The organism is Myxococcus virescens, assembly GCF_900101905.1.
In the GTDB taxonomy this organism is placed as follows: Bacteria; Myxococcota; Myxococcia; order Myxococcales; family Myxococcaceae; genus Myxococcus; species Myxococcus virescens.
The window spans coordinates 115343-173013 of sequence record NZ_FNAJ01000016.1; the positions used below are offsets into that span (position 1 = coordinate 115343).

Consider the following 57671-nt stretch of genomic DNA (forward strand, 5'->3'; position numbering starts at 1 on the left):
GCCAGGCGGAGCACAGAGAAAGCCTGGATGCTTGGCCATGCGTTCGAGCGTTACCGCGCGATTGAAGGCATCACCACCACGGACCTCGCGAACGAACTGGGTTGCTCGCTGGAAGCGCTTCACTGGCTGTCCCTCTGCCGACGTCCCGTTGGCGCTTCTTTTGCCAGGCAGACCATCGCGGTCGCTCAGCGCTTCGCGGTCAACGAGCGGGTCCTGGTCCGAGTGCTTCGACACGTCGAGGTCATCGACGCCCTGACATCCGATGACGAAGGCGAGGCGGTGACCGGCGCCCGGCGCATCCAAATCGCGGCCAGGGACCGGATTCGTGACGATGAGGATACTCCATGATGGGTCGTTGGCTGGATGAGGCCATGGCCATCAGTGGGCTCCAGGAGTGCACTGCCTATCCGCGCGACCTGGCCGTAGAGGCCCCCTACCAGCTGTCCGTGGAGACGGTGCCCATCCCCAGGCTCACGACAGCGCACGTGGCGGATTGGACATCGAAGCGGAAGGTTCCACATCCCATCTCCGACACCCACCGGGACATCTACGGGTGCATGGTCGCCTGGAAAGGGAGCGCCCTGCTCTTCCACGACACGGGTGACTCGGAGGATGAACAGCGCTTCACCGTGGCACATGAGGTCGCGCACTTCGTGCTCGACCACGTGATTCCCCGCGAGCGAGCCCTGCGCTACTTCGGAGAAGGAATCCGCCCCGTCCTCGACGGAAAGCGAGACGCCAGCCTGGAGGAAAGACTGTCTTCGGTTTTCGGGCAGGTCCCACTGGGCGTCCAGGTCAAGCTCATGGACAGGACCCCATCCGGGCACCTTGCCTCCGGAGCCATTGCGGAAGCCGAACGGCGTGCCGACCGGCTTGCGCTCGAGTTCCTCGCGCCAGCAGAGCTCGTGCGGCGGATGCTCCGTACCACCCCGGGAGAAGACGGCGTCCTGCGGGTGGCCAGCCGCTTCGGTCTCCCTGAAGACAAGGCCAGGGGCTATGCCCACGCGCTCATGCGACAGGAGCGCGCCCAGCGATTCTCCATCATCGAATTTCTTGGCGAAGACAGGAGCTAGGCATGGCGGGTGGTTTTCACGCCGAAGACGGAGCGGACCTCGTCGGTGACGACGACTTCTTCGACGCGTTTGGAGAGGATCTGCGGACGACGCTCAACCTCGACACATGGTCGCAGGGGCTCGACCTGGAGAGCGTCATGGCGCGGTTCCGAAAGGAAATCGCCAGTGCCGTGGACAAGGAGGGCGCCGTGAAGAAGATCATCCGGCAACAAGTCCTCCCGAAAATCTCCGCGAACGCTCGCGGTGGTGCCAAAGAGGCTGGAGTCTACCGGGCCACGCCCGAAGAACTGGCCACGGTCCATCAGAGCCTGCTCTTCTCTGGGAAGGTGGAGGCCGTCAACAGCATCTCGACGAGTCACGAGAGCCTGCCAATTGGAATCACCCAGATTGGAATCGCCGCGGTGGGTTACGGAGGGACGAGCGGAACATTTTCCCAGCGGCTGTTCCGGAAGGAGATGTCGGACCAGCGTTCGAATCCCGTTCAAGAGGCACTCGCGTGCATCAACCAGCGGATGGACAGGTCGGCCAGTCCTCGCGAGCGGTCGCTTTCCAAACTGGCTCGTCGCGGTATCAAGACCTACGCCGAACGGGCCGTGCTCGTGGACAAGTCCGAAGCGGAGTGGCGTATCGGGCATGGCAATCCATGCGCTTATGAACTGATCACAGGCTCGGGTTACATGGGCCTCCTGCGCGAATCCATCCATGTGCTCAGGCGCCTCATCCTCCAGCAGAAGAAGTTCGTGTTCGTTCCGAGCACGCTCGAGGAGCGAGGCATCCTGACCATCGGTCATGCGCTCCAGGCTGGCGAGTACGTCATCTTCGAAACGCTCGAGCGCTATGGGAAGCGGGTCATCGAGCAATGGAAGTACGGGGACCGCAGCCAGAACTTCGCGGCGAGGTTCGTTCAGGAATGCTGCCCCGAGGTCATCTCCGGTGTGTTTCGCGCATCTGAGCGAACCCCTCCCCGCTCATTCTATGCGCATCGCGACCACGTCCACCTCGCGGCGCGAGTCGCCATGGCGGACAGCATCCTCCGACCCGATCGGGGATTCCCCATGCTGCTCGATGTCGCGGAAGCGTCGTGCCGGAGCGCCTTCGGTGAGGATGGGTTCATGGGTCTCGTGCATGACGCCTATGCCCAGGCAGGAGCCAACCTCGAGTTCTTCAACGAACACACCAAGAGCCATTAGGCCAGGGGGACCATGAACATGGCTGACGACGGCAGGGGGCAACGCGCGCCGGGTGCCGGAACTTTCCGGGGGCAACCCGTCGCATCAGGACAGGCTGTGACCCGGTCGGGTGACGTGTCGGAGGATCCAGGCAATTGGGGCGATCCACCGCCCGGCCACCGCGCGGCGAGGCCCCCCAACGGTCCCACACGGCCCGGCCCGATGCCGAACATGGGCGTAGGCCGGCCGCCGCCCGGGAAGAATGGACAGCACCGCCCTGTCCCCACGGCGGCAGCCCCCGTCATGAATGGCAAGGCCCCTGGGCCCGTGGCTCCGCGGGAGCCTGACGGTGCGGTCGTTCGACCGACCCCCACCAAGACGCTGAACGAGCTCGACGAACTCAGGAACCAGGCCCATACCGGTCCCCAGGTGGATCCAGAGCTGGCAGCGGCGGTGGGATTCACCCACTTCGACGTCACCTCCAGCCAGGACAACCTCATCACCGTGTTGCTCACGCGCGAGGATTTGCACCTGCTCGCGTCGCAGACGCTGGTCCGGGTGAGGTCGAGGGAGGACAACCGCGCCTACCTGGGCGTCGTCGTGCGGGGCCCCTTCGCGGAACCGAACGCGGTGCCCGCCAACTCCACCATGGCCATTGGCGTGGTCACCCACGGCAAGAAGCTGGCGTACACATTCGACTATCACGGGCGCGCGGAGATTGAGATTGTCGGAGAGGAAGTCGAAGGCACGCTGAAGCCTCCCCGCTTCCGGCCCCGGCCGCAGAGCCCCGTCTTCCTGCTCGACGAGGCGGAGAGCGCTCGCGTGCTGGGCGTCGGCGGCGACATGTGCCTGGGGCTGGTGGTCGGGTACGAAAAGATGGAGGCCCGGCTCAATCCCCGGGACAAATCCATCCTCCCACGCCACACGGGCATCATCGGAACCACGGGCGGCGGCAAGTCCACCACGGTGGCCACGCTCATCCACCGAGCCCAAGCGGATGGCATCGCGACCATCGTCTTCGACGTGGAGGGTGAATACACGCACGTGGACCAGCCCACCGACCATGCCGCCATGCTCGAGGCGCTCAAACGGCGAGGCCAGCGTCCGCAGGGCGTCAAGGACTTGCACATCCACCACCTCACCGGGCGAGACAGCCTCAATCCGCGGCACCGGAACAAGCACTCGTTCTCGCTCAAGTTCTCCAGCCTGTCTCCGTACGCGCTCGCGGAGATTCTCGACATGTCGGACGCACAGCAGGAGCGGTTCCTCAAGGCCTACGACGTCACCAAGCTCTTGCTCGAGGACTTCAACATCTACCCGCAGACGGAAGAGGAGCGCCGCCAGGTCCTCGACGTGGACGAATTGTCCACGGGCTTTCCGCACATGACCATCGACCACGTGCTGGACGTGGTCAGCGCGTACATCTACAGCCTCAGTGACGAAGGCAAATCGGAGACGCGTGGCAGGTCACGCGCCACCCCTCGGAAGCAGGCGTCCCTGCTCGAGGAGAACGACGACGCGGAGGCCGACCCGGACGTCACTGCCAAGGCGCCATCGCGCGGACTGATGCTGCGCACCGAGTTCAAGAGCAACTTCGGCCGCGTCATGGCGCGCGTCATGGCCCAGAGCAGCCGGCACGAAATCAGCTGGAAGGCCCTGGCCAGCAAGCTCCACCGGCTGCGGCGCCTGGGCATCTTCGACGTGGGTCACGAGCAAGGCGTGGACTATGAGTCCATGCTCACACCCGGGCGCGTTTCCGTCATCGACCTGTCAGACACGGACTCACCGCAGCTCAACAACCTGGTCATCGCAGACATCCTGCGAGGCCTCCAGGAGGCGCAGGAGCGACGCTACGAGCGGGCCAACGCGAAGGACCAATCCGTCACGCCGGTCCTCATCATCATCGAAGAGGCCCACGAGTTCCTCTCCGCGAACCGCATTGCCCAGATGCCCGTGCTCTTCGAGCAGGTGGCGAAGATCGCCAAGCGGGGCCGCAAGCGCTGGATGGGGCTCGTCTTCGTCACCCAGCTTCCGCAGCACCTGCCCAACGAGGTGCTGGGCCTCATCAACAACTTCGTCATCCACAAGATCGCCGACAGCTCTGTCATCTCGCGCATGCAGAAAACCGCGGGCAGCATCGACGAGAGCCTCTGGAACCGGGTGTCACGGTTGGCCCCCGGTCAGGCACTGGTGTCGTTCAGCAACTTCACCCGGCCGCTGATGGTCGCGGTGGACCCCGCACCGGTGAAGCGGCTGCTGGTGGAGTGACACGTGCCTCGCGTTTCATCCTCCTGACACCTTGGGTGCGGGGGGACTGGACGCGCGGGCCAGCCCTGGCCAGAAAGCGGACATGAACCGACACATGAAGGCCGCGCTCGCGGTCGTGGCCCCGCTGCTCCTCACGGCTTGCAGCGGAACCTCCGACGATGACGGCGATGCCTGCGCACAGGTGCGGGTGTTCGCTCGGCCTGCCTCGGGCGGCGCCGAGTGCCGGAGCTTCGCGACGCCGTGCGACGTGCCTCAGGGGTACGTCGAATGCTGCGGTGCATTCCATGGCGATTGCGTGTCGCCGGGGACACGCTGCGTGGACGACCCGCTGGATGCCTGCTCGCCTGGCTCGGGAGCAACGGACTGCCCCGGCATCTGCCAGTGACGCCGGGCGCGGGAGACTACGACGTCTTGTTCTTCTCGCCGGAGGACCTCGACGCGTCCTGCCCCTCCCTCTTCCGGTAGCCCCAGGTGGAGCTCCACATGCCGGGCCCAGTGAAGATCACGGTGATGAGCGTCATCACCGCTGCGCCGATCAGAATCTCGACCACCATGCCGCGCACTCCCCTCCGCACGAACTGTCCGTACGGTAATCTCGAAACCCACCGCCGTGCGTCCTCATGCCGTAACGCCCAGCAGTAGGCAATGCGCGTGAGATTAGGACGTCTCCTAGCGACGCTGCGCCCCGCCTGCCTGCCCGCGCCAGGGCCTCGATGGGGTAGTCTCACGGCCCCATGTCACGCCCCCTTCCCTCTGCGTCGAGGGACCGCAAGCGCCTCCGCGCCGCGGCCCTGCTGGCCGCCCTCTTGTCGCTGTCCGCCTGTGAGGGGCGTGAAACACCACCGGGGCCGAATGAACCGTGTGTCGGGGCTGCTTGTGGACCACAGCAACCGCCCGACACCGCGCTCGAAGGCAGCGTGCGCATCGCGGCCTTCAACGTGCAGCGGCTCTTTGACACGGTGTGCGACTCCGATGCGTGCGGCGGCAGCAACTATGAGGCGCTGCCCACCCCCTCCGAGTTCGGTCTCCAGGCGGACCGGCTCGCGTCCGCCATCTCGCGACTGAACGCCGACGTGGTGCTGTTGGCGGAGGTGGAAACCCAGGCCTCGCTCGACGCGCTCACGTCACGGCTCCCCCGCTTCGGCTATTCGGAGCTGGGCGAGACGGGCGCCGCGGCGTCCGTGGACGTGGCCGTCCTCTCCGTCCACCCCATCACCGACGTCCGCGGGCATCGGGAACGCACGCTGTGGCGCCCGGATGGCTCCGCCACCCGGTTCTCCCGCGAGCTGCTGGAGGTCCACCTGGACGTGGACGGGAAGAAGGTCATCGTCTTCTCCGCGCACTTCCGCTCCAAGTCCAACGACGACGCCGGGCGCCGCTTCGCCGAGGCCGTGGCGGCGCGGGACATCGTCGCGGGCGCGGCCCAGGCGGCTCCGGACGCGCTGGTCGTCCTTGGGGGAGACCTCAACGACGTACCGGGCTCGGAGCCCATCACCGCGCTGGAGCGCGACGACGCGCTGCTGCGCGTCTCCAGCGACCGGCCAGCCAGCGAAACGTGGACGTACACCTACCACGGCGACCACCAGGCCATTGACCACCTGTACCTGGCGCGCGGCGGGGGCTCGTATGTGCCCGGCTCGTTCCGTACGGCGAGGGACCCACGGGGCGGCTATGGCGGGTCGGACCACGCCGCCGTGTACGCGGACTTCCTGCCCGCGCCCTGAGGCCAGCTCAGGCCGTGGCGGGAATGGCCTGGATGTCGAGCTCGAGATCGATCTTCTCGCTGACGAGCCAGCCGCCATTGTCGAGCGTCTTGTTCCAGCGGATGCCGTAATCGGTGCGGTTGACGGTGGTGCGCGCCGAGTAGATGAGCCGCGAGTTGCCCCACGGGTCCTTCGACGTGCCGATGTGCCGGGCGTCGAAGGCCACCGGCTGCGTGACATTGCGGATGGTGAGGTCGCCCAGGAGCCGGAAGCTGGCACCGCCCGCGGGTTCAATCCTGGTACTGCGAAAGGTGAGCTTGGGCGCCGCTTCGGCGTCGAGGAAGTCCGGTGAACGCAGGTGCGCGTCCCGGTCTGACGAGCCCGTGTAGATGCTCGCCGTTTCCACGGACATCTCGACTTCACCCTGAGTGGGCTGCTCGGGATTCACGCGGAGGATTCCGGAGAAACGCTCGAAGCGACCGTGGACGCGCGCCACCACCATGTGGCGCGCGACGAAGAGGACGGACGAGTGGGAAGCGTCGATGTTCCAGGTGCTGACAGTCATGGGAGGGCGCTCGGCGGATGAGGGGGCGGGAAAACCGGTGCGCGCCGGGGGGCGCAAGCGGACCTTGACTAGATAATGACCCACTCATTGAAACTCCATGCACACGGTGTGACGAAGCCGGATGCATGATGAATCGCGCGCGAAACACGACAGTCTGGAACTTGTGATGGTTCCGTCTCATCCTTCCGCTTGAGCGCGTGTTGCGGGGTGTGGCGTGGGCGCTCCTGCATCGCCCGCGTCGCCGGTCCCCCGACATCGAGCCGCTGTCATTTTGCGTGAAGCTTGAAACGGGGGGATTCTGCTTTCACGGCCAGGCCGGGGGGAGCCGAACCATGTGACAAGCGCTCCTTGCCGCACCGTGGCCACGCCGCCTCGTCTTGGAGCCACGTCATCGCATGCGGATTGCCGTCATCGCCACGTACACGCACCCCACCCGGCTGCGCCTCAAAGAGCCCTCCATCATGCAGTCCTCCGTGCCGGAGCTCATCGCCGGCCTGTGCCCCCCGCACGCGGAGGTGGAGATCTTCAACGAGAAGGAGCGCGACATCCCGATGGACCGCCACTGGGACCTCGTCTTCTTTTCCTATCTGCACTCCTTCTACGAGCACACCAAGGTGCTCTCCACCCTCTTCCGCCAGCGAGGCATGACGACGGTCGCCGGCGGCCGCCACGCCAGCTACTTCCCGGACGACGCCCAGCAGTACTTCGACGCCGTCATCACCGGCGAGCCCGAGGCCAACGTTCCCGCGCTCATCGAGGACTTCGAGAAGGGCCAGCTCCAGCCGCGCTACCAGCGCCCGCCGCTGGGCCCCGCCGCCATCCGGCCCTACCGTTACGACCTCATCGACTTCACCCACAACAAGCTGCGCCTGCCCGGCATCGAGGCCTCACGCGGCTGCCCTTTCTCCTGCAACTTCTGCGTCCTCACCGGCAACGAGCGCTACCGCTATCGCCCTGTCGCCCACGTCATCGACGAAATCCAGCAGCACATGCACTGGAACCCCAACTTCATGGGGCTGATGGATGACGCCTTCGTGTTCCTCGACAACAACCTCGGTGGCTCACCGAAATACCTGCGCGAGCTGTGCGAAGCCCTCATCCCGCTCAAGAAGACGTGGGGCTGCGCCCTCACCTTCAACGTCCTCAAGGACGAGTCGCTGGTGAAGCTGATGGCCAAGGCGGGCTGCCGTTACGTCTACACCGGCCTGGAGTCCCTCAACCCCGACTCCATCAAGGCCATGAACAAGGGCCAGAACAAGCTGAGCGAAGTGGACGCGGTCATCCGCCGCGTCTTCTCCGCCGGCATCCTGTTGTCCTTCGGCCTCATCGTGGGCTCGGACGGAGACACCAACGCGTACCTGGAGAAGCTCCCCGAGTACCTCTCCGACCTCCAGTACTTCTCCGTCACGTTCCTGGGCATCGTCTGCCCCTATCCGGAGACGCCCTTCTTCCGCGAGCTCCAGGCGGAGAACCGCCTGCTGCCAGGCACCGTGAGCCGCGACTACGACGGCTACACGCTCTGCCACCGTCCCAAGAACCTGGACCCATCCGAGGTGGTGGAGCACTTCCACCGGCTCTGCGCGCAACTCGGCAGCCTGCCCAACATCGCCCGGCACTACTGGTCCAAGCTCACGATGAGCGACATGCCCCGGTACAAGCAGACCATCCTCTTCTCCGGGCCCGAAATCGTGAGCATCCGAAACCCGGTGAAGAACACGGCACGGCGCTACGTCGCCGGGCAAGACGCCCTGGAGTACTGGGACACGCAGCAGATGGCCCAGCTGGGCCTTCAGCCGCAGCGGCTCACGTGAGCGCCGCCGCCAGCACCGGCGCCGTATCCCGAGGACTGGACTCCAGCCGCTCCACCCGCCGCAGCTCCGCCTGCGCGTCAATGGCGGTGAAGATGCCACGCGCGCGGGCGAGCAACGCCGTGCGCCGGTGAGGCAACGCCGCCGCCGCGTCCAGGTAGGCCACGCCCGTCTCCCAGCGGTTGGGCGTGGCCTCCAGCACCTCGAGCGCGCGGTCGAACAGCGGCTCCGCGGCCTTCGCGCCCCGCTTGAGCGCCTTCGCACGCGCCATCACCCGCAAGGCCGGGCCGCGCAGATAGGGGTAGAGCGCCCCCAACGCCCGCGCCTTGAGCGCGCAGCGGCGGTAGAGGGCCCACAGTTGCTCGCGCGGCACGGAGACAGCGCCCTGCTCCAGCGCGAAGAGCGCGCCCTCCGCCGCGTCCACGAGCCCAATCTGGAGGAAGGGCACCAGCACGTGGTAGCGCCACAGCGCCTCGTCGGCGCGCACCGCCATCAGCGCGGCTTCCTCCACCTGGTGCTCGCGCACCGCCACGTTGACCAGGTGATTGAGGCTGGCGCACTGGTTGGCCAGGTCCTGGACGTCGATGCTGATGCGCAGACCTTCCTCCAGCTCCGCGCACAGCTCCCCCACATCTCCATCGCCCCGCAGGTAGCGGCACATGGGGACCCACGCGTGGGACCAGCCCTGGTGCATCAGCGCGTTGAGCTCCACACCCACGCGCCCCATTTCGAGGTACGCACGCTCCGCATCCTGGAAGCGCGAGGCCAGGAACTGGCTGGTGGCCAGCATCATCAGGCCCGTCTGCACCTCCCACATGTCCCCCACCTGCCGCAGCAGCGACACCGCCTGCTCGCCGTACTCGGTGGCGCGGGCCTGCTCGTTGGTGAAGATGGACTGCGTGGCCAGCCGGCTCAACGCCACGCCCTCCGCCGCCGTATCCCGTGAGCGCCGCGCATGCTCCAGCGCGCGCTGACACCAGTGCCCCGAACGCCCCACCAGCCCCGAGCCGAACAGCAGCGAGCCGTAGTAGCTGGTCGCCAGGCTCAGGCCGTACTCACTGCGCGAGCGCTCCGCCATCGTCGTGGCCACCAGCGTGGCCCAGGTGAGCTTCCCGATGTCCGCGAAGTAGTAGATCTTGATGAGCGAGATGAGCGTGGACAGCTGCTTCAGGTACAGCGGCAGCCGCGCGCCCAGTGGCCGCACCAGCCAGGGAAACAGGCCGTAGAGCAGGTGCAGCCCCATGGCCAGCACCGAGCGCAGCACCAGCGCCGCCATGCTCCGCGGCATCGTGCGCCCCATGAGCTCCAGCGCCGTCTCCAGCTCCTGGATGGCGCGCTTCGACTCGCCCTTCTCCTGGTGGGCCCGGCCCAGGCCCAGGTGAATCTCCGCGCGGCGCGGCACCTGCTCCTCGTCCGCCAGACACTGCTCGAACATGAGGATGGCGCCCGCGTAGTTGCCCGCGTTGAGCAGGGTCTCCGCCAGCTCCTTCATCACGACGTGCGTCTTGCGGAGGACCTCCTCCGGGTCCAACGCCACGGTGCCACCCAGAATCTCCATGGCCCGGTTGTAGTGGTGGACGGCGTCGTCGTTGGCGTACTGCTCGCGCGCGCTGCGCGCCGCCATCAACGTGTACTCCAGGCCCTTCACCTCGTCGTTTCCAGCCAGCGAATGGTAGGCCAGGATGCCCGCCGACTTGACGGGGTTCTCCCCGGCGCGGGCCTCGATGAAGCGCGCCATGCGCCGGTGCAGGTCCTCGCGCGCGGACACCAGCAGCGTGGTGTACGCCACGTCGCGGATGACGATGTGCTTGAAGATGCAGGTGAAGGGCTCCTCCAGTTCCAGGAGGATGAGCCCCAGCCGCGTCAGCGTGTCGATGGCCTCGCGAATCCGCTCCGGGGACACCGAGCCGGGCGCCAGCGCGGCCACCGCCTCCAGCGTGAAGATGCGCCCCACCACGGAGGCCACGCGCACCACCAGCTTCTCCGTCTCCGTGAGCAGGTCGATGCGCGCCAGCACCACGTCCTGGATGGAGTCCGGCAGCTCCAGCCCCTGCAGGCTGCGCTTGAGCTCCAACCGCTCCGCCCCCGGCGCCACCGGTCCCAGGTAGCCCTTCTCCACCATGCCCTGGACGATGGACTCGGTGAAGAACGGGTTGCCCTGCACCTTGGCCAGCAGCAGGTCCTCCAGCGCCGTGTCCGGCGTCTCCATGCGCAGGTGCAGCCGCAGCAGCGCCCGCGTGTCCTCGTCATCCAGGCTGGACAAGTCCAACCATCGCAGCCCGGGCAGCCCCTTGAGGCTCTTGAGGTGGTCGCCCGGCCGCATCGTCACCAGCAGCGTCACCCGCAGCGGGGACAACCGCGCGGCGACGTACTCGATGAGGTCGACGGAGATGTTGTCGGCCCAGTGCAGGTCCTCGAAGAAGAGCAGCACCGGCGTCTGGCGCGACACCTTCTCCAGGAGCTGGAGGATGATTTGGAAGAGCTTCTGGTTCTTCCGCCGGGCATCCAGGCCGCGCGTGAGCGGTGACTCCTCCACGGGCAAGCCCAGGATGCCCGCGAGCACGGGTATCCATTCCGGCCCCGTGTCCTCCAGGCCCGCGAAGCCCTGGCGCAGCTGGGCCAGCTGCGTCTCCACGTCGTCGCCTTCGTGCAGTCCGAAGAGTTGGACGAGCACCTCCTTCCACGGGAAGAAGGGCGTGAACATCTCGTACGAGTAGCAGATGCCGTAGAGGCTGTGGGCCCCCCGCGTCTCCGCCACCTCCACCACCTTCGCGCCCAGCCGCGACTTGCCGATGCCCGCTTCGCCCGACACCACGCAGATGCGGCCGTGGCCCTCCAGCGATTCGTCCACGGCCTGGCGCAGCGACTCCACCTCGCGCTGCCGGCCGACGATGTCGCCCTTGCCCTTGAGGAACAGGCTGCGGCGCACCTCCGCCGACAGCCGGTAGACAGGCACCGCGCGTGACACGCCCTTGAGCCGCGCGTCCTCCACGAACTCGGTGTCGAAGCCGCCCTGGTGCAGCTTGCGCTCCGTCTGCGCGTCGATGTGGATGCCGCTGCCCTGCCCGTGCGTCATCAGGCGGGCGGCCATGTTCACGACTTCGCCGAGCGCGGAGTACCCCTTGCGCCAGGGAGAGCCCATGTCGCCGAAGTAGGCCGGACCGGTGGCGATGCCAATCTGCAGCGACGAGACGAAGGGGAAGGACTCCCGCTCCCGCATCAGCTTGCACGCGAGCCGGCAGGCCAGCACCTCCTTGCTCTGCAAGGCCGTGGGCGCGCCGAAGATGACGTAGAGGACGTTCCCCTTGTCGGTGAAGTCCGTCATCAGCAACACGCCGCCGTGGTGCGCGCTCTCCCGCTGGACGTATTCGTAGAAGGCGTTCAGGTCGCGGGTGAAGTCCTCCGGCCGCGCGGACGCACGCTGGCTGTCGAAGCGGAGGAAGAAGCAGGTGACGTCACGGAAGTCGCCGCTGAACTCCTGGTGCGCCGTCGTGATTTTCGTGAAGAGCACCGGGTGCAGCAGCAGCGAGCACCGGGCCACCATCTCCGGCCCCGAGGGCAACACGAAGCCGGGCGCTGGAGGCACGCGCAACGGCACGGTGGGCGCCAGGCGGTACGCGTTGCCGCGGGCCTCGCCTTGACGGGCCGGCTCCGGCAGCAGGGCCCACGCCTCCGGGCTGAGCAGCACCTCCCCCACCGTGGCCCGCTTCTCCGCCGCCACCGCCTGCGCCAGCGGCTGGCCGATGAGCGCGGGGTGCATCCACATGCCCGTGGCGCCCAACACCACCCGGTGGGCTTCGCCGAACCCGATGCCGATGCGCGACGACACGCTGAAGCGCTGGCCCAGCAGCTCCAGTTGCGCGAAGCGGGACAGCCGCTGCTGGACGTCCAACGCACACCGGGCCGCGCGCTGCACCGCGCCGCTGGCGTCCACGTCCGGCTCCACCTCGAAGCAGGCCAGGATGGAGTCACCGGCGAACTGGTAGATGTCACCGCCGTGGTCCTTCACGACGTCGATCATCTCCGTGTAGTAGCTCGTCAGGAGCCGCTGGAGCGCATCGATGCCCCGGGGCCCGGCCCCGCTCAGGCTGACGACGATGGGCGTGAAGCCCGCGATGTCCAGGAGCAGGATGGCGCCTCGCACCGGCTCCACGAGCGGCAGCGCGTGCGCCTCCGTGCGCTCCAGACGCCGGAGCACGGCGCCGGGGATGTAGGGCGCCAACGTCGCGAGGATGGGGTCGATGTCCACCGGAGACATGGCCGTGCGCTCAGCCCAGGGCGTTGAAGCGGATCCACATGGCCAGCACGCCTACCACCGCATAGAAGCCAATCTCCACCGTCTCCGACACCGGCTGCGCCTTCTTCAGCGCGCCCCACGTGTGGACGACCACCATTCCCGCACACACCCAGCCGATGAGGTCGAAGATGGCGGGGCCTGGCCGAGACACGAAACGGGCCGCCGTGAGGATGATGGCCAGCGCCACCGCGCCAAGGCAGCGCCCGAAGTACACCGTGAGGTGATTGTTCCCCTCCGGCAGCCGCCACCCGAACCAGCGCGCCCACGTCAGGGGCATCAGCAGCAGGGGAATCGCGAAGACGACCAGGAAGAGCGTCCCGGCGATGACGAGGAACCAGCTGGCGAGCGGATGGTCGGGACTGATCATGATGGCGCACTCGAGACGACGCGGCCCGCCCTGCCTGGGTGGCCACCGCCCGTTCCCCCGAGTGCATCATCCTAGACGTTTTCCAGCGGCTACGGCACGGCCAGGCGGAGCGGATCACGCACCGCGGCCCGGAGGAACTCGGCCACCCGCTCCAGGGAGTCCGTCCGCTCCAGCTCCGCTGGGAAGCGCCGGAAGGACTCCGGCGGCCCGTAGAGGATGACCGGCTTGCCATAACGCAGGGCCAGGACCGCCTCGGCCACCGTCCCCGCGCCCCCGGGCAGCGACACCAGGGCGTGCGGCGTGAGCACGTTGATGTGATTGCGGCTGAGCGGATCCGTCCCCTGCTCTCCGCTGAGCGGCAGATGCGTGTAGATGGGCAGCTCCACGTTGGGATTGGGGTAGCCCGAACGGGGCCGGTATTCGCCGCCCTCCACCGTGCCTGGGACGATGCCAATGGAGATGCCGTGCCGGTACTCCACCTGGACGAAGGCATCCGCCGCAGTCCGCATCACCCCGCTGCCAGCGCCCGTGAGCAGGTCGAAGCCCGCCTCGGCGATCCACCGGACCAGCGGGATGACCCGCTCCGCGTGGTCCTCCTTGCCAGAACCGAAGACACCGATGATCCGCCGTGGCCTGCGCATGGGCTCTGCTCCTTCCCCCGGTAATGACGGGCCCTTCCTCCAGCTTGTTCCAACCGCGCGCCGTCTTCCTCTCACGACGGTTCATTGCCCCACATTCCCCCCGCCGGGCGTTCACCGATGGAAGCCTTCACACGTGGAGCGTGACGGATTGGACGCTTCACCTGTCAGACCCCCTCTCTACCTTCCTCGGCATGCGACTGGAGGTCGTCCATGTTCGACAGTTGTGGAGGATGTGAGCGCCGCGGAAGCGCCGGTGAAGTGTTCGACTGGTGCGCCCACTGCGAGCTGTCCCTGTGCCCCCGCTGCATGGAGCGCGGCTGCTGCGACCACGAGCCCGCCGAGTCCGGCCGCTCGGCGCCCCGGTGCCTGCCAGAGCCTCCCGAGGACGACGAGGCCACGGCCCTTCCCGAGCACTTCGGCGGCCGGTGCTGCACCCGCGCCCGCGCCGTGGCCTGCTCCTGCGCCTTCCACTGGGTTTGCACTCACCACGGCGATCAGCACATCGGCACGCATGACTGACGTTCCCGTCGTCCGCTGGGAACGGATCTCCAGGCGCTGGGCTCGACACATCCGGCCATGCCCGGAAAGTGACGTTTCACCTGGTATTTTCCGGGCAGGCCAGATTGCTCAGTTCCTGAGAGGGTGTGAGGATGCGTGTGAGACAGATTTTGTGTCTCACCCCCACCTTGCGCCCCTCCGAGGAGCCTCCCGTGAGTCCCCCCTTCGCGCGTCCCCGCGAGCTGGCTGTCACCGTGGAGTCGTCGCTGCCCGCCGCGCTGCCCTCGCACGCCATCGAAGTAGACGTGGGGGTGGCCCTGCCTGTCGCGTTCGGTGGGCTGAGAAAGGTCCTTCGCGCGTGTGAAGCCGCCGCGCCCCAGGTCGTCCACACCCTCTCCCGCGCCCATCCCTCCGAATGGAACCGGCTGTTTCCCGGCGCCATTGACGGCGTGCCGGACCTCGGTGACCTGGCGCTGACGCCCTCCGAGCGCCGCCTCCACCGCGAATCGGAGCAGATGTTCTGGGTCCTCAACGTGGCCGCGAAGGCCATCGTGGAGACGCTGCGCGTCAGCGGCCGGCCCCTGGTGCTCCACGGCGCGGGTGAATGTGACCTGGTGAGCCTGCGCGCGGTGATGCGGGCGGCCGAGTGGAGCCGCTTGGAAGGGCTGGATGGCACCCTGTTGTTCACCGGGTGGAACGTGCGCCGGCCCCATGGCGCGGAGTCCTTCGAGTCCCGGCGGCGGGCCTACCTGGATGCGCTGTGCGACCGGATGCGTGCGCCCCGCGTGCCGACGCCCGGTCCGGTGTCATCGCGCGCGCAGGAAGCGCCGGTGGACCTGGAGGGGCGCTATCTCCAGGTCGCGGTGGACGCGGCCCAGTCGCCCGAAACCCGGGTGGCCGCCGCCATCCTCGCCATCCGGAGCTGCTTCTTCACCACCAACTACGAAGGCGCCATGCTGGCCGCCGAGCAGGGGCTGGCGGTGCTGGCGGCGAACACGGACGCGGCGTTGGCGTCTCGCGTGGTCCAGGCCTGGGAGACGCTGGACACGGGCTTCGCCACGCCCGCCATCGAGATTGACCGCGCCAGCCTGGGTGACGTCGAGGAGCTGAAGGCCCTGTTCGCGCGCAGCATGGGCGTGGTCCATGTCTACACCGGCGCGCACGACGCGGCGATGGAGGCATTTGGGCGAGGGCTGGCATGCCGGATTCCTCCCGAGTTGGTGGCGCGGCTGCACATGTTCCGCGCGCTCACCCTGACGAAGCGCTTCGGGCAGCTTCCCAACGCGAGGACGGAGGTGGCCGCGGGACTGGCCGCGCTGGAGCGCAGCACGTCCCCGGACCGGGCGCTCCAGGAGGGCTGGCTGCGCAACGTCTGCGCGCTGACGTGGTTCCTGGAGCGCAAGCTGGACATGGCGCTGGTGGAGGAGAAGCAGGCCATGCGCTGCGTGGGGGACCTGCACGACGCGAGCGCCACGCACCTGAAAATCAACCTCATCTCCAACGCCAGCTATCTGCAGGAGACGGCGCGGCAGTTCGGTGATGCCATCTCCACGTGGCGCCGGTTCGAGAAGATCAGCGAGAGCTGGGGCGTGAACTTCGCCAAGCACCACCGCTACCGGCTGGCGGGGCTGGAGCTGGCCGCTGGCGAGCGTGACGCGGCGGTGGCCCACTTCACCGAGGCGTTCGCCAACGCCGATGCGCTGGGTGACTCGTTCCACCGGCAGGTGATTGCCGCGGAGCTGGGACGCCTGTTCCTGGACGAGCAGCAGCCCGCTGTCGCCGTGGACTGGTTCGTTCGCGCGGAGGAGCATGCGCGCGCCATTGGGGACCCGCTGAAGACGGCGGAGAGCCTGGCTGGACAAGCCGTGGCGGCTGGACGCACGGACTGGCCGGAGGCGGTGCGGTGCGCGGAGGCGAGCACGACGTGGCCGAAGCAGACGGAGGCGCTGAAGGCCGCGCTCGCACAGGGAGATGCGAAGGCGGTACACGCAGTGCTGCCTCGCGCCCGGACGAAGCTCAACCGCCCGTTCGACCCGGTGAACCTGTACTGACGCCCCGCTGGGACGCATCAGCACATCCGTGAGCGCCGAGCACCTGCTCAGCGCGTTGCGAGCGGAGAACCGTCGGTGATACGCGCGGGCGAGAACGGCTCGGCGGCGGCGCAATGGCCGTGCGCCACGAGCTCCGCGAGCAAGGCACCGGTATACGCACCGGTCAGGATGCCCTGGCCACTCAGCCCCGTGGCGACGTAGGTGCGCCGGGTGCCGGGATGACGGCCGATGTACGGGTGGCCATCCGGCGTCGCGGCCCGGAGCCCCGCCCAGGCGCGGACGAACCGGGCGTCACGCAGGCGCGGCGCCAGCTTCGCGACGGTGGCACTGAGGTGCAGCAGGCCCGCGGGCGTCACCTGCTCCACGAAGCCCGCGTCCTCCTCCGTGGCCCCCACGACGATTTCGCCCGAGCGCCACGGCGCCAGGTACGAGGGCCCCGAGACGACGCGCGTCAGGTGCAATCCCGGCTGGTGCACCACCAGCATCTGCCCACGCATGGGCTTCAACGGCAACGAAGGCAACCCCTCCACACCTGCCGACCAGGGCCCCGCGCACACGAGCAACCGGTCCGCCCGGAACGTCTCCCCTTCCGTCTGGACCTCGACCCCCGTGGAGGATTCGGAAACGGAGCGCGCGGCCACGCCCAGCCGCAACCGCACGCCCACGTGGGCAGCGGCCTTCAGGAGCGCGTCGACGTAGCCATCCGTGTCCACGAGGTGGCCCTGGTCCGTCTCGAAGGCACCGAACAGCGGCGTGCCTTCCAGCGCGGGCTCGAGCGACACCAGGCTCGCGGCGTCCCGCCAGGTGCCCAGTCCCTCCACGTCCGCCACCGCTTTCGCCGCCAGGGCATCGCGCGCCTTCGCGTCCACGACGACGCGGAGGATGCCGTTGCCTCGGCGAAGCAGATCGCCTCCCGGAAGCGAGGCCAGGTCCTCCGCCAGCGTGCCGCGGCCCGCCCGGGCGAACGCCAACATCACCGGGTCATCGAACAACCGCACGGACGGAATGGCGACTCCGGCGGCGGCGCGCGAGCCCCGGCCTCCCGGCTCCACGGCGTCCAGCACCGTGACGCTCGCGCCCAAAGCAGAAAGCCGGCGCGCGGCCGAAAGGCCCACGACACCGGCTCCGAGAATCAAGATGTCGGCCCCAGGCTTCATTTCACCTGAGACGCTTGGCGATGACGTGAAAGCCACCATCCACGTAGATGAAGCCATGCCGCTCGGCGCGCTTCACCACCGCATCCAACTGGGTGTAACCCACCAGCACTTGAAACCCGAGCCTCGTGGACTCCTCACAGATGGCGCCCACCACGAGGTCGACCGCGGCGCTTCGCTCTTCCTTGGACAGCCCCGGCGCGGCCACCAGGGTTTCAATCATGGCCAGCGAGCTGTCGGTCCGGTAGAGAAACCCCGCCGCCTTGCCAGGAATGATGAAGCCCGTCTGAGGAAGCGTCTCTGGCGTGACGGCATCGTTCCAGAACTGCAGCCACTCCTGCACTTGAGCGAAGTGCAGCTCTGGAACGTAGAGGATGGGCGTCATCCGGCGATGCTATTACGAAACCAGGAACTGCGACATGCGCTGCGCGGACAGCTCGGCCGCGTTCTTCATGCCCAGCTGGCTCAGGCCCGTCTTCGCCGTGTTCTTCAGCAGGTCGCCCACCACGTCGGTGACCTTGCTCTTGCCCGTGGCCAGATTCAGCGCGCTGCTCAGCAGGCTGTTGCCGCCCGCGCCGTCCATGAGGAACTTGCTGGCGAACTTGCCCACTGTGTTCTTCAAGGCGCCGCCACCCGGAATCAGGTCCGTCGCCGCGCCCATGAGCGCCTGGAGCGGGTTCTTGCCCTGGATGAGGCCGCTGGCGAAGCCCATCGCCGCGCCCAGCAGCGGGTTGACCGCGGAGACGAACGGCTTGACGACGTTCAGCACCTTGCCAACGATTCCCTTGAGACCGCCCATGGTAGTTCCCCTTGAGAGGATGGCTGCGGTGCAGCCATCAAGTGCGTCCGATGTGAGAATTGTCGGCAGACGGGCAGATTTGTTTCCCTGTTACCCGAAAAAACCGGACGCCCCCCAAAGCCCATTTGAATTCAAGGACTTAGCGCAGGGACAAGGCACCGGGGATTCCGGGAAATGCTCCCCGGGCCAGGTCCGCCGCCGATCAATTCTTGTCGGTGGAAGGCGTCTTGCCCTCCGCGGCGTGCAGATCGCTGGCGGACGTCCCCTTGCGGCTCTCGGGGGCGCCCGTCTGCGCCGCGTCTGACGCGAGCGCCGACTTGTAGCGAGCGTCCTCGTCCTGGTCGCTGAAGCCGTCCCGCTGATGCGCCCGGCTGATGACGACGCGGCCGTCGACGATGTCCTGCAGGTGCCCCTGAAGCTCCTCGATGGTGGGGACGTTGGGGTCCTTGGCCTTCAGCTCCTCGTCGGGGACGATCTCGATCTGGGGCGGCTTCTCCGGGTTGAGGGCATAGTCGATGATTTTCTCGACGTACTCCTCGACGGGCACCTTGAGCAGACGGGCCTGCTCCTTCACGTCCGCGTCGGCCAGCAGCTCCGCGCGAACCTCCTCCACCGGCCGCTTCAGCTTCTTGACGGGGGGAGCGACGACGTTTTCACCGGACATTGACTGTCTCCTCAAAAGGACCCGAAATCCTGGCAAGGCGGGAAGCACCTCCAGGCTGGGGAAGGGACCATTCTGGTAGCCGATGCGCCCCGGTTGTCAAAGGGCGTCAGGCCGGTCCTTCGCTCCAGCGGGTGAACTGCATCCGCAGCTCACAGGTGTAGCGGCCCCGCTCGTCCTTCAGCCAGAGTTGCTCCGGTGCCGGGTACATCTCCTCCACGGACAGGCGCTCCGCGTCCCGAGCCAGGTGTGACAGCAGGTCCACGGCGAAGGGGCTCGCGGTGTCGATGAGGTACGGCTTGCGCTCCTTCGAGCTGCGCATGAACACGAAGCGAGGCCACCCACCCGCGCGCCGCTCCCGCTGCACGGCGAGGAAGAGCTCGAAGCCCGCGGGCCTTGCCAGCCGCTCCGCCGCCAGGTTCCAGCGCTCGCGCTGGTACACCGCGCCGCCCACGCTCAACCGAGGCAGGTGGCTTCCCTGCGTCCGCAGCGGTGCGTGCAGCACCTGGGAATGCGCCAGCGCCGCGAACGGTGGATAGGACGAGAAATCATCGAGCGGCAGGTACAGGCTCAGCCGCTCCCCCTTCCCGTCCACCAACACCGGGCCTTCACGCGTGGGAAGGACCTTCACGTCCCCCGGCGTCAGGGCCCCCTCGTCCACATCCAGCACGTCCGACACCGAGTACACCAACCGCCGTCCCGGATAGACGTAGAAGCCCTTGTTGCGCCTGCGGATGGCCAGCCCCACGAGCCCCCGCGCCGCGGCGTCCTGTTCCAGCCAACGCGAAGCCACCGAGGCGTACCGCTCCCGCTCGGGCTGGAACGCGCTCAGCCAGCTCCACAGCAGCAGGTGGTGGTGGACCCGCGCCAGCATCACCTCGAAGCCGCTTCCGTCCGGCTTCGCGGCGAGGCACACGTCCGGCAAGGCGTAACGCCCGCCCGGCGTGGACGTGCCCAGGAAGTCCACGGGCAGCGTCCGCGCGCGGCCCTCCTCGGCCTCCAGCATCACCGGCGGCACGGGCGAGAAGCGGCTGCCCGTGACGCCATCGGGCCGCAGCCGCACGGCGTAGTCCAGCAGGTCCATGGGGCCCGCATCCGGGCCCAGTGCGTCACGGACCTGCTCCCGGAAGCCCTGTTGCACCTTCTCGCCATAGGCGGCTGACAGCTCCAGCGCGCCGCTCAGCGCCGCCTCCAGCTCCGCGGTGAAGGTCGCGCCGAAGCGCAGCCGGAAAGGCGAGCTCGCCTCCTCGTAGAGGATGAGCCGGTCCGCGTAGACCTGACCGTCACCTCGGCGCGCGGGCTTGCCCGTGACCTCCGTGAAGGCGGCCTCCAGGCGCGGCAGCAGCTCGCGCCGCTGGGCCAGGGCTCCACTTTCGAAGTCCGCCTTGAGCCGCGCCAGGGTTTCAAAACGCTCCAGCCAGCGTGTGCGCGCCTCCAGGTCGGGGAGCGCCGCCACCGCGTCCCGCACGCTCTCGAAAGTGCTGAAGTCGTTCGGCCGGAACGGCAGGCCCCAGAGCAACAACGCGGTCTTCACGAGCGGCAGCGCCTGGCGCTCGACGTCCACGACGGGAAAGCCGAGCACCCTGGCCGCCTCGGCGGGTGTGGGATGCTCGCGCAGCACGGAGAGCAGACGCTCCGCCTCGGGTGACAAGGCGACGTCCAGCTTCAGCGGCTCGCAGAATGCGCGGCCTGGGGTCACCGTGAAGAGCGGATTGAGGCGCAGCGGCAGGTGCGGGCGCAGCGTGCGCTCCCGCCCCACCGCGCGAGCCAGCTCCGTCACCGCCCAGAAGGAGAAGAACGTGCGGCGGCGCGTGTTTCCGCTGGGCACCGTGCGCACGTCGTAGCCCTCATCGGCGGTGCGCTCGCCGTAGGAAATGGGGCCGAAGAAGCTGGTGGTCTCGTTCTTCGCGCAGAAGCGCTGGAGGTATGTGTAGACCTGCCGCTCCACCCGGCGCGCATCGGACGTGTCCGGCCGCTCCCCACCGCGCAGGTAGCGCACCCAGACGTTGTCGAACATCGCCGGACTGGAGAGGAACACGGCCTCCTGGATGGCGGGCTCCGCCGCTCGCTCTCGCAGTTGCCGTCGCAGTGTCTTTCGTTCCGCGGTGTAACCCGCCTGAACGGACTCGCGACGCGCCTGGTAGCGAGCCCATGCGTGCTGACACGACGGCCCCAGCCGTGCGTCGATTCGGGGCTCACGCCCCTGGGACAACGCATCGAGGAGGGCTTGCGCGCCGGACGCGCCCTTCTCCGCGCGCACGGCGTCCACGAGCGCGTCCTCCGCCTCGAGCAAGCGGGCGACGTCGTCCAGCACCGCCTGGGACATCCCCAGCGACTCCAGCCAATCGAAGGGAAAGCCCGCGTGCCGCAGCACGAATACCTCGCCCAACGTCCAGGGCTCGCTCATCCGTTCACCCTCGTCAGCACCGACCTGGCCACCAGTGTGTCCACAAGCTTCTCCCGCTGCGCCTGGGGAACGGCCCCCAGCACGCTGGCCACTTCCATGGGCCGGACGAGGCCGGCGAGCTTCGGCGCCAGCCGCGCGTCCATCGCGAGCACCGAGCCCGTGCGGAGGTTCGCCGCGAACCACGACGGCTTCGGAGCACCATCCAGCCCCGCCGGGAGCTGGACCCATGCACAGTCCGCATCGAGCTGGATGGCCGCTGCGCTCACGTCCGTTGCACGGGGCCGAGCCCCCTCGGGAAGACACGCGGCGGCGACCCGGCCCGGGCTCAGCGGCCCTCGCGCGAGCAGCCGCGTCGCGAGTCCAGCAAGCACCTGCGGAACACTGGCACTCGGAATGGAACGGACGTGCTCGAAGGGCCGGCTCCTCGCGAGGTCCCGGTCGTCGGGAGGCGCGCCGACGTTCACGTCCGGCCACAGCAGCGGGCGGCCACTTTCGGGAGGCGTCCGAGGCCAGTGGAAGGGACGCACGCCCGCGAGCTTGTCGAACACCGGTTCCGAGTCCAGCACAGCGAGCGTCGCGTCGAGGCCCGCTTCGTCGACGCCGGGCGCGCCAATCCACCACTCCGCCACGAGGTGGACCCCCGCGTCCCGAAGCCGGCGAGTGCCCTGAGCCAGCGCCTGTCGGGAGACGCGCGCACCCAACGGGTCGAGCCAGGCGTCGCGGTCCACGGCGCAGAACCCCACGACGGCCACCTTGCAGCCGCTCTCCACCAACACGTCCGGATGCAGGAGCGAATCGAGCGACACATGCCCCGCCCACCCCGCCGCGCCTCCCGTGAGGGCGCGCACCGTGTCCGGAGTGGTGGCCCTCACGTCCAGCGCCTCGGAAAGCCAGACGAGTGACGTGGAGACCGCCTCATCCAGTCCGGGCGACACGCGCCAGCGCAGTGGGGCCGCGTCCACGAAGGTGGCGCGCTGGAACACGGACAGTTGAGCCAGGACGGCCCTGTGCGCCCAGGCGAACGGCCCCGCGACTTCGAGCGGCACCTGCTCCGGACAGGCCCGCGCCAGCCAGGCCGCAGCAGGCAGTTGCAGGTCGCGTTCGAGCCAGAACCTCACGCGCTCGGCACCGGCGAAGCGAGCAGCGGCCAGGGTCAGGTCCTCCCGATAGGGCGCGAGCTGGTCCAAGGAGCGCAAGACGTCCGCGCTCCGCTCGGTCGTGCCGCCTTCCAGCGCCACATCGTCCAGCCGGAGGTGCACCCCATTGGGCGGCCCCGAAATGGCGGAGAGCACCGCCCCCAGCGCGCGCAGGCGGGTGCTCACGCTCGAGTCCGCGCGCGCATGCACCGACTGGGCGGCACGCAACAGCAGCAGCTCTCGCATCGTCTGCGCGGTCGCAGGAGCTCGCTCGCGTGCGGCGGCGGCGGCCTCCACCGCGTCGTGGGCGAAGACGCGCCGGCAGAAGTCGCGCGCCACGTCGACGCACTGCCACCCTTCCGGCGCCTCGGGGACGAGCGTCACGTCGCGGTGAGGTGGCAGGACGAGCAGCCTCATTCCCGCGCTCCGGCAGCGGGCTCCGAGCCCCACATCAGCGTGCAACGCAGCTCCACGGTATGGCGCCCGCCCGAGGCACTTCGCAGCCAGAGCTGGTCCGGCGAGGGCAGCATCTCCGACAGGATGACCTCCTCCTTCTGCTCCAGGAGGTTGAGGAAGACGCGGAGCAGCGGCGGGCTGCGCACGTCCACCAGCACCGGCTTTCGCTCGTCCTTGAACTTCGCGAAGACGCAGTCCGGCATCCCGCGCTCGCTCCACACGCTCACCGCCGCGCGAAGCCTCGCCGAGTCATCGCGGCCCGCGAGCAGCGCCTCCCGCTCCGCTTGCGACAGCCGCCACTGCTCGCGCTGCACGACCACACCGCCCAGGGTCAACCGAGGCGTGTGGTCGCCCAGCGACACGCGCAGCGGGCGGATGCGCGGCAGGGAGAAGGCGGTGTGCACCAGGCTGTCCAGCTCACCGTTGTAGAGACACACCTCGGAGCCCAGCCGCTTCGACACCAGCCGCGCCCGCGTTCCATCACTCTCCACGAACAGGTCATCCAGCGGCAGCCGCCACGCGGAGGCGCGGGCACTGACACCGCCCAGCTCCACCACGGGCCCCGGGAACTCCGACGGCAGCAGGCCCGTGCGCCGCGACGCCAACACCGTCACCAGGGGCACCGGCCTGCTCAAGGCGCCGAGCGCCCGCACCATGGCGCTCTCCACCCGGCCGCGCGCCTCGTGGAACTGGAGCGCCCAGCCCCACACCAGCGCCGTGTCGTGCACGTCGCCCATCACCAGCTCGTACTCACCTCGGCTCCAGGCCTCCACGTCCCGGGCCCCCACGAGCAGGTCGATGGACGTGACGAGCGGAAGCGCCTTCGCGTCTCCGTCCAGCGACGGCGGCGTCACCGAGCCCAGGTCCGCGCAGCGCGCGGACGCGTCTCCCACTGCGCCAGCCAGCACCTCCGCCACCGAGCCATCCAACGGCACCGGCCGGTCCGAGTACGCGGCCGCCACCTTCCAGAACGGCACCGTGCGCGCCCCCACCAGCTCCGCCACGGAGGTGCGAGCGGCCTCCCGGGTCCGCCGCGCCGCCGCGCCCATCCACGCCAGCGCGGGCTCCAGGCGCGTCACCAGCTCACGCGCCCGCTCACCTCCGGCCTCCAGCCGCAGGTCACCGCCGCACTCCTCCCGGAGCGCCAACCGGTCCTGGTAGAAGTTGTGCGACTCCGACGCGGGCCCTCGCGCGGATGGCGGCGCCACGCCCCACTGCTCATTCGCGCGCTTCGCGAAGGCGGCCTGGAGCGCCATCTTCCCCGCGGCATCCGCGGCGCCATACCCGGCCATCAACGCCAGCAGCGCGCTCAAGCCCTCCACGTGCCGCCGGGCCGCGGAACACGGCAGGCCCGCAACGCGCTCGGCCAGGTCGTCCACCGGGTGGTGCGTGGCCGCGGGCACCTCGAGCTGGTGCGTCAGCAGGCCCTTCTCGCACCCCATCCGCGCCGCCTCGCGCGCCAGGCCCGGGGCCACGCCCAGCGATGAGGCGAGCCCCGCGAGCGTGCGCGTTCCATCCACTGCCTCCACCAACCGGGGCAGCAACGCCTCCGCGCTCTCCGGCGCGGGCAGCGTCTTGCGCGAAGGCACCTCCGCGAAGGCCTTGCGGCGCAGCACCAGCCACGCGGCGACCTCGGGGTCAAAGGCGATGGCGCGAACCAGCCCCTGTACCAGCCACGACGCCGCGAAGGTGTTCCGCCCCGTGAGCACCTCCGGCCCGGACCAGCGCAGCGTCACCCCCGTCGGCGCCGCCGCGTCCGCGCGGCCGTAGTTGATGGGACCGAAGAAGCCCATCGTCTCGTTCTTCGCGCACAGGCGCTGCAGGTAGCTGGCCACCTGCCGCCGCAACCGCGCGCCGTCTCGCCCCTCCAGCAGGTCTCTCGCCACGGGGGGGCTGGAGCTGGCCACCGCCTCCAGGAAGCGCGGCTCCCGCCGCAGGGCTCCCAGCGCGGCTTCCACCGCCAGGGACTCCTGCTTCATCGCCGCATGAAAGGTGGCCTCCGCCTCCTGCGCGGCCCGGGCACGGTCGTTCCATTCAGCGAACGGCTCGGATGACTCCATTCCCTCGACGTCCACCGGGCGCCCGGCCTTCAGGGCCGACAGCACCGCGCGCGATGGCCGCTTCACCCGAGGGCCCTGGGCTCTCAGCGCCTCCAGCTCCCGCCGCGCCGAGGCCAGCTGGCGCGCGGCCCGTGCGGCCTCCGGGCACCCCAGCCGCTCCAGCCAATCGAAGGGAAAACCCGTGGTGCGAACCACGAGGTGAGGGAAGAGGGTCCAGCCCTTCATGCGTTTCGCACCCTTCGTCCGGGACGCCGCTCGGCGCCCGGCAGCGCGCCGCTCAGTTTCGCGGTTGCGACTTCACTTCGATTTGCTGTCCGGGCACGGCCATCACCCACAGCTTGCTGACGCCGCTGGGGCAGCGCACCAGGACTTCCAGCTCCCGGCCCGCTTCGATTCGTGCCTTCAACAGCGGCGTTCCACCCGGCAGCAACGTGCCACCGACGTGGACCTCACAGCCAGGGGCCGCGCCCGTCACGCTCAGCAGGCCCGTGGTGCCAGGCTCCGGCGAGGCGTCCGCCAGCGTGCGCACGTCGATGCCCTCGCGCTGCTGCGTGGTTCCGAACCGCCGCAGCTTGCCCTCCACCGCCGTGGAGATGAGCAGCGGGCCGCCCGACGGGTCATGCACCTCCGTCCCCGCCTCGTGGCGCAGGCCGCCGACGTAGACGTGCTCCCCGGGCCCCACGTTGACGAAGTTCGAGCCGCCATCGCGCATCATCACCACCGCCACCACGGCCAGCACCAGGGCGCCGCCACCGACGATGCCCAGCAACTTCCAAGGGGGCTGCTTGTCCGCTGGTTTCTCCGCGGGCGCGGGCGCGCGGCTCGCGGGAGCAACGGGCCGCGGCGGAGGCGGCTGGGCGGGACGGGCCGCGCTGGCGTGAGCCCCATGCCCCACCCCTGGCACCGGACCGGACGGACGCGGCGGCGCCGGCATGGCGGGCTGTGGCTGAGAGGCACGCGGCGCGGGAGCGGGCCGAGGCGGCGCTTCCGTCCGAGGCGGCGGCGCGCCCAGGTTGAGCGGCACCACCTCGGTGCGGTCGTTCGCGTCGTCCTCGGACACGGAGATGCCGGGGAAGGAGTCGTCCGCCGGAGGTGGCGCAGGAGGCCGCACAGCCGCGCTGGCGACGCCCACGGGCCGTGGTGGGGGCGGCGGGGGAACCGGTGGGCCAGGGCGAGGAATGCCGCCACTGCCGCCCATCCCAGGACGGCTTCCGGCCACGGGCACACTGCCCCGGCTGGGCGTCCGTCCATCCGTGGGCGCGGACATCTCCCCACTGCCGATGTTGCCGCTGCCACTGCCCGAGGGCACCGGACGCGGGTGGCTTCCCGTCCCGCCGACGGCGGACGGCGCGAACTCCACCAGCCGGTCGCCCAGCGTGTCCCGGAAGAACTGGGCCACCGCCGCGGGCGACGAGTTGAGCCGGTGATGCGCCATCACCGCTTCGATTTCCTCGCGCAGCGCGGCGGCGGACGGCGTGCGGCGCGCCGGGTCCTTCACCAGCGCGCGGAGGACGAGGTCGGAGACGTCCTGCGGGATGTTCGGCTTGAGCTGCGAAGGGACTGGCGCGGGGTCCCGGACGATGGCTTGCAGCGTCGCCGCGTCGTGGTCCCTGCGAAACGGGAGCGTGCCGGTGAGGAGTTCGAAGAGCACCACGCCCAACGCGAACACGTCGTTGCGCGCGTCCAGCGTGCGCCCGGACGCGGCCTCCGGGGAGATGTACGAAATCTTCCCCTTCAGCACGCCCGCCTGCGTGTGCTCCTCGCCCGCCACCTTGGCGATGCCGAAGTCACTCAGCTTGATGGCGCCGTCCAGCGAGATGAGGACGTTGTGCGGGCTGACGTCCCGGTGCACCACCGGGTGCGGCGTGCCCGCGGGGTCCACGTAGGCATGGGCGTAGTGAAGGCCCGCGGCCACCTCCGCGACGATGCGCAGCGCATGCTCCAGCGGGAGCGCCAGGCCCTTGCGCCGCAGCTCGATGACCAGCTTCTTCAGGTCCGGCCCGCGCACGTACTCCATGAGGATGTACGCGACGCCGTCGGACACGCCCACGTCGAACGTCTGCACGACGTTCGGATGCGTCAGCCGCGCGTTGGCGCGGGCCTCCGCGAAGAGCATGTCGACGAACTCGGGGTTCTCCGCGAACTGCGGGAGAATCTTCTTCATCACCACGAACTTCTCGAAGCCCTTCACCCCGACCTGCTTGGCGAGGAAGACCTCCGCCATGCCGCCCTGCCCCAGCCGCCGGATGATGTTCAGCTTGGTGCTGCCCAGCGAGTTGGAGATGTCCGTGGACGCGCCCTGGCGGGCCGCCGGGTCGATGTTCGTGGCGCCGAAGAGGTACTGACTGAGGGCGCGAGTCTCCAGCGCCTCCAGGTCCTCCAGCGGCCGGTCCGTCAGCTGCACCCGCGCCAGCAGCCCCTGGAGCTGGGGCATGTGGGGGACGCGCGCGTTGCCGCCGCAGATGGGGCACGGCACCTCCACGCCGGACGCCTGCGCCCGCAGCCTGGCCAGGTAGTCCGCGGCCTGGAGGCGCTGGTGGCTCACCTGCCCGCAGTTGCGGCAGTCACACGGCAGCCACAGCGTGGCCAGCCGCACCGGCAACACCTTGGCCGAGCGCGCCAGCACCGCCAGCGCGGGCGGCGGCACCCGGCACAACACCACGTGCGCGCCCTGCGCCGCCGTCTCCAGCACCTGCTCCAGCTTCGGCAGGGCCTCCGGCTCCACCTTGCTGACGTGGCTGAAGTCGAAGCCGACGCGGCCCTCCAGGCCCGACGCCAGCCGGCGCACGTTGAGGTCCCCCTTCAGCGCGCTGGCCAGGGTGATGTACGTGATGTCGTCCTGGATGATCTTCAGGTGCTGCGACAGCTCCGGCTGCTCCGCCGGCATGCTGGCGCGCAGGTAGCGCATGACGACCGGGTCCACCTGACCGAACTGCTGCCGCCGCGCGTAGTCGAAGAACTCGCCCGGCAGGTCCGCGAACTCCAGCGGCCCCTGACACACGGGGCAGGAATGGTCGGGCGCACGTTCCTCGGAGATGACCTGTGCCTCGTCCAGCAGGTTCACCAGCCGCAGCCGGTCCTCGTTGCAGGCGCGGCAGGTGTAGGGCGCCAGCACGGAGAGGACGCGGGCGACGCCGGCGAAGCCCTCCACCATGTTGAGCTGGTCCACGATGACGGGCGGCGCGTGGACCACGTAGAGGCCCAGGGCCCCCTGGGGCAGCTTGGCGGCGAACTCAATCCACCGCCGCACGCCGAAGGAGCTGATGCGCTCCACCTGCCCCAGGTCCACCACCAGCAGCCCGCTCATCTCCGGGCTGGCGGACGTCAGTGGGAATGTTTCGTCGATGACGCCGGAAATCCGGACGTGGGTAATCGTCCCCACGCGGAGCCGGCTGATGATGGCGTTGGAAACCTGGCTATCCACCGGCCCTGACCTCATTGAAGACAGAACAGCAGCGACTTGGGTTGTGTGGCGCGGCGGCGGGCCTCCCCCAGGTCCACCACGCACAGGACTCGTGACTCACGGCCAGCGGCCACACGGACGGCCACCACATCGCTGTGCTCCAGGATGCGCCGCAGTCCCAGCCCCGCCCCTCCTCCGGACGCATCCACCTGGACGCGCCCGCCCCACCCTCCCAGCGCCCGGGCGAAGGGCCCCGGACGCAGACCACCGAAGCGGTCCACGACTTCCAACCACATGCGGCCCTCTTCCACCACGAAGGACAGCTCGCACGCGTCCTCCGGCGCCACCTCTCGGACCTCGGAGCGGCGGTGCGCGTACCGGTGCTGGCCCTGCGCATCCACCGGCGCGTCCCACATCGCGTTGGCCGCCAGTTCGTGCACCACGTCGCCCACCAGCGCCGCCGCCGTGCGCGAACCCCGCGCCTGGGTGACGGCCTGCGCGGCGGCCTCACCGGTGGCGTTGATGTCCGCCACTGACTGAAGCCGGCGCCGCGATGCCCCCGCGGGCAGCAGCGGCGCGCCGCGAAGCAGGTCCCCCAACAGGCGCGCCTCCCACGCGGAGGGACGTCCGTCGGAGGCCCGTGTCGCCAGCAGCAGCGCGGGCGGCTCGCCGCGCAGCGCCTCCGCGTGCGCGGGCGTCAGCTTCCCGTCGAAGAGCACCAGGCGCCGGGGCCCCGAAGGCGACCCCGGCCCCTGGCAAAGTGCCATGCCGCCCTGTGCAAGGACGGGAGCCGCCTGCTCCACCAGCGCCGGAGAAAGCGACTCGTCTGCAATCAACAGGAGGCCGCCGGCCTCCAGGTGGGGGGCGGTGCTCAAGGGCTAGTATCGAACCTTGACTTCACTGAAGAACGACTGGGGCGGTGCTGGGAAACCGTGGGATTCCTCGTACTTCGCGTTGAAGAGGTTGGAGCCGAGGAACGACACGGAGATGCCGTCGTAGACATTGAAGCCCACCCGCGCGCTGGCCGTGACGTAGCTGGGCAGCTGCACGCGGGTGGTGGGCAGGCCCGTCGTCTCGTCCACTTCGAAGCCCGGGTCATAGCGTGAGCCCACCAGCAGCGCGTACAGCTCCACGAAGGCGACCTTGCCGATGTTGGTCCGGCCACGCGCGTAGATGCGATGGGCCGGCGCGTAGTCCAGCGGCGACTGGGGGCCGTCGTCGTATGGCAGCGCCTTGGCGTCGAGGAACTGGTACGCGATGTCGAAGGACGAGTTGATGGACGGAATCTGCGCGGCCGCTTCCAGCTCGAAGCCCGCCACCCGCGCGTCGCCCAGGTTCTGGAACTGCGACACCGAGCCGAAGACGAGCTGCTGGTTGATGAAGTTCTTCGCCAGATTGTAGAAGCCCGTACCCGTCAGGCGCACCCTCCGATCGAAGGGCCAGAAATCCACCGATGCCTCGATGGTGTCCAGCGTCTCCGCGCGAAGGTTGGAGTTGCCCACCAGTGTGGCCGCGTACATCTGCTGGTTGATGGCCAGCTCCGCCAACGTGGGCGCACGGAAGGCGCGGCCGTAGTTGGTGCGCAGCGTCAGCAACTCCGGCACCGCGTGGAACACGACGCTGGCGCGCGGCGAAACCTGGTCCGTGCGGTTCTGCCAGACGCGCTCCGGAATCTGGTAGCGGTCGTAACGGGCTCCCGCGCCGAGCACCAGCCGGTTGAAGAGGCGGTACTCCGCGTCCACGAAGCCGCCCAGGATGGTCTGCCGCGTGTCGTCCATGCTCAGCTCGGGCAGGACGTTGGGCACGTTGACGGCGTCCGCCTTCAAGTCACCACCGAAGGTGACGTTGAGGTCGCCCATCGTCCACAGCGCGCGCGCCTCGCCGCCCAGCCGGCGCCGCTTGCCCAGCGCGCGGGTGGGGTCGCCGCCAAAGGCGTTCTCCATCAGCACGTCGCGGCGCTTGAAGAAGCCGTACGCCTGGCCGAAGAGGCGCAGGTTGTCGGTGACTTGCTGGTCCACCTGCGCGGACGCGTTGAAGTTCTGCACCGACTCGGAGTCGTTCGGCGTGTAGTGGCAGCGGCCGCAGTTGCCCACGGTGGAGATGTGCGTGCCACCCGGGCGGCCAATCTCCGCGTCCGTGAAATCCGCGTCCAGCGCCAGGGGCCCGATGCGCACCTTGCCGTTGACCTGGTGCACCAGCGAGTCCTGGTTGGTGTCCACCCGGCCCACGCGCGGGTCGTTGAAGAGCTGCGGGCCGTCCGAGCCGAAGCCGTAGTAGCCCAGCAGCGCCTCCACCGGACCGCCACGGCCCGCCACGGTGCCGTGCAGCCGCCACGTCTGGTCCTGACCCGCCAGCACCCGGGCCTCGGCGCCCACGTTCTTGCCCTTCTCGATGAGGTCCGACGGCTGGCGCTGGATGACGTTGATGACGCCGCTGAAGGCGTTGGAGCCGTACAGCGAGGACCCCGGGCCGCGGATGACCTCCACCTGCTTGAGGTTGGTGAGCGGCGTGGTCTCGTCCGCGTAGAACTGGCCCGTCCACGGGTCCGTCAGCGGACGGCCGTCCTGGAGCAGCAGCAGTCGGTTGGACAGGTAGTTGGAGCCCAGGCCGCGCGCGCTCACCGCCGCCTTGCGCATGGAGCCCCGGCGGCACTCCATGCCGGGGAAGTACTGGATGGCCTCACACAGCGTGAACTGGCCGGTGCCCTCCAGCTCGTCGGCCGGAATCCAGGACACCGTGAGGGGCACGTCGGAGATGCGCTGGTTGCGCTTGCCGGCGGTGGTCACCACCGCCTCGCTCAGCACGCGGTTGACGGACTCCTCCAGCGCGTCGGCGCCGTCCAGCGGGTCCACCCCCAGGCCCGCGAGCCCGGACTGCGGCGGCAAGGGGCGATCCAGGGTCGGCTCCGCGAAGGGCGCGCTGATGGGAATGTTCGACGCGGGCGCGGGCTGATGCGCGGGCAGCGTCGCGGTGGCCGGCGGGAGGTTCGTCGGCGCGTCCGGCGGGTTGAAGTCCGCGCCGACCGGCGGCAGCGCCTGCGGTGAGGCAGGCTCGGCCGTCAGGGGCGTGGCCGGCGTCAGGGGCGCGGCGGAGGGCGGCGTGGGCACGGGTGCCGGCGCGCTCGCGGGCGACGAATCATCCGTGGCAGCCCCGCCACCCAGGACGGGAATCTCCGGCTCGGCCGTCGGGTCGTCCTCGACGGGCGGCTTCACGGGCTTCTTCGGCTTCTTCGCCGTCTTCGCGGCGGGACGCGCGGAGGCCGCGGGCTTCACCACCCGCTTCCGGCGTTTCACCTTGGCGGGAGCCTCCGCCTCCGCGGCCTCCTGCGCTGCCGCGCTCGAAGGGACGACGAGGGACAGCACGCACAGCATGATGGAAAGAGGCAGGCCGGCGCGCAGAGCGCGACGCCCGGCAACCGCCTTCGCCGCGCCCAGCCGCGGCTCACCGAACAGAGTCGAGTGCATCGTTCTCACATCCAAGGGTGGAGCATGGACACCCGAGGTCCTGTACGTACGACCCGGAGACGGGCTCGGCGCCAGCGCTTGCGTCCGGGGGAACGCGGTTTCTCGGCTGGACACCAACGCCATCATTTTCAAGCTACCCCAGAGACAACGCCGGGCCAAGTCGCTGGCTCTCATTCTCTAGAAACACGGGAAAGCATCAGTCGTCCGGCTGTTCCGCGGAGACGGCGAGGTCTCCAACGAAGGACGGAAGCGCGGGGCCCAGCTCCTCCGAGCGCACCAGCACCTCGGCCTCCACGTGAAGCTCGGCCCCTTCCGCCAGCACGGGCTGACGCCGCGGCGGGCCACGCGTGACGAGCTTGCTGAACTCGTCGAAATCCTTGTCCTGGAGCCGCGCGAAGGCATCGAAGGGCGCCACCGCGCCCACCTTCCCCAGCGCGCCGGTGAGGGCGGCCTCGTGGTTGCGCAGGTCCACCAGCACGGCCCCCGGCACCCGGCCACTGCGGAAGAGCACGCGCACGTCCTTGCCCTTGGGCACGTGCGCCAGCGGGACGAGCGCCGCCTCCGCGCCCTTGGCCTCCAGCATCTTCAGCGCGGACTCCACGTTCGGCACGGGGGCCAGCTTGAAGTGCTTCTGGGCGTCCAGGTCGCCGCCGAGCACGACGTGGGTGACGAACTTCGGGTCCGTCGGGCCCGCGCCCTTCACGTGCGCCAGGCGCTTGCCGGCGAGGTCCTTCACCACGCCGCGCTGCAACGCGACAATGGCCCAGCGCTGCTGCGTGTCACCCGCGCGTGAGGCCCAGGCCACCGGCTTCGCCTTCGTGCCCAGCTGCACCGCGGCCCACGCGTCCACCACCGCGAAGTCCACCATCCCGCCCGCCACCGCGCGGGAGAAGTCCTCGTAGCGGCCGAAGCTCTTGGCGGCCACGGGCGTGTCCAGGGTCTCCGTCAGCCGGGCGGCCAGGGCCTCCGCGTACTCGAAGCGCTCCTGACCATCCGCGAGCGTGGTGGCGAGGAACACCCCCAGCGTGGCCTTCTTCGGCGCCGCGAGCGCGGAGCTGGCCGTCAGGGTGCAGGCCAGCACGAGGCCAGCCAGGAGGAAGCGAGGTGACATCTTCATGGGGTCTCCTCCACGGTGGCGTCCGCGGGCGCGCCCGAGGCGGGCTCGGCCAGGCCGTGCAGACTCTGCAGGCGTTCCTTCCACTCACGCACCTGCGCCATGCGCGGGCCGCTGCCGCCGGCCAGGTAGCGGCGCCAGGCCTCCACGGCCTCACCCGCGTCCTTGCGGCGCTCCTGCGCGTCGATGCCCAGGTTGAGCGCGGCCACCGGCACGCTCGACTCCAGCCGGCGCCACGTCTCCACGGCGTCCGTCGTGCGGCCCTTGCGCCAGTCGACGCAGGCCAGGTTGTGCTGCACCTGCGTGTCGTCCGGGTTGCCGGCGAGCGCGGCCTTGAAGGCCTTCTCCGCCACCCTCATGTTGCCGGCATTGTACGCCTGGGATGCCTCGCGCCGGTGGAGCGCGCCCGTCATCGCCGTGAGCCACCTGGGCTGTCCGGGCATCGGCTTCTTCGCCGCCGCGGTCAGCTGCTTGCGCGCGGCGGGCACCTGCCCCTTCTTGTAGAGCACGAAGGCGGTGGCCAGCGCGCGCGTGTTGGGCCAGGCCCAGGGCTGCGTGGACGCCAGGGCCTTGGTGATGGCCGCGCTCGCCTCCGCGTGGCGCCCCGACTCCGCGCGCGCCAGGCCGCGGACGAACTGGGCCAGCCGCACCAGCTCCTTGCGGTTGCCGGTGCCCAGCTTGTCCACCAGGTCCAAATCCCGCTCGGCGGCGTCGGCGTCTCCGGCCTCCAGGCGCACCAGCGCCCGGCGCACCAGCACGCGCGGAAGGTTGGCGCCCGCCACCTGCGCCGCGGCGCGCGACGGGCCCACCGCGGTGAGGCGCTGCACCGCCGCGTCCACCTGCCCCAGCTCCACCTCGGCCAGCGCGGCGCCGACGGAGGCCTCCGCCTGTTCGTCGGGCTCCTCCGTCTGGGTGGCCGCGCGGTTGAAGGCCTCCAGCGCCGCCTGGGCATCGCTCGTGGCCAGCCGCGCGTACCCCAGCAGCAGGCTGTCACGCCACGCGGCGCCGGGCAGCATCACGCCCTGCTCCATCACCTTGCGCGCGTCCGCGTAGGCGCGCGTCTCCAGCAGCGCGGCGCCCAGCCGGCGCGCCATGGGCGCGCTCCGGTCCAGGTCGTACGCGCGGCGCAAATCCCGGACGGCGTCCTCAAGCCGTCCCGTGCCCGCCCTGTCCCGCGCCCGGTGCGCCAGGGCCCGGGCCAGCCACTGCTTCGCCCCGGCGTGTTCCGGCTCCACCTGCAGCGCGTTGGCGTAGTCCTCGATGGCCTGGTCCCACTGGCCGGTGGCGAAGTGGTCCGCGCCCAGCAGCACGTAGCCCAGGGCCTGACGCGGCGCCATCTCCACCACGCGCCGGTGCACCTCCACCGCGCGCTGGAAGCGGCCCGCGCGCCGGTTCACCGAGCCCAGGTTGGCCCACAGCTCCAGGCTGTTGGCGCCCGAGCGCACCGCGCCCTCCAGGAACTGGATGGCCTCCTCGTGCCGGCCCTGTGCCTGGAGCGCCTTGCCCACCGCCATCTGCCCCAGCACCAGGCCCGGCTGGAGCTGGAGCACCTTGCGGTACTCCGCCTCCGCGGCGGCCGCGTTCTTCTGGGCGAAGCGCACGTCACCCAGCAGCAGGTGCGCCGCGGGCGAGCTGCCAAGCTTCACCACCGCCTGGGCCTGCGCGTCCGCCTTCGCGACGTCCCCCGCGCCCAGGTACAGGCGGGCCAGCTTCTCGCGCGCATCAGCCGCCTTCGGGAAGCGCGTGGTGACGCCCTCCAGCAGCGTGCGCGCCTCCACCGCCCTGCCCTCCAGCTCCAGCACCTGCGCCAGGCCCAGCTGCACCGACGGCGACTCTGGCCGGCCCGTTTGCGCCTGCTGGAAGGACGCGCGCGCCGCCGCGGCGTCCCCGCGCAGCACGTGGGCGCGGCCCAGCAGCTCGTGAATCTGGAAGTCGTTGGGTGCCAGGGCCTGCGGACGCAGCGCCAGGTAGCGCTTCAGCCGCGTGGCCGCCGCGTCTCCCTGCTGGACGTAGAGGTAGTAGCTGGCCAGGTAGTAATGAACGATGAGGTGTTCGGCCTTGTCGGCCGCGGCCACCCGCTCCATCAGCGGCACGGCCTCCGGGAAGCGGCGCAGCTTGAAGTACGCCACGCTCACCGGATAGGCCAGGGCCAGCTCCGACGGGTTCGCCGTCAGCACCGGCTGCACCCGGTCCACGGTGCGCTGCCAGTCATTGAGCGCGTTGGCGCTGGCCCCCAGGCCCGCGGCGGCGGCCACGGAGCCAGGCTCGGCGGTCAGCGCCTGTTCGAAGAGGGCCAGGGCCTTGCGGTACTTCTCCTCGGCCTCCTTCTTGTCACCCGAGGCGCTGGCGGCGCTGGCGGCCACCTGCGCCGCCTCGCCGTCCCGCACCAGCCGCTGGGATTCGGACATGGGCGGCGGGCGGTACTGGGCCAGCGCGGGCGGGCCGCACAGGGTGGTCAACAGCGCGAGCGCCGGCGTGAGACGGCGCGACCGAGGATGTCGTGGGGAGCGTCGCATGCGTGTGGAGTCCCGGAAGGAAGTCAGGCGGCGGGGCTGAACTCGGCCACGACGACGGTGATGTCGTCCCGCTGCGGCTGGCCGGCGCTGAAGGCTCGAGCGTCCGCCAGCACCGCGTCACGCAGCGCCTCCGCGGACAGGTGGGCGTGCGCCTGGACCGCGGCGGCCAGACGCTGGGTGCCGTAGAGCTTGCCCGCGTTGTCGCGCGCCTCGGTGAGGCCGTCCGTGTACCAGACCACCACGTCCCCGGGCCGCAGCTGGGCCTGGCGCGAGGTGAACTGGGATTCGACGGAGGCGCCCAGCAGCGGGCCGCGCGCGGGCAGCGATGCAATCTGACCGCTGCGCTTGTTGAACACCAGCGGACTGGGGTGCGCGCCCGCCGCGTAGTCGATGTAGCCGTTGGACACGTCGATGACGGCCAGCGCGCTGGACATCTGGTGCTCACCGCGGCCCACGTTGGCCAGCGTCACGTTGAGGGCGGTGATGAGCATCTGCGCGTTGACCTGCGACGGCTCGCGCAGCGTCATCGCCGAGGCGAAGCCGCTGGTGGCGCTGGTGGCCACCAGCGACGTGGACAGGCCGTGGCCCGTCACGTCGCCAATGCCAATGACGATGCGCCGGTCATCCAGGGCGGCCCGGAACCACCAGTCGCCGCCGCACGCATCCGCGGTGACGACCAGGCCGGCGATGCGCAGCGGCCCCACCTGCACGCCCTCGCGCCCCGGCAGCAGCGTCTCCTGCACGGTGCGCGCGAGCGACACCTCGCGCTCCAGCTGCGCCTTGGCCCGCACGTCCTCCAGCAGCACCTTGATGCGCTCGGCCATGTGGTTGAACACCACGCCCAGCGTCACCACCTCGCGGCCCGCGCCCTGCGCCGTTCCCGCCCGCGCGCTCAGGTTGCCGGCGGCCAGCTGCATCACCTTGCCGGTCAGCATGCCCAGCGGCCGGGTGATGCGCCGGCTCTGGTAGGCCACCAGCACGCCCGCCAGCACCACGAAGCCCAGCCCCAGCCCCAGCATGCGCAGCGTGGTGGCGCGCACCGTGGCGCGCTTGTCCTGCTCCAGCGACGCCAGCTGCTTCTGCAGCCCGCCCAGCGAGTAGCTGATGACGACCAGCCCCTTGCCACTGCTGGAACCGTAGTCGATGGGCTCCTGGATTTCGGAGATGGGCTGCCCCCGGTAGAAGGCGCTCACCAGCCGGCGCTCGGCGCGGCGGACCGGCGCGACGTCCTCCTTGTCCTCGCTGGCGCCTTCGCTGTCCGCCATCCGGACTCCGTCCGGGTCGAAAATCTGCACCCGGAGGATGTTGGGGTTCGTCTTGACGATGGAGCCCGCCACCTCTTCGAGGAAGGCGTAGTTGTTGTCGCGCAGGTTGGTGGCGGAGGTGAGCGCGATGGTCTGCCCCACCGTCTGGCCCAGCTCGCGCGCCTGCTCCTGGATGCGCTCCTTGGAGACGAGCGCCGTCTCCTCGAACTGGGACTTGGTGGAGGCCACCGACAGCGCCGCCAGCAAGCCCACGATGAGCACCACCAGGACGCCGGTGGTGAGCAGGAGAATCTGGTCCAGCCGCAGCCCCTTGATCTGGGCCACGTTGGGCAGCTCGCCCGCCTCCAGTGGCGCGATGAGGGTGCGGGTGCCACCCTCCGCCAGCCCCAACGGGCCCGTCATGCGCGTGGCGGTGGACTCCCGCGCGCCGGTGACTTCCTGGGTGCCTGTCCGCTCGGACGGCGGGAGCGCGGCGTCATCCGGAAACTCGTCGGACGCGGGCGCGGACTTCAGTCGCGTATTCGTACTGGACAAGGGCGGGCCGGGGTGGGGACGCGCGGGGGCGCGCGGGGGAAACAGGGGTGTTTCGAGACTCTATCTCACTTCTCGTGCTTCGCGAGGCCCTGTCCCCACATCCACGCCGCGCCGGGGAAGACGCCACCGCCGGCATGTCACTGAAGCCATGTCATGCCAATGTCATGGCCAGCTTGGAGCCCCGCGTCATTCACCCGGGGTCCGCCGCGCCTCTCCCCCCTTCGCCGGGCGCGGTGCGGGTGTGCCCGTTACAGTCGGATGTCCATGCGGCCCCACTTCCACGTGGCCGGCTTTCCGGTCCGGCTCCACCCGCTCTTCTTCGTCGTCTCATTGATGACGGGCTGGACGCTCAGCTCCGAGCCCGCGCGGCTCGCGTTGTGGGTGGGCATCGTCTTCGTGTCGGTGCTGCTCCATGAACTGGGGCATGCGCTGGCCTTCCGCCGCTACGGCTGTCCCGCTCGAATCGAGCTGCACGGCATGGGCGGCACCACCCAGACCCACGACGCCGCGCACCTCACTCACCCGCAGTCGGCCTTCGTGAGCTTCGCCGGGCCGGGCATCGGCTTCCTGGCGGGAGGGCTCATCTGGGGCCTGTCGCAGCTCGTTCCCCTGGGTGAGCCGGGCGGACTGGCGGACCAGGGCGTGCGGCAGTTCCTGTGGGTCAACATCGGCTGGGGGCTCTTCAACCTGCTGCCCATGCAGCCGCTGGACGGTGGACACCTGTTGGCGGACCTGGTGCGCGCCCGCAGCGGCTACCGCCACGAACGGGCGGTGCTCGGCGTGGGCATCGCCACGGCGGTGGTGGTGCTGGGGCTGGCCATCGGGTCGAAGCAGCTGTGGCTGGGGATGCTGGCGATGGTGCTGGGGGTGATGAACCTCGAGCAGCTCCGCCGCACGCCGAAGCGGCGCCCCGCCGAGCGGCGGCGCGCCCTCCCCCGCGTGGTCCGCAAGCCCCGGGCGGCACCGGCGGGCGCCGTCTCCATCGAGCAGCTGATGGACGAGCTGCGCGGAACGCCCCGCCCCCCGGGCGCGGCCGACGCGGATGATGACCTGGAGGGCCCTCACGACCCGGCCCTGGTGGGCGAGATGCTCCTGGACAACGGGCTGCCGGAGCTGGCCGTGGGCTCACTCCAATCCGCCTTCACGCAGGCGCCCCTGCCGCGCACCGGCCATGCCCTGGTGCTGGCGCTGCTGCACACCGGGCGGCTCCAGGAGCTGGCCTCGCTGCTGGACAGCTCGCACGCCCGGCAGCTGTCCGAGGACACGCTGGCCCTCATCTCCGAGCACGCCGGGACGGCCAGCGAGGCCACACTCACCGAGCGAATTACCGCGCTGCGGCACGGGCGGACTCCTGCCACGGATGAGCCCCGCTGATTGCCGCGCCGCGCCAGAAGGTGCTCTCCGCCTGACGTCCCGACAGGCGGCCCATCAACTGCCTTGAGCGGGAGGCACGTATCCGGGTTATAGGGGCGTCCCCTCCAGCCAGAGGAAGGTCGCGCGTGTCTCGTCCCCGACTCATCAAAGAATCCTCAGAAGCGTCCGCGCCGCTCGAGCGGGAGCTGCTGGTCCGCATCCATGACCTCATGGTGAAGACGCGCGTCCTCGAGGAGCGCCTCATCCAGATGTACAAGCAGGGCCACGGATACTTCTGGATTGGCGGCCCCGGCGAGGAGGCGTTCAACGTCTCCCTGGGCCTGCTCATGAAGAAGGGCCAGGGCCCCGACTTCGACTATCTGCATGCGCACTATCGGCAGTCCGGCACCCTGCTCGCGCTGGGTGAGGAGCCCATCGGCTCCCTGCGGCAGATGAAGAACACGGCCACGGACCCGTATTCGGGCGGCCGCAACTTCGCGGGCCACTACTCCGCCCGGAAGTACAACGTGGCGCCGGTGTCCTCGCCCATCGAGGTCCAGTACGCCATCGCCCCGGGCACGGCCATGGTGCAGAAGCGCCACGGCGGTGACGGCATCACCATCGTCACCGGTGGCGACGCCGGCACGGCCGAAGGCGATTTCGCCTCGTGCCTGGTGTGGAGCAGCCGCCCCGTCAACCCGCTGCCCATCCTCATCATCGTCACCAACAACAAGTGGGGCATCTCCACGGCGGCGGAGGGTCAGCACGGCGAGCAGCGCATCAGCGACCGCGGCAAGGCCTTTGGCATCCGCAGCAAGACCATCAACGGCAACGACGCCGTGGAGGCCTACACCGAGCTGCGCGAGGCCATGGCCTACGTGCGCACGGAGCGCAAGCCCTTCCTCCTGGAGGCCAACGTGTCGCGCCTCTACGGCCACTCGTCCGCCTCCGGAGCCAACTACGTGAGCAACGAGGTCGACTGCCTCACGGACTTCGAGGCGAAGCTGGAGAAGGACGGCGTCCTGACGCGAGAGCAGATGGACGCGCTGCGCAACAAGTACACCGAGGAGATGGCCGCCGCCGCCCGACAGGTGCGCGACGAGCCACAGCCCGACCCCGAATCCATCTGGAAGCACATCTACGCGGAGGACAAGTAACCCATGGCGAACATGGCACAGGCCATCCGCATGGCCCTGCACTACGCCGAGGAGCACCTGGGCGTCACCGACATCTTCGGCGAGGACGTGGGCGCCCCCCTGGGCGGCGTCTTCACCTGCACGCAGGGCCTGAAGACGACGTGGAACTCTCCCCTGGACGAGCGCGGCATCATCGGCGCGGCCATGGGCATCGCCATGGCCGGCGGACGGCCGGTGGCGGAGATCCAGTTCTGCGACTACGTCTACAACACCATCGACCTGCTGAAGCTGGCGGGCAACACCAGCTGGTCCACCTTCGGTGACTGGAACCTGCCCATGGTGGTGCGCACGCCGGTGGGCAGCGGCATCCGCGGGTCCATCTACCACTCGCACTCGTTCGACGCGACGATGACCCACATCGCCGGGTGGAAGGTGGTCATGCCCTCCACGCCGCTGGACGCGTACGGGCTGCTCATCACCGCGTGCCAGGAGAAGAACCCCGTCATGTTCCTGGAGCCCAAGGCGCTCCTGCGAGTGAAGGGCGAGGAGCGGATTCCGGGCGAGCCGGAGGATGACCGCGCGCTGTCGAAGCTCATCGACGCGCCGCTGGGAGACCGCTCCCAGTGGAAGCCGCAGTGGCCTGCGGGCCTGGAGGCGTACGCGGTGCCCTTCGGCAAGGGCAAGATTGTGCGCGAGGGCACGCAGCTCACCGTGGTGAGCTACGGTCGCACCCTGCCCCTGTGCACGAAGGCCGCGGAGACGCTGGCCGCGGACGGCATCAGCGCGGAGGTCATCGACCTGCGCTCGCTGTGGCCGTACGACTGGGAGCTCATCAAGGCCTCCGTCCAGAAGACGGGCCGCGTCCTCTTCGTCAACGAGGACACCGAGGTGACGAACTTCGGAGAGCACCTGGTGCGCCGCACGGTGGAGGAGCTGTTCTACTCGCTGCTGGCCCCGCCGCGGCTGCTGGCCGGCAAGTTCCTGCCGGGCATCGGCCTGGCGGACGCGCTGGAGATGGCGTCGGTGCCGCAGCTGGGTGACATCACCACCGCCATCCGGTCGCTCGCGGGCGAGCAGCCGTAAGCGCGACACCCACAATCCCCTGCTCGTGAGCCCCTTGTCTCACGGGAGAAGCACCCCGGGCCGCCATTCCTCTTTGAAGGGATGGCGGCCCATTCGTTAGACTCCAAAGGCTTTGTCACAGCCAATCTTCCGGACAGCCACTCCCGTCGCTGGCGCTGATGCGCCGGCCTTCCGTATCCGCCGCGCCCGCCGGGGTGACGCCGAAGCCATGGCGTCGCTCCTCAAGGAGCTGGGCTACCCCCAGGGGACGGACCAGCAGACGGTCCACTGGGTCGTCAGCCATCCGGAGATTGAAATCTTCGTGGCCGGCGACCCGCAGGACCGGCCCGTGGGCATGGTGTCCTTCTCCCACCGTCCCCAGCTCCGGCTGCGCGGACGCGTGGGCACCATCGACGAATTGGTGGTGACGGAGACCTGGCGTCGTCGCGGCGTGGGCCGCGCGCTCATCCGGCAGATTCTGGAGCGCTGCAAGGTGCTGAGCGCGAAGCAGCTCCAGCTCGTCTCACCCATGACGACGACGCCGGAGACGCGCAACTTCTACACGGCCTGTGGCTTCTCCGAAATCGACTCGGGCGTGTTCCGCCACGTCGATACGGAATCCCAGCGCTGACCGCGGCGAGGCGGCGGGCACCGACACTCGCGGTGCCCCCGGCCGCTATCGCTTGAAGCTGTCCACCACGCGCTGAAGCCGGGCCCGGTCCTCGTCGCTCATGTCCGTGAAGCGCACGCCAATGGCCTCGGCCTCGTCGCGCACCCAGGCGATGACGCCGGTGAGGTGGAACTCCTCGCCTTCAATGGCCATGGACAGGCGGACGTGGGAGCCCACGTCGTAGGACTTCCGCGTCAGCAGGCACAGGCCGCCCGCGGAGATGTTGATGGAGTACGCACGCAGCGCCCGCGCCGCGTCCTGCGTCTGGTTGAAGCGAACCTCGAACCGCGCCGCCACACGCTCATCCGCCCGCCGGTTCGCGTATGCGGCTGGATCCCCGTTCTCCATGTCATCCGCCGCCTTGGTTGTCATACGCACCCGATAGCCCCCACGTTCGACGCTCCTGGCGAACACCACGCTGCTTCCCACACCCACAGTTCCACAGGGCGACGCGCCAGGCCAACCTCCAGGCCCCGGGCGTCAGCCAAGTGTCCGCTGCTTTCCACGCCTGATTCAAGAGGCCCCCTCTATCGAATTCGGGTGCCTATGTCCTCGGAGACTTCCCCGGGAGCGCTCTGGAATGCGTGTGAACCGCCTCTATGTGTTGACTGGAACCCTGGCCTTGGCCCTCTGGGCCGCGGCCTGCAACGGCGGCAATGGGCCGGGCCCCGGCGGTCAGGAGGACGCGGGCACCGATGGAGGCGGAACGCCCACCGGGGACGGCGGTGGGACGGACGCGGACGGCGGCGCGCGGGACTTCGCCTGCAACGTGGCGCGACAGGAAGGCTGTGCCGACGGCCAGGACTGCTACTTCGCGGACCTGGCGGACGGAGGCACCGGCAGCCGCTGCTTCGAAGCGGAGTGCGACGTGGTGGCCCAGGACTGCGCCCAGGACCAGCGCTGCACGTATGCGATGGAGAATGGCGTCACCCAGCGGCGCTGCGTGGCCCCGGGCACCGCGGACGAAGGCGCGCCCTGCACGCTGGCGCCCAGTGACGGGGGCCTGGCCTACGACACCTGCCGGCAAGGATTGTTCTGCCGCGAGGCGCCTGACGGCACAGGGAGTGGATTCACCTGCCAGCGCCTGTGCCATGCCACGACCCAATGTGGGAACGCGAGCGAGTGCAATACCGTGCTCCGCCTGGAAGGCACCGACGAGCTGCCGCTGGTCTGCGGCCCGCCGTCCATGGCGTGCAACCCCTTTGGCGATGATTGCGAGGCGCCACTCAGCTGCTACCCGTCCACGTCAGGCCCGCTGTGCGCGGGCAGCGGCAATCGGACGGAGGGGCAGTCGTGCGACTTCAGCAATCAATGCGCGCCGGGAAGCGCGTGTGTGAATGCGGGAGGCGGCCTCACCTGCCGCCCGCTCTGTCAGCCCGGTGGCACGCCCGCCTGCTCCACGGGCAGCTGCCGGGCATTGGATGGCAACCCAGGCGTGGGGGCTTGCGTCCCCTAGTCCCCAAGGCAGCAGGCCGGTCGCTGTGGCGGGCGGGCAGGCAGACGAGGCTTCGGAGGAGGAGGGTTCCCAGACGGCCGGCTGGCAGGGCACGGTGTGGTGTGCATCCTGCAAAGCCGGGAGGGATGGGAATGGGAATGAAGCCTGTGTGGCGGAAGGTCGTCGTGTGCGCGAGCAGCGCGCTGCTGGCGTGTGCTGGCAGCGTGACGGACTCACCCGACGGTGACCTGCCCCCAGAGGACGAAAGCCGCGCTTCCACGATGGAGCAGAACGCGCCGGACGCGTCACTGGAAGTCGCGCCCGTGTTGGTGCTGAACGACGGCCGGCAGGTGCAGGCCGTGCCGCCCTTCGCGCCGCCGGCGACTTCGTTCCAACCGGGCTTCCATCAAGCGCTCCGCGCGTCCCACTCCGCGGGAAGCGTGACGACCTTCCGCATGCGCGTGCCGGTGGCGCGTGACGGCGGGCGCATCCGCGTGACGTTCCGCTCGGGAGACGGAAGCATGACGCTGGTGCGTGCCACCGTGGCCCAGGCGGGCGCCAATGGAGCGCTGGCGTCCACGCCGGTGAAGCTCTCCTTCGATGGCGCGGAGGGCTTCACCGTGGACGCGCGCTCGCGGAAGACGTCGGACCCGGTGGACTTCCCGGTGGCGTTCCGGGACGAGCTGGCCATCACCTTCGAGGTCCGTGGCGCGCTGGCGGCCAGCGCCATCAGCGCCTTCCCAGGCAGCTTCGCGCGCGCGGGGAACCATGCTCTGGTGACGGGCGCGCTGGGCGGCACCCTGTTCGACCGCGCCGTCGGCGTGGCCACCGTCGACGTGGAAGGTCCCACGGGCCGCGCCTTCGTGGCCATTGGCGACAGCATCACCGAGGGCTACATCGACACGAAGAACGACACGCGCAACGCCTGGCCCGCCAAGGTGGAGGCCGCGCTGGGCGTGCCCGTGGTGAACGCGGGCGTGAGTGGCCAGGGCTTCTACGACGCGCTGGCGCTGCTCGACGGCGAGGTGCTGGCGCTCCAGGGCATCACCGACTGCATCGTCCTGCTGGGCACCAACGACCTGGGCGACAAGAACTCCCTGTCCGTCATCCAGGCGCGGATGAACACGATGCTGGGCCGGCTCGCGCCTTTCTGCCGCACCTGGGTCAGCACCCTGCTGCCCAAGGAGAAGTCGAACTACGCGCCCTACGAATTGGTGAAGACCCAGCGGCTGGAGCTCAACACGTGGCTCCGCGGCGGCGGCGCCGGCCCGGACATCATCGACCTGGAGACGGTGACGCGCCAGCCCGCGAACGTGCACCTGTTCATCGACGGGCTGGAGGTGGACGGCATCCACCCCAGCATCGAAGGCCACCAGGTGATGGCGGACGAAGTCGCGCGCGTGCTGCGCGAAGAGGGCGGCCTCTAGCCACGCCCCCGCGCTCAGCCCTGGCGCGAGCCGAGCACGCCGTGGAGCACCAGCAGCTCCGCGAGCCCCGGCGGCGCCAGAATCCAGTCGTCCTCCGTGGGCACCCAGCGCACCGGGGCCCCGGCCCCCTCCAGCAGGCGGTTCACCTGGAGGAGCAGCGGCTCGAAGGTGGAGACGGGGGCCTCGCGGCTCCCCTCCGGTGCCGGCACGTCCTGTCCACCGGGCTCCAGGCGGAAGGCGGCGCGGCCTGGCTGGGGCGTCACCTCGAAACCGGGCAGGTACGGCTGCATGGCGGCCTGGAGCCGCTCCAAGAGCGCGCCGTCCTCGTAAGGGTGGGACAGCTCCCAGTCGAAGAAGGTGGGCAGCTGCGCGAGCAGCTCCAGGTGCAGCGGGTTGGCGCGGCTCTGCCGCCAGTGGTGCTCGGCCAGGTCATAGGCCGTGGCGGGCACGCGCAGCTCGTACTTCTCCAACTTCGCGAGCAGCTCGCCCATCCGCTCCACCAGCTCCGCGGGCGGCTCGGCGCGGGACACCCAGCCCCAGTCCGCCACCGCCTGCCCGCGCCGCTGGCCTTCCACCCGGTCCCCTTCACGCAGCTGGAGCTGCGGCTCCGGGGCCTCCTCCTCCGGGTACAGCCCCGCGTGCAGGAGCGGCCCGCCCGACTCGGGCCGCAGCCGCGCGAAGCGGTGCGCCGGGTTGACCTCCACCACGCTGAACGTCTCCCTGGCCATCGCCGTCTCCTCGAATGTCCGACGTCGCGGAGCCTACCCGGTGTTGCGCATGCCGGCGGCGATGCCGTTGAGCGTGAGCAACAGTGGACGATCCACCTCCGCCTGGCCCTCGCGCTTGCGCTTGAGCAGCTCCACCTGGAGGAAGGACATGGGGTCCACATAGGGGTTGCGCAGGGAGATGCTGCGCTGGAGCTGAGGGTTGTTGTCGAGCAGCTTCGACTCGCCCGTCAGCTGCTTCACCTGCCTGCGCGTGCGCCGGTGCTCCTGCTGGATGCGCCGCCACACCGAACGGGTGGCCGGAGGCGCCAGCGACGCGTAGCGCCCGGCGATGGCCATGTCCGACTTCGCCAGCACCATGGTGACGTTGTCGATGACGGCGCGGAAGAAGGGCCACTCCCGGTACATGCGCTTGAGCTGCGCCGCCCCACCCTCCTCCTTCGAGAAGGCCTCCAGCGCTGAGCCCACGCCGTACCAGCCTGGGAGGATGGCCCGGTTCTGCGTCCAGGCGAAGACCCACGGAATCGCGCGCAGCGTGTCCAGGCCTCCCGCCCTGCGCTTGCTGGGGCGCGAGCCGATGGGCAGCGACGCAATCTCCTCCACCGGCGTCGCGGCGGTGAAGAACTCCAGGAACCGCGGGTCCTCCCACACCAGGGCGCGGTACGCCTTGCGCCCCGTCTCCGCCAGCGTGTCGAACACGGTGCGGAAGGTGCGCTCGGCCTCGGGCGCCGGTCGCGGCTGCGCGTCCAGCGTGTGCAGCAGCACGCCGCCCAGGATGAGCTCCACCGTGCGCCGCGCCAGCTCCGGGCGCGCGTACTTGTGGTCCAGCGCCTCGCCCTGCTCCGTCGCCTTGTAGCCCCCCGCCACCGCGCCCGGCGGAAGCGCGAGAATCGCCTCCTGCGCGGGACCACCGCCACGCGCCACGGACTCGCCGCGGCCGTGGAAGAGTCGCAGCGGGACGCCCGCCTCGCGAGACACCTCCGTGAGCGCCACCTGCGCGCGGTACAGCGCCGCGCTGGCCGCCAGGAGCCCCACCTCCTTGCCGGAGTCGCTGTAGCCCACCATCACCTCCTGGCCACCGCGCACGTCCAGGTGCTTGCGGTACTCCGCGTCCGCGAAGAGCGTGCGCAGCACGTCCGGGCCCGAGTCCAGCGCGCCCAGCTGCTCGAACAGCGGCACCACGTCCGCCGTGGCGCAGCCCCGCTTCTCGTCCCACAGGCCCGCGTGCTTCAAGCAGCGGAAGGCCGCGAGCACGTCCTCGGCGGTGCTGGCCATGCTGAGGATGAGCGTGCGGCACGCGGGCTCACCCGATTCCGACTGGGCCTCTTTCAGCCGCGCCAGCACTTCCAGGAGCCGCGCCCCACCTTCCGTCGGCGCCGGGCCCCCGTCGAACGAGCCCGCCGCGCTCACCGCGTCCTCGGCCGGCGCGCGCACCTCCAGCTCCGCCAGCGACAGTCCCAGCGCGAGCACCCGCTCCCGGACCTGCCGCACGTCGCGAAGTCCCGCGTGCGTGCCCTTCGACGCCTCCAGCGCGCGGCCCAGCACGTCCAGGTCCGCCAGCAAGGCCTCCGGCGTGCGGTAGGCGCCCTGCGGCATGGGGACGCTCGCCCCGGCGCGCTGCTGCGTCACGTAGTGGAGCGCGCGGTGCAGCCGCTCCTCCATGAAGCGCAGCTTGTGCCGCAGCGGCTCGCCCGGGGTACGGGGGCCGTAGCGGCGCTCGGTGTCGGGCAGCTCCTCCGCGTCCTTCGCCACCGAGCTCAGCAACTCCTCGGACGGCTTCGCGTGGCGCGCCGACTGGGACAGCCGCCCGCCCAACCGCTCCAGGTCGAGCAGCAACCGCCGCAGTCCCCGGGCCCGGTGCGCGCGCAGCGTGTCCGCGAACACGTCGGGCGTCACCAGCGGGTTGCCATCCATGTCCCCGCCCACCCATGAGTGGATGCGCACGGGCGTGTCCACCGGCCCCAGCGGCTCGCCGTAGGCGCGCTCGAAGGCCCAGTCCAGCAGCTCGGGGAGCAGGGACAGCTCGTCCGCGAGCACCTCCTCCACGTACCAGAGGACGTTCTTCACCTCGTCACCCACGGTGGGGCGCTCGCGGCGCAGCTCGTCCGTCTGCCACAAGAGGGTGATTTCCTCGCGCAGCAGCGCCAGGTTCACCGAGGACTCGCGCGGCGTCAGCTCGCAGCGGTCCCGCTCCTCCAGCAGGCCCGCCATGCGGTAGAGCTTCTCCAGCAGCGTGCGGCGCACGGCCTGCGTGGGGTGCGCGGTGAGCGTCAGCGTCACGCGCATGGTGCGCATGGCCTCGCGCACGCGCTCCGCGGGGATGCCCGCATCCTTGAGCACTTGCAGCGTGGCCTCCAGCGAGCCGCGCTGGGGCCTGGCGGACGCGGCCTCCGCGTGGGTGCGGGCGCGGCGGATGCGGTGGTGCTGCTCCGCCAGGTTCACCAACTGGAAGTAGACGGAGAAGGCACGCAGCACCGGCTCGGCCCGTTCCAGCGGCAGGCGTTGGAGCACCTCCGCCAGCTCGGCCGCCACCGCGCGCCGGCCGGCCATGGGGCCTCGGCGGCGCTGGATGGCGAGGCGGCGCACTTCTTCTTCCAGGTCGAAGAGCGCCTGCCCCTCCTGTTCGACGAGGACTTCTCCCAGGAGCCGGCCAAGCAGGCGGACATCCCGGCGCAGCGGCTGATCCACGGCACGCAGTCGGGCCATATGGTGCGACGGTAGCCGCTGAGCAGCGAACTGGCCCGCATTTCCGCGCGAGAAAGTGACGTGCGCCCGCGAATCACGGCGATGCGTCTGTCATTCCCGACCGACTCGGCCCCGCAACGCGCCAGCACGCGCCACCGCCCGAAAGCCACCCGGCCCCGTGGCTCCTGAGCCACACGCCCGCCCGGTCCAGGCCTTGCACAACAGCCCTCCCGTGGGCCGCGAACGACACCGCGGCCGAGGAGCTTGTCGCCATGTGGACGATGCGGGGGTGGAAGGTGACGTTGCTGTGTGGCTGGCTGGCCGCGCCGGTGGCCCTGGCCGAGACGGCGATGCTCGACGGGGTGCCCAGGGAGGCGAGGGCCGCGCGTGGCGCGGAGCTGCTCCCCTCCGAGCCCATGTTCCCCGACGCGGGCCCGGGTGAGGTGGACGGCCCCGTCCTTCGCTACGCGGAGCCGGTGTCCTGCCCCGCTGCGCCCGAGGGCCGGGTGTGGGTGGCGGAGACGCAGGCGTGCGACGACGCCGGCTGCGAATCGCTCACGACGGTGTGGGCGGGCTCGTGGACCGTCGAGGACGCGGGGCTGGAGGTGCGCTGTGAGACGGACCGCGTGGTGCTGGCCGCGGGCGAATGGCGGATGGTGCTCACGCCAGGCGCGGGCGGCGGCCTGGAGGTGAGTGAGTTGACGCCGCCGGAGCCCGAGTCGCTGTCGGCGGCGCGTCCCTCGGAGACACCGGCCTCCGAGGACTGAGCCGGGCTACACGCCGATGCGGCGGAGCATCAGGATGGGGCCTTCATCCAGGCGCCTGTCCCGCAGGTCGATCTCGCAGTCGATCATCCAGTCGCCGTGCCCTTCCGGGTCGATGATGCGCTGCTGGGTCTCCCACAGTCGCGTGCCGGACTCCTTCAAGAAGGTGTTGGCGGGCTTCCGCGCCTGGGGCGTGAGCACCACGACCTTGTGCTCCTCGAAGTACGGCGCCATGGCCTGCTCCAGCTTGGGGGCCGTCCATTCGCCCAGCGCGTTGTCCAGCATGGCCAGCGCGTCCATGTAGCGCTTCTGGCCCAGCGCCTTGAGCAGCCGGTGCAGCTCCTCGCGCACGCGCGCGGCGAAGGCCTTCGGGTCGTCGGTGAGCTCCTTCGGCTTGAGCTCCACCACCGGCTTCGCCTCGACGGCGGCGTCCGGGTTGCGCATGCGCTCCCACTCATCCAGCAGGCTGGAGTCCACCTGCCGGAGCGTGGCGCGCAGGTGGTCGATGAAGTCCTCCACCTCCTCCGTGCGGAAGCGCTCCGGCACCGTCTGCACCAGCGTCTTGTACGTGTCATTCACGTACCGCAGCAGCACGCCCTCGCTGCGCTGCAGGCCGTACTCACGGATGTAGTCCGGGAAGGACATGAACCGCTCGAACATGTCCCGGACAATGGACTTGGGCCGGATGTTCTCCTCGCCCACCCACGGGTGCTTCTGCGCGAACTTGTTGAAGGTGCCGTAGATGAAGTCGCGGTTGGGCTTGGGCCACTCGAGCTTCTCGAGCTCCGCCATGCGGTCGTCGTACTCCACGCCCTGCGCCTTCAGCTCGTTGATCTTCTCGCCCTTGAGCTGGTTGAGCTGCGCGTAGAGCACCACGTCCGGGTTCTCCAGGATGGCCTCCACCAGCGACACCACGTCGAGCGCGTACGTGTCCGTCGTCGGATCCAACAGCTCCAGCGTGTCGAGCAGGTACAGCGACAGCGTGTGGTTGAGGCTGAAGTCGTGCTGCATCTCCCCCGCCACCTTCACCGTGGCACCCGAGCCGCCCTGCCCCTTCTCCACCTCGATGATTTCCGCCTCGCGCAGCGTGCGGAAGTCGCGCGCGGCCTCCTTGAGGTGCCGGCGCTTGAGGTAGTCCGAGTCGTGGCTGCGCTGCACCAGCGTCACCAGCCGCTTGTACCCGCCGTTGCCTTCCGTCTGGTGGTCGCTCTGGAGCAGGTTGAGAATCATGCCGTGCGACACCGCGAAGCGGGACTCCAGCGGCTCCGGCATGCCGTTCTGGAGCCGCTCGAAGGTGCTCCGGTCGTACTGCACGAAGTTCTTCTGCGGCGGCTTGGCCTTGGGCGTCTTCTTCTTGCCCGCGGCCTCCTTGGCGGCCAGCTTGATGTTCTCGATGACATACTCGGGCGCCTGGGCCACCACGCTGCCCTGGGTGTCGAAGCCCTTGCGGCCCGCGCGGCCGGCGATCTGCTGGAAGTCGCGCACGCTCAGCGTGGTCAGCTTCTCGCCGTTGAACTTGAAGAGCTGCGTGAAGAGCACCGTGCGGATGGGGATGTTGACGCCCACGCCCAGCGTGTCCGTGCCGCTGATGACCTTGAGGTGTCCGTGCTGGGCCAGCTTCTCCACCAGCAGGCGGTACTTGGGCAGCAGGCCGGCGTGGTGCATGCCGATGCCGTGGCGCAGGAAGCGCTGGAACTCCTTGCCATAGGGCGTGTCGAAGGGCGCGTCCTGGAGCGCCAGCCGGATGGCCTCCTTCTCCTCCTTGGTGGAGAAGTCCACGCTCATCAGGTTCTGTGCCTGCTCGGCGGCGGTGCGCTGGGTGAAGTTCACCAGGTAGATGGGGTACTTCCCGCGAGCAATCAGGTCTTCAATCGTCTCGTGCAGCGGCGACTCGCGGTAGTCGAAGTCCAGCGGCACGGGCCGCTCGGCGCTGCGCACGGTGGCCACTTCCCGGCCGGTGAGCTTCGCCAGGCTCTCCTCGATGACGTGCGTGGGGCCCAGCGTGGCGGACATCAGCAGGAAGGTGGTGTCCGGCAGCGCGATGAGCGGCAACTGCCAGGCCACGCCGCGCTCGCGGTCCGAGTAGTAGTGGAACTCGTCCATGACGACGTAGTCCACGCGGGCGCTCGCGTCACGCAGGGCCAGGTTGGCGAGGATTTCGGCGGTGCAGCAGATGATGGGTGCGTCGCGGTTGATGCTCGCGTCGCCGGTGAGCATGCCCACGTTCTCCGCGCCGAAGGCGTCGCAGAGGGCGAAGAACTTCTCGTTCACCAGGGCCTTGATGGGGCAGGTGTAGAAGGAGACCTTCCCCTCCGCCATGGCCTTGAAGTGGAGCGCCGTCGCCACCAGCGACTTGCCGGAGCCGGTGGGCGTCTTGAGGAACAGGTGCTTGCCCGCCAGCAGCTCCAGGATGGCCTCTTCCTGGGCGGAATAGAGGCTCAAGCCATTGGCCGCCACGTAGCCGACGAAGCGGTTGAGGATTTCATCCGCGTCCAGGGGCGGTTCGCCCTTCTTGGGGAGCAGTGCGGCGAGCGGAGCTTGGGTTTCAGGGGTGGCCATCACCCGTGGACAATAGGCGGCGCGCCCGGCCCCTACCGGGAAAATCGCAATCGGCGGCACGGGGCGTGACGGCAGGCGCCCCCTTCCCGCACGGAAGGGCCGGGGGAAGGCCCCCTGGAGGGGTGTCCGCGAGTCTCCGGGCGCAAGGTCCGCGGGCGCGATACCCGGGCCCCGGCCCCCTCCATACCGTTGCCCCTGGACTGAAGATCAGGGGGTGGGGATGCGGACAACCGTCAGACAGAAGATGACGCGCCTCAAGCGCGCGGCACTGCTGGGAGGTCTGGCTTCCGCGCCCTGCCTCTGGAGCGGCTGTGAGCAGCGACGGGACCCCACGGTGGGCGAGGCCGATGTTGCCGAGGCCCCGGTTGTCGCGGGGCTGGAAGGCGGCCCCCCCACCGACACGATTCCAACCGCTGACGGCGGGAATGCTGGCGAAGGGCCGGGCCAGGCACCAGGCCACGCCGACACCGGCACGGGGGGGGCGGGAGCCCACGGCGGGACCGGCAGCCGGAGCGAGACTCCAGGCGCGAGCGCATACATGCCCGGCAGCGGCCCGCGGCACAGCGGCAGCAGAGCCGGTGGTGGCAGCGCCCCCCGGAACAGCGGCGGTTGGACCGTTGGTGGCAGTGGCCCGCGTGACAGCGGCAGCCGGGCCGCTGGTGGTAGCGGCGCTGGCCGAGGTGGCTTCGGAGGCGGGGGCAGCCTCACGGGTGGCCACAGCGCCACCGGTGGGGACAGCCTGTCGAGCGGCAACAGCGTGACGGGGGGCGGCAGCAGCACCGGCCAAGGCGGCAGTGGCTCGGGTAGAGCCACGGGCTTGCGCAACTGAGGAAGCAGCGCGGGGGGCTCGGCCTCGGGAAGTCGAGGGCTGGACTGTGCCAGTGGCGGCGACAGCGCGTCTGGTGACGGCAGCGGAGAGAGAGGCTCGCGGTCCGGTGGGATGCTGGGGCGCTGACGCCACCTCACGCGGTGCACCTCACCGCCACGCGCGTTGCAATCGCGATGGAGGAACGGCCGGAGCGCGTGTCGCCTGGACCCGGCGCTCCTCGAAAAGCAAACGGGATGAGCGGACCGTGCCGCCCATCCCGCGCGTTCAAACCAATGTGACGCGGCCTACGTCGTCGGCTGCGTCGCCTGGATGACCTGAGCCCGCGCCCCCCTGCGGCCAGACGTCCCCCATCACATCGTTCACCAACGCCATCAGCGCATGCGGCCCGGTGCCCGTCCTCGTTCCGGCTGCCTGAAGCATGGCCTCGACGCCGCCGCGCGCCGGTGCTCTACCTCCGGCTGGAGGGCGTGGACGGGCTGGAAGCCCAGGCCCAGATGCGCGCGAACTCGCCGGCCTGAGCCGCATCGCCGCGGGCACCACGCCGGAGCGGCCTTCGGGCACCAGTCCCGCCATCGCCGATGGTGCGCGACCGCATCGCCCGGGCTGCGCCATCGGAAGGCGCGGCGCTGATTCTGGGCGACTCCGGCACGGGCAAGGAGCGCGCGCATGGCCAGCCGCAACCGCACGGACTTCTACGGGCCGCTGCGCCGCCACGGGCTATCCCCTCCGTCCACCGAAGCGTTGTCGCGTGCACATCTCACTCGTGCTTCCCGGCCATGGCGGTGTGCTTTTCAACTGCCCAACGTTCAGCTGAACAGCAGTTGAGGGGGACAACAGTCATGCGAATCACACGAGCGATGTTGGGTGTGGCGATGGTGGGGACGGCCGTGATGTTCGCCGGCTGCGGAGAGAGCAGCGCCAGCGAGAACACACTGGGGCCCCAGCAGGCCGCCGCGGGCCAGCCAGTGACACTCACGGACGGCCAGATTCTGGGCGTGCTCCTGGTGGCCAACGCGGGCGAAGTGATGCTGGGCCAGGTGGGCCAGGCGCAAGCCACCGACCCGACGGCACGTGACTTCAACGCACGCATGGTCACCATGCACTCAGAGGTCATCAAGCGCCTGGAGCAGCTGGCCATGGCCCAGGGCATCGCACCCGCGGAGAGCCCGGTGTCGCAGCACCTCGAGCAGACGGCACAGAAGACCATCGACCTGCTGAGCGCCACGCAGGCCCCGGCCTTCGACCTGTCGGTGATGGATGCGCAGGTCGCCGCCCACGCCGGTACCGCCCTGCTGGGGGATTCCCTGCTCGCGATGCAAGTGCAGAACCCGGCGCTCAAGGATGAGCTGATGGCGATTCGGAAGACGGTCCAGGCCCACCTCCAGGAGGCCTCGAACATCCAGACCACCCTCTTCAACGCGAAGCAGCCCTAGCCGCCACGCGCAGCCGTCCGCCCGGGAGTCGCAGCCCCGGGCGTGACGGCGCTTCGCGCGTGACGGCGTCCGGACAATGCCCCCTGTCGCTGGGGGCGATGGCAAGGTGAACGCCCGACTCCAGCGCGCGTCAGAGCACCTTCACGGCCTTCACCATGTCTGGCGACAGCTCCTCATGCTGGAGGATGGAGAAGCCCAGCTTCCGGCTGATGGTCTGCATGGCACGGTTGCCCGCGAGGATGTCCGCGACGATGCGCTCCATGCCCCAGTCCCGGCCGATGTCCACCAGTCGCTTCAGCATCTCCGCGCCCAGCCCCTGCCGCTGCACCGGGTCGCTGATGAGGATGGCGAACTCCGCGTCGCGCGTGCCCCGTAGCCGCGTGAGTCGGCCCACGCCGAGCAGCTCTCCGTCCTTGCGCTCCGCCACCAGCGCCATCTCCCGCGCGTAGTCGTTGAAGCAGATGCGGGACAGCCGCTCGTGCGCCACGCGCGTGCTCAGCTGCATCAGCCCCGCGTAGCGCAGGAACACCGTCTGCTCCGACAGCGTGCGGTGGAACTCCGCCATCTTCGGCTCGTCCTCCGGGCGGATGGGCCGCAGCAGAATCTCCTCGCCGCTGCGCAGCCGGTAGGGCGCCACGTACTGGTTCGGGTACGGCTCGATGGCCAGCTTCGGCAGCTCCGCCTCCGTCACCGAGGCCGGGTGCAGCACCACGCGCGCGTCCAGGGCCAGCAGCCGCTCGGGCGAGGCCAGCAGCGGGTTGATATCCACCTCCTTCACGAAGCGCTGCTCCGCCACCAGTTGGCTGAAGCGCACCATGAGCTGCTCCAGCGCCTTCAGGTCCACCGGCGGGCGGCCCCGGACGCCCTTCAACGCCTCGTAGATGCGCGTCTGCTCCATCATCCGCCGCGCCAGCGTGGTGTTCAGCGGCGGCAGCCCCAGCGCCCGGTCCCTGAACACCTCCACCAACGTCCCGCCCGCGCCGAAGAGCAGCACCGGACCGAACTGCGCGTCCACGCTGCTGCCCACGATGAGCTCATAGCCATCCAGCCGCACCATGGGCTGCACGGTGACGCCGTCGAACGCGCTCCCCTGCCCCATCGCCTCCAGCCGCGTCCGGATGCCCCGGAAGGCGGCGCGCACGGCCTCCGCATCCGGAAGGTTCAGCCGCACGCCGCCCACGTCGGTCTTGTGCGTCACCGTGAGCGAGTGGAGCTTCACCACCACCGGGAAACCCAGGGCCGCGGCCTCCGCCACCGCGGCGCCCTCCGTCACCGCCAGCCGCGTCTCCACGGTGGGGATGCCATACGCGGCGAGCAGCTTCTTGGACTCGTACTCCGTCAGCAGCGTCCGCCCTTCCGCGCGCGCTGACTCCACCCACCGGCGCACCTCGTCCCGGGCGTTGCTCACCGCCTGCGCCAACGAAGGCGTCTCATACAGGCCCGCCAGGTTGTACGTGTAGCGCCACATGTAATTGAAGATGCGCGCCGCCGTGTCCGGATAGCCGAAGGTGGGGATGCCCGCATCGTTGAGGATGCGCTCCCCGGCCGCGACCTCCGAGCCGCCCATCCAGCTGGCCAGCACCGGCTTGCCCTGCAGCTTCGCGTAGGGCTTGAGACGGTCCGCCGTCTGCGTGGGCTCCGTCATGTCCTGCGGCGTGAGGATGACGAGCAGCCCGTCGCTGCCTTCGTCCTTGCCGGTGATTTCCAGCGCCTTCGCGAAGCGCTCCGGGTCCGCGTCTCCCAGGATGTCCACCGGGTTGCCGTGGCTCCACTGCGGCGGCAGGAAGGCGTCCAACGCATCGCGCGTGGACGCGCTGAGCGTGGCCAGCTCGCCGCCCCCCGACACCAGCGCGTCCGTGGCCAGCACCCCGGGGCCTCCCGCGTTGGTGAGCACCGTGAGGCGCCGGCCCGCGGGGCGCGGCTGCCGGGCCAGCGTCTCCGCCATGTAGAAGAGGTCGGCGATGGAATCCACGCGCAGCACGCCGGTGCGGCGGAAGGCGGCGCTGAGCACCTCGTCACTGCCCGTCAGCGAGCCCGTGTGAGACGCCGCCGCCTGCGCGGCCTGCGCCGTGCGGCCAGCCTTGATGACGATGATGGGCTTGGTGAGCGCCACCTCGCGCGCCGCGGAGAGGAAGGCCCGCGCGTCGCCAATGGACTCCATGTACAGCAGGATGGAGCGCGTCATCGGGTCGTCGGCCAGGAAGTCGATGAGGTCGCCCCAGCCCACGTCCAGCATCGAGCCCACCGACACGAAGGCGCTGAAGCCCACCGCCTCGCGCAGGCTCCAGTCCAGGATGGAGGTCAGCAGCGCGCCGCTCTGGCTGATGAAGGCCACGTTGCCCGGCCGGGCCATGGCGCCGGCGAACGTCGCGTTGAAGCCGCTGGGCGGGCGCATCACCCCCAGGCAGTTGGGGCCGATGATGCGCACCTGGGCCGCCTGCGCGATGCGGAGGATCTCCTGCTCCAGGCGCTCCCCCTCCGCCCCAATCTCCTTGAAGCCCGCGGAGAGGATGATGGCGCCCCGGATGCCCAACTCCGCGCACTCCTGGATGACGCCGGGCACCGCGTGCGCGGGCGTGACGACGACGGCCAGGTCCACCCGCTCCGGCAAGGCTCCCAGGGACGGCCAGGCCTTGATGCCCAGCACGTTGGGCCGCTTCGGGTTGATGGGGTAGACGGTGCCGCCAAAGGGGTTGCTGATGAGGTTCCACAACACGGTGCGCCCCACGCTGCCGGGCCGCTCGGTGGCCCCGACGACGGCCACGCTGCGCGGCGCGAAGAGGACGTCCAGCGGAAGCCGCGTCCGCTGCTGGTGGAGCACGTTGTAGGACGGGTCCGTCTTCGAGGTACCAGGGGCGCGCGTGTCCATGGCCTCCGTCATTGCGGCCGGGCTCGCCAGGGCGCAATGGCCTTCTCGTGCCTGCCCGTGGACGCCCCCCTCCCAGGTCCTCGCACGAATGGGATAGAACTGGAATAACTGCACTCCCCGTCAAGGAACCAGGAGGTGCGCCCTGCGCGTGTCACCCACATGTCGCTTCGACAGCCAGTACGTGACGCAGGTCGTTCTGACACTCGCTGACAGTTTCACTGAACAAAACTTCACCGGTAGGCAAGCATCCCACGGCCCGCCCGGTGTATACGGGGCGCCTCTATGACTCCTTCCGAGAAGCTCGTTTTCAACCAGACCGTCGAGGCGCTCTTCGTGCGCGCCCTCGAGAACCGCCTCACCCCGGCGTGCCGTGAGCACCTGCGCCGGGCGGGGTTGGAGCTCGACCAGAAGTTGGAGCGGGCCTACACCCTGGAGCAGTGGAAGGAGTTCCTCCGAATCGCCGCTGGCCACGTCTACGGCGGCGTCCCCGCCGAGGCGGCCTACTACTCGCTGGGCGAGCGGTTCATGGACGCGTACTTCGGCACCTTCTTCGGCCGGGCCCTGCTGGGCGTCGTCCGGCTGGCCGGGCCCCGGCGGATGCTGCTTCGCGCGGGCATGGGCTTTCGCGCCGGCAACAACTTCAGTGTGGTCGAAATCGTCGAGCGCAGCCCCACTTCGGTGGAGCTGCGGATGAATGACGTGCTGGCGGACCTGCCCACCTTCTCCGCCGGCCTGTTGGCACGCGCGGTGGAGCTGTGCGGTGGGTGGCGGGTGGTCAGCATCCCCGAGGAGTTCGACGGCACCGCGGCCACCTTCCACATCCGCTGGTCCGAGGCGCCAGCCGAGGCCGCCCTCAGCGCCACGGATGACGACTCGGGCGCGTCCCGGCCTCGCGCGTAGCCTCCCCTGCGCGCCCCGTGGCGCTTCGCCACGGGATGCCGCGCAGCACGCCACGCTCGCAAGGCAGCCGAGCGTGGCCACGGGGCCACACGGCGGCCCGCGTCTCAGAGGGAACCGCGCGGCGTCACGGCGGCGCGGCGCTGCTGGCATCGCGGCTGCAATCCCATGCGGCATCCCTCGGAGGATGGACGCATGAGCAACCCTGAAGTGGTGACGAAGTCCCAGCGCCGGATGCACTGGGGCGTGGGCGTGGCGGCGCTGGTGATGCTGTTCGCGGGCGTGGGCACGTGGCTGGTGCTGCGCCAGTCGGCGACGGCGCTGCCGCATCCGTCCATGGCGGTCATCCCCAAGCCGTCCCACCCCGGATTGGCGCCGCGGTCAGAGCCGCCGCTGCCCTCCTCCGCGGAGATGGACG

The 57671-nt window shown here is 69.9% G+C and carries 42 protein-coding genes (1 of these 42 cut by a window edge); 19 read left to right on the top strand and 23 right to left on the bottom strand.

The window, feature by feature from the left end:
- Positions 1–27 precede the first annotated feature (27 nt).
- The 5 genes from BLU09_RS31405 to BLU09_RS31425 all read left to right on the top strand — a co-directional run bounded on the left by BLU09_RS31405 (position 28) and on the right by BLU09_RS31425 (position 4895).
- Positions 28–348 (top strand): hypothetical protein, encoded by a 321-nt coding sequence (locus BLU09_RS31405; protein WP_090494083.1) that lies wholly within the window; start codon positions 28–30, stop codon positions 346–348.
- The gene (locus tag BLU09_RS31410; protein ID WP_090494085.1) at positions 345–1073 is read left to right on the top strand and encodes an ImmA/IrrE family metallo-endopeptidase; all 729 of its coding nucleotides are present in this window, start codon (positions 345–347) and stop codon (positions 1071–1073) included. Before BLU09_RS31405 ends, BLU09_RS31410 begins: the two co-directional genes overlap by 4 nt.
- A gap of 2 nt (positions 1074–1075) precedes the next feature.
- Positions 1076–2263, top strand: coding sequence for a hypothetical protein (locus BLU09_RS31415; RefSeq protein ID WP_090494087.1), 1188 nt, complete (start codon positions 1076–1078; stop codon positions 2261–2263).
- A 12-nt stretch (positions 2264–2275) separates the two neighbouring features.
- Positions 2276–4510 carry an ATP-binding protein gene (locus tag BLU09_RS31420; RefSeq protein WP_090494089.1) on the top strand — a complete coding sequence of 745 codons (2235 nt, stop codon included), beginning with the start codon at positions 2276–2278 and terminating at the stop codon, positions 4508–4510.
- 82 nt (positions 4511–4592) lie between these two features.
- Positions 4593–4895, top strand: a complete 303-nt coding sequence (locus tag BLU09_RS31425) for a hypothetical protein (protein ID WP_090494091.1) — start codon at positions 4593–4595, stop codon at positions 4893–4895.
- A 16-nt stretch (positions 4896–4911) separates the two neighbouring features.
- Here BLU09_RS31425 and BLU09_RS38955 read toward each other — a convergent pair whose 3' ends face one another.
- Entirely contained in the window at positions 4912–5064 is a 153-nt protein-coding gene (locus BLU09_RS38955) for a hypothetical protein (protein WP_167371199.1), read from the bottom strand.
- Between the two features lie 180 nt (positions 5065–5244).
- On the opposite strand from BLU09_RS38955, the gene BLU09_RS31430 reads away from it, so the two are divergent.
- Positions 5245–6234 carry an endonuclease/exonuclease/phosphatase family protein gene (locus BLU09_RS31430; protein WP_090494093.1) on the top strand — a complete coding sequence of 330 codons (990 nt, stop codon included), beginning with the start codon at positions 5245–5247 and terminating at the stop codon, positions 6232–6234.
- A 7-nt stretch (positions 6235–6241) separates the two neighbouring features.
- On the opposite strand, the gene BLU09_RS31435 is transcribed toward BLU09_RS31430, so the two are convergent.
- Positions 6242–6778, bottom strand: a complete 537-nt coding sequence (locus BLU09_RS31435; protein WP_090494095.1) for a YceI family protein — start codon at positions 6776–6778, stop codon at positions 6242–6244.
- Positions 6779–7173: 395 nt separating this feature from the next.
- Here BLU09_RS31435 and BLU09_RS31440 point away from each other — a divergent pair, with 395 nt between their 5' ends.
- Positions 7174–8589: a B12-binding domain-containing radical SAM protein gene (locus tag BLU09_RS31440; RefSeq protein ID WP_090494097.1), complete on the top strand. Its 1416-nt coding sequence runs from the start codon at positions 7174–7176 to the stop codon at positions 8587–8589.
- On the opposite strand, the gene BLU09_RS31445 is transcribed toward BLU09_RS31440, so the two are convergent.
- The 3 genes from BLU09_RS31445 to BLU09_RS31455 all read right to left on the bottom strand — a co-directional run bounded on the left by BLU09_RS31445 (position 8582) and on the right by BLU09_RS31455 (position 13891).
- Positions 8582–12844, bottom strand: a complete 4263-nt coding sequence (locus BLU09_RS31445; RefSeq protein WP_090494099.1) for an AAA family ATPase — start codon at positions 12842–12844, stop codon at positions 8582–8584. The genes BLU09_RS31440 and BLU09_RS31445 overlap by 8 nt on opposite strands.
- A gap of 10 nt (positions 12845–12854) precedes the next feature.
- Complete coding sequence (locus tag BLU09_RS31450; protein WP_090494100.1) at positions 12855–13250, bottom strand: hypothetical protein; 396 nt, start codon at positions 13248–13250, stop codon at positions 12855–12857.
- 89 nt (positions 13251–13339) lie between these two features.
- Positions 13340–13891 carry an SLOG cluster 4 domain-containing protein gene (locus BLU09_RS31455; protein ID WP_090494102.1) on the bottom strand — a complete coding sequence of 184 codons (552 nt, stop codon included), beginning with the start codon at positions 13889–13891 and terminating at the stop codon, positions 13340–13342.
- 210 nt (positions 13892–14101) lie between these two features.
- Here BLU09_RS31455 and BLU09_RS31460 point away from each other — a divergent pair, with 210 nt between their 5' ends.
- Positions 14102–14410 carry a hypothetical protein gene (locus tag BLU09_RS31460; protein ID WP_090494106.1) on the top strand — a complete coding sequence of 103 codons (309 nt, stop codon included), beginning with the start codon at positions 14102–14104 and terminating at the stop codon, positions 14408–14410.
- Positions 14411–14601: 191 nt separating this feature from the next.
- On the top strand, positions 14602–16440 hold the full coding sequence (locus BLU09_RS31465; protein WP_244172188.1) for a hypothetical protein: 1839 nt from the start codon (positions 14602–14604) through the stop codon (positions 16438–16440).
- Between the two features lie 47 nt (positions 16441–16487).
- On the opposite strand, the gene BLU09_RS31470 is transcribed toward BLU09_RS31465, so the two are convergent.
- From BLU09_RS31470 to BLU09_RS31530, 13 genes are all read right to left on the bottom strand, one after another.
- Positions 16488–17654: an NAD(P)/FAD-dependent oxidoreductase gene (locus BLU09_RS31470; RefSeq protein WP_341865193.1), complete on the bottom strand. Its 1167-nt coding sequence runs from the start codon at positions 17652–17654 to the stop codon at positions 16488–16490.
- Positions 17599–17979, bottom strand: coding sequence for a hypothetical protein (locus BLU09_RS31475; RefSeq protein ID WP_090494112.1), 381 nt, complete (start codon positions 17977–17979; stop codon positions 17599–17601). Before BLU09_RS31475 ends, BLU09_RS31470 begins: the two co-directional genes overlap by 56 nt.
- A 12-nt stretch (positions 17980–17991) precedes the next feature.
- The gene (locus BLU09_RS31480) at positions 17992–18393 is read right to left on the bottom strand and encodes a hypothetical protein (RefSeq protein WP_090494114.1); all 402 of its coding nucleotides are present in this window, start codon (positions 18391–18393) and stop codon (positions 17992–17994) included.
- 202 nt (positions 18394–18595) lie between these two features.
- Entirely contained in the window at positions 18596–19057 is a 462-nt protein-coding gene (locus BLU09_RS31485) for a hypothetical protein (protein WP_186817634.1), read from the bottom strand.
- Between the two features lie 106 nt (positions 19058–19163).
- Complete coding sequence (locus BLU09_RS31490) at positions 19164–21461, bottom strand: lantibiotic dehydratase (RefSeq protein ID WP_090494118.1); 2298 nt, start codon at positions 21459–21461, stop codon at positions 19164–19166.
- Positions 21458–23014: a hypothetical protein gene (locus BLU09_RS31495; protein WP_090494120.1), complete on the bottom strand. Its 1557-nt coding sequence runs from the start codon at positions 23012–23014 to the stop codon at positions 21458–21460. Before BLU09_RS31495 ends, BLU09_RS31490 begins: the two co-directional genes overlap by 4 nt.
- Positions 23011–25338 (bottom strand): lantibiotic dehydratase, encoded by a 2328-nt coding sequence (locus BLU09_RS31500; protein ID WP_090494122.1) that lies wholly within the window; start codon positions 25336–25338, stop codon positions 23011–23013. The genes BLU09_RS31495 and BLU09_RS31500 overlap by 4 nt, the downstream gene beginning before the upstream one ends.
- 52 nt (positions 25339–25390) lie before the next feature.
- Complete coding sequence (locus BLU09_RS31505) at positions 25391–28537, bottom strand: serine/threonine-protein kinase (protein ID WP_090494124.1); 3147 nt, start codon at positions 28535–28537, stop codon at positions 25391–25393.
- An 11-nt stretch (positions 28538–28548) separates the two neighbouring features.
- A complete protein-coding gene (locus BLU09_RS31510) occupies positions 28549–29391 on the bottom strand; it encodes a hypothetical protein (RefSeq protein ID WP_090494126.1) in 843 nt (280 codons plus the stop codon).
- A 3-nt stretch (positions 29392–29394) separates the two neighbouring features.
- Positions 29395–32154 (bottom strand): TonB-dependent receptor domain-containing protein, encoded by a 2760-nt coding sequence (locus BLU09_RS31515; protein WP_090494128.1) that lies wholly within the window; start codon positions 32152–32154, stop codon positions 29395–29397.
- A gap of 22 nt (positions 32155–32176) precedes the next feature.
- Entirely contained in the window at positions 32177–33097 is a 921-nt protein-coding gene (locus BLU09_RS31520) for a PhnD/SsuA/transferrin family substrate-binding protein (protein WP_090494130.1), read from the bottom strand.
- Complete coding sequence (locus BLU09_RS31525; protein WP_090494132.1) at positions 33094–35610, bottom strand: tetratricopeptide repeat protein; 2517 nt, start codon at positions 35608–35610, stop codon at positions 33094–33096. The genes BLU09_RS31520 and BLU09_RS31525 overlap by 4 nt, the downstream gene beginning before the upstream one ends.
- Positions 35611–35633: 23 nt before the next feature.
- A complete protein-coding gene (locus tag BLU09_RS31530) occupies positions 35634–37409 on the bottom strand; it encodes a PP2C family protein-serine/threonine phosphatase (protein ID WP_090494134.1) in 1776 nt (591 codons plus the stop codon).
- Positions 37410–37673: 264 nt separating this feature from the next.
- On the opposite strand from BLU09_RS31530, the gene BLU09_RS31535 reads away from it, so the two are divergent.
- From BLU09_RS31535 to BLU09_RS31550, 4 genes are all read left to right on the top strand, one after another.
- Positions 37674–38783, top strand: coding sequence for a M50 family metallopeptidase (locus tag BLU09_RS31535; RefSeq protein WP_244172190.1), 1110 nt, complete (start codon positions 37674–37676; stop codon positions 38781–38783).
- 125 nt (positions 38784–38908) lie between these two features.
- Positions 38909–39919 carry a thiamine pyrophosphate-dependent dehydrogenase E1 component subunit alpha gene (locus BLU09_RS31540; RefSeq protein WP_090494138.1) on the top strand — a complete coding sequence of 337 codons (1011 nt, stop codon included), beginning with the start codon at positions 38909–38911 and terminating at the stop codon, positions 39917–39919.
- A gap of 3 nt (positions 39920–39922) precedes the next feature.
- Entirely contained in the window at positions 39923–40981 is a 1059-nt protein-coding gene (locus tag BLU09_RS31545; protein ID WP_090494140.1) for an alpha-ketoacid dehydrogenase subunit beta, read from the top strand.
- 208 nt (positions 40982–41189) lie between these two features.
- Positions 41190–41591, top strand: a complete 402-nt coding sequence (locus BLU09_RS31550; protein WP_237078582.1) for a GNAT family N-acetyltransferase — start codon at positions 41190–41192, stop codon at positions 41589–41591.
- A 45-nt stretch (positions 41592–41636) separates the two neighbouring features.
- Here BLU09_RS31550 and BLU09_RS31555 read toward each other — a convergent pair whose 3' ends face one another.
- A complete protein-coding gene (locus BLU09_RS31555; protein ID WP_216608601.1) occupies positions 41637–42002 on the bottom strand; it encodes a TIGR02266 family protein in 366 nt (121 codons plus the stop codon).
- 208 nt (positions 42003–42210) lie between these two features.
- Between BLU09_RS31555 and BLU09_RS31560 the strand changes: the two genes are divergently transcribed.
- The gene (locus tag BLU09_RS31560) at positions 42211–43086 is read left to right on the top strand and encodes a hypothetical protein (RefSeq protein WP_090494144.1); all 876 of its coding nucleotides are present in this window, start codon (positions 42211–42213) and stop codon (positions 43084–43086) included.
- Positions 43087–43217: 131 nt separating this feature from the next.
- Positions 43218–44492 (top strand): SGNH/GDSL hydrolase family protein, encoded by a 1275-nt coding sequence (locus tag BLU09_RS31565; RefSeq protein ID WP_090494146.1) that lies wholly within the window; start codon positions 43218–43220, stop codon positions 44490–44492.
- A 14-nt stretch (positions 44493–44506) separates the two neighbouring features.
- Here the strand turns inward: BLU09_RS31565 and BLU09_RS31570 are convergent, their stop codons facing one another.
- The gene (locus BLU09_RS31570; RefSeq protein WP_090494148.1) at positions 44507–45220 is read right to left on the bottom strand and encodes a hypothetical protein; all 714 of its coding nucleotides are present in this window, start codon (positions 45218–45220) and stop codon (positions 44507–44509) included.
- 33 nt (positions 45221–45253) lie between these two features.
- Positions 45254–47923, bottom strand: a complete 2670-nt coding sequence (locus tag BLU09_RS31575) for a phosphoenolpyruvate carboxylase (RefSeq protein WP_090494150.1) — start codon at positions 47921–47923, stop codon at positions 45254–45256.
- 251 nt (positions 47924–48174) lie between these two features.
- Here BLU09_RS31575 and BLU09_RS31580 point away from each other — a divergent pair, with 251 nt between their 5' ends.
- Entirely contained in the window at positions 48175–48669 is a 495-nt protein-coding gene (locus tag BLU09_RS31580; RefSeq protein WP_090494152.1) for a hypothetical protein, read from the top strand.
- A 6-nt stretch (positions 48670–48675) separates the two neighbouring features.
- Here BLU09_RS31580 and BLU09_RS31585 read toward each other — a convergent pair whose 3' ends face one another.
- The gene (locus tag BLU09_RS31585) at positions 48676–51225 is read right to left on the bottom strand and encodes a DEAD/DEAH box helicase (RefSeq protein WP_090494154.1); all 2550 of its coding nucleotides are present in this window, start codon (positions 51223–51225) and stop codon (positions 48676–48678) included.
- A gap of 1668 nt (positions 51226–52893) precedes the next feature.
- Between BLU09_RS31585 and BLU09_RS31590 the strand changes: the two genes are divergently transcribed.
- A complete protein-coding gene (locus BLU09_RS31590) occupies positions 52894–53487 on the top strand; it encodes a DUF4142 domain-containing protein (protein ID WP_244172191.1) in 594 nt (197 codons plus the stop codon).
- 130 nt (positions 53488–53617) lie between these two features.
- Here the strand turns inward: BLU09_RS31590 and BLU09_RS31595 are convergent, their stop codons facing one another.
- Positions 53618–56356, bottom strand: a complete 2739-nt coding sequence (locus BLU09_RS31595; RefSeq protein WP_167371202.1) for a bifunctional acetate--CoA ligase family protein/GNAT family N-acetyltransferase — start codon at positions 56354–56356, stop codon at positions 53618–53620.
- Between the two features lie 282 nt (positions 56357–56638).
- On the opposite strand from BLU09_RS31595, the gene BLU09_RS31600 reads away from it, so the two are divergent.
- Positions 56639–57256 carry a DUF2378 family protein gene (locus BLU09_RS31600; RefSeq protein ID WP_090494158.1) on the top strand — a complete coding sequence of 206 codons (618 nt, stop codon included), beginning with the start codon at positions 56639–56641 and terminating at the stop codon, positions 57254–57256.
- A 192-nt stretch (positions 57257–57448) separates the two neighbouring features.
- On the top strand, positions 57449–57671 hold the beginning of the coding sequence (locus BLU09_RS31605; RefSeq protein WP_244172192.1) for a DUF3014 domain-containing protein. It continues 572 nt past the right edge of the window; 223 of the gene's 795 nt are visible here — the first part of the coding sequence; it begins with the start codon at positions 57449–57451; its stop codon lies beyond the right edge, outside the window.

Bases quoted from the DNA above. Each gene is read 5' to 3' on its own strand.
- BLU09_RS31415 (WP_090494087.1), top strand. From the start codon at position 1,076: ATGGCGGGTGGTTTTCACGCCGAAGACGGAGCGGACCTCGTCGGTGAC.
- BLU09_RS31575 (WP_090494150.1), bottom strand. From the start codon at position 47,923: ATGGCCCGACTGCGTGCCGTGGATCAGCCGCTGCGCCGGGATGTCCGC.
- BLU09_RS31460 (WP_090494106.1), top strand. From the start codon at position 14,102: ATGTTCGACAGTTGTGGAGGATGTGAGCGCCGCGGAAGCGCCGGTGAA.
- BLU09_RS31495 (WP_090494120.1), bottom strand. From the start codon at position 23,014: ATGAGGCTGCTCGTCCTGCCACCTCACCGCGACGTGACGCTCGTCCCC.
- BLU09_RS31570 (WP_090494148.1), bottom strand. From the start codon at position 45,220: ATGGCCAGGGAGACGTTCAGCGTGGTGGAGGTCAACCCGGCGCACCGC.
- BLU09_RS31455 (WP_090494102.1), bottom strand. From the start codon at position 13,891: ATGCGCAGGCCACGGCGGATCATCGGTGTCTTCGGTTCTGGCAAGGAG.
- BLU09_RS31550 (WP_237078582.1), top strand. From the start codon at position 41,190: ATGGCGTCGCTCCTCAAGGAGCTGGGCTACCCCCAGGGGACGGACCAG.
- BLU09_RS31405 (WP_090494083.1), top strand. From the start codon at position 28: ATGCTTGGCCATGCGTTCGAGCGTTACCGCGCGATTGAAGGCATCACC.
- BLU09_RS31500 (WP_090494122.1), bottom strand. From the start codon at position 25,338: ATGAAGGGCTGGACCCTCTTCCCTCACCTCGTGGTTCGCACCACGGGT.
- BLU09_RS31565 (WP_090494146.1), top strand. From the start codon at position 43,218: ATGGGAATGAAGCCTGTGTGGCGGAAGGTCGTCGTGTGCGCGAGCAGC.
- BLU09_RS31425 (WP_090494091.1), top strand. From the start codon at position 4,593: ATGAACCGACACATGAAGGCCGCGCTCGCGGTCGTGGCCCCGCTGCTC.
- BLU09_RS31545 (WP_090494140.1), top strand. From the start codon at position 39,923: ATGGCGAACATGGCACAGGCCATCCGCATGGCCCTGCACTACGCCGAG.
- BLU09_RS31535 (WP_244172190.1), top strand. From the start codon at position 37,674: ATGCGGCCCCACTTCCACGTGGCCGGCTTTCCGGTCCGGCTCCACCCG.
- BLU09_RS31480 (WP_090494114.1), bottom strand. From the start codon at position 18,393: ATGGGCGGTCTCAAGGGAATCGTTGGCAAGGTGCTGAACGTCGTCAAG.
- BLU09_RS31410 (WP_090494085.1), top strand. From the start codon at position 345: ATGATGGGTCGTTGGCTGGATGAGGCCATGGCCATCAGTGGGCTCCAG.
- BLU09_RS31520 (WP_090494130.1), bottom strand. From the start codon at position 33,097: ATGAAGATGTCACCTCGCTTCCTCCTGGCTGGCCTCGTGCTGGCCTGC.
- BLU09_RS31475 (WP_090494112.1), bottom strand. From the start codon at position 17,979: ATGACGCCCATCCTCTACGTTCCAGAGCTGCACTTCGCTCAAGTGCAG.
- BLU09_RS31600 (WP_090494158.1), top strand. From the start codon at position 56,639: ATGACTCCTTCCGAGAAGCTCGTTTTCAACCAGACCGTCGAGGCGCTC.
- BLU09_RS31515 (WP_090494128.1), bottom strand. From the start codon at position 32,154: ATGAGAGCCAGCGACTTGGCCCGGCGTTGTCTCTGGGGTAGCTTGAAA.
- BLU09_RS31580 (WP_090494152.1), top strand. From the start codon at position 48,175: ATGTGGACGATGCGGGGGTGGAAGGTGACGTTGCTGTGTGGCTGGCTG.
- BLU09_RS31470 (WP_341865193.1), bottom strand. From the start codon at position 17,654: ATGGCTTCATCTACGTGGATGGTGGCTTTCACGTCATCGCCAAGCGTC.
- BLU09_RS31555 (WP_216608601.1), bottom strand. From the start codon at position 42,002: ATGACAACCAAGGCGGCGGATGACATGGAGAACGGGGATCCAGCCGCA.
- BLU09_RS31560 (WP_090494144.1), top strand. From the start codon at position 42,211: ATGCGTGTGAACCGCCTCTATGTGTTGACTGGAACCCTGGCCTTGGCC.
- BLU09_RS31430 (WP_090494093.1), top strand. From the start codon at position 5,245: ATGTCACGCCCCCTTCCCTCTGCGTCGAGGGACCGCAAGCGCCTCCGC.
- BLU09_RS31420 (WP_090494089.1), top strand. From the start codon at position 2,276: ATGAACATGGCTGACGACGGCAGGGGGCAACGCGCGCCGGGTGCCGGA.
- BLU09_RS31595 (WP_167371202.1), bottom strand. From the start codon at position 56,356: ATGGACACGCGCGCCCCTGGTACCTCGAAGACGGACCCGTCCTACAAC.
- BLU09_RS38955 (WP_167371199.1), bottom strand. From the start codon at position 5,064: ATGGTGGTCGAGATTCTGATCGGCGCAGCGGTGATGACGCTCATCACC.
- BLU09_RS31435 (WP_090494095.1), bottom strand. From the start codon at position 6,778: ATGACTGTCAGCACCTGGAACATCGACGCTTCCCACTCGTCCGTCCTC.
- BLU09_RS31450 (WP_090494100.1), bottom strand. From the start codon at position 13,250: ATGATCAGTCCCGACCATCCGCTCGCCAGCTGGTTCCTCGTCATCGCC.
- BLU09_RS31445 (WP_090494099.1), bottom strand. From the start codon at position 12,844: ATGTCTCCGGTGGACATCGACCCCATCCTCGCGACGTTGGCGCCCTAC.
- BLU09_RS31525 (WP_090494132.1), bottom strand. From the start codon at position 35,610: ATGCGACGCTCCCCACGACATCCTCGGTCGCGCCGTCTCACGCCGGCG.
- BLU09_RS31440 (WP_090494097.1), top strand. From the start codon at position 7,174: ATGCGGATTGCCGTCATCGCCACGTACACGCACCCCACCCGGCTGCGC.
- BLU09_RS31590 (WP_244172191.1), top strand. From the start codon at position 52,894: ATGCGAATCACACGAGCGATGTTGGGTGTGGCGATGGTGGGGACGGCC.
- BLU09_RS31490 (WP_090494118.1), bottom strand. From the start codon at position 21,461: ATGAGCGAGCCCTGGACGTTGGGCGAGGTATTCGTGCTGCGGCACGCG.
- BLU09_RS31485 (WP_186817634.1), bottom strand. From the start codon at position 19,057: ATGTCCGGTGAAAACGTCGTCGCTCCCCCCGTCAAGAAGCTGAAGCGG.
- BLU09_RS31585 (WP_090494154.1), bottom strand. From the start codon at position 51,225: ATGGCCACCCCTGAAACCCAAGCTCCGCTCGCCGCACTGCTCCCCAAG.